Source organism: Roseateles aquatilis, assembly GCF_002205645.1.
Taxonomy (GTDB): domain Bacteria; phylum Pseudomonadota; class Gammaproteobacteria; order Burkholderiales; family Burkholderiaceae_C; genus Roseateles; species Roseateles aquatilis.
In genome coordinates this window covers 1-57,671 of record NZ_NIOF01000013.1, presented here as the reverse complement: position 1 = coordinate 57,671, position 57,671 = coordinate 1, and the positions used below count along the sequence as shown (strand labels likewise).

Annotated in this window: 42 protein-coding genes and 1 tRNA gene (1 of these 43 running past the window's edge); 24 read left to right on the top strand and 19 right to left on the bottom strand. The window is 70.0% G+C overall.

Annotated features, from left to right (window positions below; all coding sequences use genetic code 11):
* From CDN99_RS22245 to CDN99_RS22225, 5 genes are all read right to left on the bottom strand, one after another.
* Window positions 1-706, bottom strand: partial view of an ABC transporter substrate-binding protein gene (locus CDN99_RS22245; RefSeq protein ID WP_088387107.1) — the 5' portion only. It extends 527 nt beyond the left edge of the window; the window shows 706 of its 1,233 coding nt (coding positions 1-706); it begins with the start codon at window positions 704-706; its stop codon lies beyond the left edge, outside the window.
* A gap of 236 nt (window positions 707-942) precedes the next feature.
* Window positions 943-1,935, bottom strand: a complete 993-nt coding sequence (locus tag CDN99_RS22240; RefSeq protein ID WP_088387106.1) for a Fic family protein — start codon at window positions 1,933-1,935, stop codon at window positions 943-945.
* Between the two features lie 72 nt (window positions 1,936-2,007).
* Entirely contained in the window at window positions 2,008-3,366 is a 1,359-nt protein-coding gene (locus CDN99_RS22235) for an MFS transporter (RefSeq protein ID WP_088387105.1), read from the bottom strand.
* A 25-nt stretch (window positions 3,367-3,391) separates the two neighbouring features.
* Window positions 3,392-4,663 carry an FAD-dependent monooxygenase gene (locus CDN99_RS22230; RefSeq protein ID WP_088387104.1) on the bottom strand — a complete coding sequence of 424 codons (1,272 nt, stop codon included), beginning with the start codon at window positions 4,661-4,663 and terminating at the stop codon, window positions 3,392-3,394.
* Between the two features lie 139 nt (window positions 4,664-4,802).
* A complete protein-coding gene (locus CDN99_RS22225) occupies window positions 4,803-6,587 on the bottom strand; it encodes an alkaline phosphatase D family protein (RefSeq protein WP_088387103.1) in 1,785 nt (594 codons plus the stop codon).
* 236 nt (window positions 6,588-6,823) lie between these two features.
* Between CDN99_RS22225 and CDN99_RS22220 the strand changes: the two genes are divergently transcribed.
* The 4 genes from CDN99_RS22220 to CDN99_RS22205 all read left to right on the top strand — a co-directional run bounded on the left by CDN99_RS22220 (window position 6,824) and on the right by CDN99_RS22205 (window position 13,972).
* Window positions 6,824-7,804: a potassium channel beta subunit family protein gene (locus tag CDN99_RS22220; protein WP_088387102.1), complete on the top strand. Its 981-nt coding sequence runs from the start codon at window positions 6,824-6,826 to the stop codon at window positions 7,802-7,804.
* Between the two features lie 142 nt (window positions 7,805-7,946).
* Entirely contained in the window at window positions 7,947-11,354 is a 3,408-nt protein-coding gene (locus CDN99_RS22215; protein WP_088387101.1) for a ligand-binding sensor domain-containing diguanylate cyclase, read from the top strand.
* A 246-nt stretch (window positions 11,355-11,600) separates the two neighbouring features.
* Window positions 11,601-12,842 (top strand): cation:proton antiporter, encoded by a 1,242-nt coding sequence (locus tag CDN99_RS22210; protein ID WP_238139658.1) that lies wholly within the window; start codon window positions 11,601-11,603, stop codon window positions 12,840-12,842.
* On the top strand, window positions 12,839-13,972 hold the full coding sequence (locus CDN99_RS22205; protein WP_088387099.1) for a YbdK family carboxylate-amine ligase: 1,134 nt from the start codon (window positions 12,839-12,841) through the stop codon (window positions 13,970-13,972). Before CDN99_RS22210 ends, CDN99_RS22205 begins: the two co-directional genes overlap by 4 nt.
* 76 nt (window positions 13,973-14,048) lie before the next feature.
* On the opposite strand, the gene CDN99_RS22200 is transcribed toward CDN99_RS22205, so the two are convergent.
* From CDN99_RS22200 to murU, 3 genes are all read right to left on the bottom strand, one after another.
* A complete protein-coding gene (locus CDN99_RS22200) occupies window positions 14,049-15,230 on the bottom strand; it encodes an ATPase (protein WP_088387098.1) in 1,182 nt (393 codons plus the stop codon).
* 254 nt (window positions 15,231-15,484) lie between these two features.
* Entirely contained in the window at window positions 15,485-15,853 is a 369-nt protein-coding gene (locus CDN99_RS22195) for a VOC family protein (RefSeq protein ID WP_088387193.1), read from the bottom strand.
* 135 nt (window positions 15,854-15,988) lie between these two features.
* A complete protein-coding gene (gene murU, locus CDN99_RS22190; protein ID WP_088387097.1) occupies window positions 15,989-16,678 on the bottom strand; it encodes an N-acetylmuramate alpha-1-phosphate uridylyltransferase MurU in 690 nt (229 codons plus the stop codon).
* A gap of 93 nt (window positions 16,679-16,771) precedes the next feature.
* Here murU and tkt point away from each other — a divergent pair, with 93 nt between their 5' ends.
* The 5 genes from tkt to CDN99_RS22165 all read left to right on the top strand — a co-directional run bounded on the left by tkt (window position 16,772) and on the right by CDN99_RS22165 (window position 24,580).
* Window positions 16,772-18,841: a transketolase gene (gene tkt / locus CDN99_RS22185; RefSeq protein WP_088387096.1), complete on the top strand. Its 2,070-nt coding sequence runs from the start codon at window positions 16,772-16,774 to the stop codon at window positions 18,839-18,841.
* Between the two features lie 130 nt (window positions 18,842-18,971).
* Window positions 18,972-20,027 carry a hypothetical protein gene (locus CDN99_RS22180; protein WP_141100923.1) on the top strand — a complete coding sequence of 352 codons (1,056 nt, stop codon included), beginning with the start codon at window positions 18,972-18,974 and terminating at the stop codon, window positions 20,025-20,027.
* A 200-nt stretch (window positions 20,028-20,227) separates the two neighbouring features.
* Window positions 20,228-21,259, top strand: a complete 1,032-nt coding sequence (locus CDN99_RS22175) for a hypothetical protein (protein ID WP_088387094.1) — start codon at window positions 20,228-20,230, stop codon at window positions 21,257-21,259.
* Window positions 21,260-21,466: 207 nt separating this feature from the next.
* Window positions 21,467-22,465: a type I glyceraldehyde-3-phosphate dehydrogenase gene (gap, locus tag CDN99_RS22170; protein WP_088387093.1), complete on the top strand. Its 999-nt coding sequence runs from the start codon at window positions 21,467-21,469 to the stop codon at window positions 22,463-22,465.
* Window positions 22,466-22,768: 303 nt separating this feature from the next.
* Window positions 22,769-24,580, top strand: a complete 1,812-nt coding sequence (locus CDN99_RS22165; protein WP_169727056.1) for a S8 family peptidase — start codon at window positions 22,769-22,771, stop codon at window positions 24,578-24,580.
* Between the two features lie 312 nt (window positions 24,581-24,892).
* Here CDN99_RS22165 and CDN99_RS22160 read toward each other — a convergent pair whose 3' ends face one another.
* From CDN99_RS22160 to CDN99_RS22150, 3 genes are all read right to left on the bottom strand, one after another.
* On the bottom strand, window positions 24,893-25,639 hold the full coding sequence (locus CDN99_RS22160; protein WP_088387092.1) for a hypothetical protein: 747 nt from the start codon (window positions 25,637-25,639) through the stop codon (window positions 24,893-24,895).
* Window positions 25,640-25,645: 6 nt separating this feature from the next.
* Window positions 25,646-26,512 carry a biotin--[acetyl-CoA-carboxylase] ligase gene (locus CDN99_RS22155; protein ID WP_088387091.1) on the bottom strand — a complete coding sequence of 289 codons (867 nt, stop codon included), beginning with the start codon at window positions 26,510-26,512 and terminating at the stop codon, window positions 25,646-25,648.
* Window positions 26,513-26,690: 178 nt separating this feature from the next.
* Window positions 26,691-27,269, bottom strand: coding sequence for an SET domain-containing protein (locus CDN99_RS22150; protein ID WP_088387090.1), 579 nt, complete (start codon window positions 27,267-27,269; stop codon window positions 26,691-26,693).
* 122 nt (window positions 27,270-27,391) lie between these two features.
* Between CDN99_RS22150 and CDN99_RS22145 the strand changes: the two genes are divergently transcribed.
* Window positions 27,392-30,019, top strand: a complete 2,628-nt coding sequence (locus CDN99_RS22145; RefSeq protein ID WP_088387089.1) for a DNA topoisomerase III — start codon at window positions 27,392-27,394, stop codon at window positions 30,017-30,019.
* A gap of 622 nt (window positions 30,020-30,641) precedes the next feature.
* Here the strand turns inward: CDN99_RS22145 and CDN99_RS22140 are convergent.
* Complete coding sequence (locus CDN99_RS22140) at window positions 30,642-31,550, bottom strand: LysR family transcriptional regulator (protein ID WP_088387088.1); 909 nt, start codon at window positions 31,548-31,550, stop codon at window positions 30,642-30,644.
* Between the two features lie 134 nt (window positions 31,551-31,684).
* On the opposite strand from CDN99_RS22140, the gene CDN99_RS22135 reads away from it, so the two are divergent.
* From CDN99_RS22135 to CDN99_RS22110, 6 genes are all read left to right on the top strand, one after another.
* A complete protein-coding gene (locus CDN99_RS22135; RefSeq protein ID WP_088387087.1) occupies window positions 31,685-32,299 on the top strand; it encodes a glutathione S-transferase family protein in 615 nt (204 codons plus the stop codon).
* Window positions 32,300-32,347: 48 nt separating this feature from the next.
* A complete protein-coding gene (locus CDN99_RS22130; RefSeq protein ID WP_088387086.1) occupies window positions 32,348-33,325 on the top strand; it encodes a pyridoxamine 5'-phosphate oxidase family protein in 978 nt (325 codons plus the stop codon).
* A 125-nt stretch (window positions 33,326-33,450) separates the two neighbouring features.
* Window positions 33,451-35,280 carry an ATP-binding protein gene (locus CDN99_RS22125; protein WP_088387085.1) on the top strand — a complete coding sequence of 610 codons (1,830 nt, stop codon included), beginning with the start codon at window positions 33,451-33,453 and terminating at the stop codon, window positions 35,278-35,280.
* Between the two features lie 142 nt (window positions 35,281-35,422).
* A complete protein-coding gene (locus CDN99_RS22120) occupies window positions 35,423-36,403 on the top strand; it encodes an AEC family transporter (RefSeq protein WP_088387084.1) in 981 nt (326 codons plus the stop codon).
* 27 nt (window positions 36,404-36,430) lie between these two features.
* Window positions 36,431-37,336 (top strand): GNAT family N-acetyltransferase, encoded by a 906-nt coding sequence (locus CDN99_RS22115; RefSeq protein ID WP_088387083.1) that lies wholly within the window; start codon window positions 36,431-36,433, stop codon window positions 37,334-37,336.
* 82 nt (window positions 37,337-37,418) lie between these two features.
* Window positions 37,419-40,307, top strand: a complete 2,889-nt coding sequence (locus CDN99_RS22110) for a M16 family metallopeptidase (protein WP_088387082.1) — start codon at window positions 37,419-37,421, stop codon at window positions 40,305-40,307.
* Window positions 40,308-40,452: 145 nt separating this feature from the next.
* Here the strand turns inward: CDN99_RS22110 and CDN99_RS22105 are convergent, their stop codons facing one another.
* The 3 genes from CDN99_RS22105 to CDN99_RS22095 form a co-directional block, all read right to left on the bottom strand.
* Window positions 40,453-41,073, bottom strand: a complete 621-nt coding sequence (locus CDN99_RS22105) for a LysE family translocator (protein ID WP_088387081.1) — start codon at window positions 41,071-41,073, stop codon at window positions 40,453-40,455.
* 70 nt (window positions 41,074-41,143) lie between these two features.
* Window positions 41,144-43,558, bottom strand: coding sequence for a M56 family metallopeptidase (locus CDN99_RS22100; RefSeq protein WP_088387080.1), 2,415 nt, complete (start codon window positions 43,556-43,558; stop codon window positions 41,144-41,146).
* On the bottom strand, window positions 43,551-43,964 hold the full coding sequence (locus CDN99_RS22095) for a BlaI/MecI/CopY family transcriptional regulator (RefSeq protein ID WP_088387079.1): 414 nt from the start codon (window positions 43,962-43,964) through the stop codon (window positions 43,551-43,553). Before CDN99_RS22095 ends, CDN99_RS22100 begins: the two co-directional genes overlap by 8 nt.
* A 244-nt stretch (window positions 43,965-44,208) precedes the next feature.
* Here CDN99_RS22095 and CDN99_RS22090 point away from each other — a divergent pair, with 244 nt between their 5' ends.
* Window positions 44,209-45,477 (top strand): glutamate-5-semialdehyde dehydrogenase, encoded by a 1,269-nt coding sequence (locus CDN99_RS22090; RefSeq protein WP_088387078.1) that lies wholly within the window; start codon window positions 44,209-44,211, stop codon window positions 45,475-45,477.
* Between the two features lie 133 nt (window positions 45,478-45,610).
* On the opposite strand, the gene CDN99_RS22085 is transcribed toward CDN99_RS22090, so the two are convergent.
* The gene (locus CDN99_RS22085) at window positions 45,611-47,221 is read right to left on the bottom strand and encodes a DUF4139 domain-containing protein (RefSeq protein WP_088387077.1); all 1,611 of its coding nucleotides are present in this window, start codon (window positions 47,219-47,221) and stop codon (window positions 45,611-45,613) included.
* Window positions 47,222-47,301: 80 nt separating this feature from the next.
* Here CDN99_RS22085 and queC point away from each other — a divergent pair, with 80 nt between their 5' ends.
* Both queC and CDN99_RS22075 read left to right on the top strand, forming a co-directional pair.
* Entirely contained in the window at window positions 47,302-48,072 is a 771-nt protein-coding gene (gene queC / locus CDN99_RS22080; protein ID WP_088387076.1) for a 7-cyano-7-deazaguanine synthase QueC, read from the top strand.
* Window positions 48,072-48,614: a LemA family protein gene (locus CDN99_RS22075; protein WP_088387075.1), complete on the top strand. Its 543-nt coding sequence runs from the start codon at window positions 48,072-48,074 to the stop codon at window positions 48,612-48,614. Before queC ends, CDN99_RS22075 begins: the two co-directional genes overlap by 1 nt.
* 28 nt (window positions 48,615-48,642) lie before the next feature.
* On the opposite strand, the gene folE is transcribed toward CDN99_RS22075, so the two are convergent.
* Window positions 48,643-49,359, bottom strand: coding sequence for a GTP cyclohydrolase I (gene folE / locus CDN99_RS22070; RefSeq protein ID WP_088387074.1), 717 nt, complete (start codon window positions 49,357-49,359; stop codon window positions 48,643-48,645).
* Window positions 49,360-49,530: 171 nt separating this feature from the next.
* On the opposite strand from folE, the gene rsmB reads away from it, so the two are divergent.
* From rsmB to CDN99_RS22045, 5 genes are all read left to right on the top strand, one after another.
* Window positions 49,531-50,913 (top strand): 16S rRNA (cytosine(967)-C(5))-methyltransferase RsmB, encoded by a 1,383-nt coding sequence (gene rsmB / locus CDN99_RS22065; protein WP_088387073.1) that lies wholly within the window; start codon window positions 49,531-49,533, stop codon window positions 50,911-50,913.
* 21 nt (window positions 50,914-50,934) lie between these two features.
* Window positions 50,935-51,549, top strand: coding sequence for a DUF4390 domain-containing protein (locus tag CDN99_RS22060; RefSeq protein ID WP_238139657.1), 615 nt, complete (start codon window positions 50,935-50,937; stop codon window positions 51,547-51,549).
* A 44-nt stretch (window positions 51,550-51,593) separates the two neighbouring features.
* Window positions 51,594-53,846 (top strand): sensor histidine kinase, encoded by a 2,253-nt coding sequence (locus CDN99_RS22055; protein ID WP_088387072.1) that lies wholly within the window; start codon window positions 51,594-51,596, stop codon window positions 53,844-53,846.
* 6 nt (window positions 53,847-53,852) lie between these two features.
* On the top strand, window positions 53,853-54,578 hold the full coding sequence (locus CDN99_RS22050) for a response regulator (RefSeq protein ID WP_088387071.1): 726 nt from the start codon (window positions 53,853-53,855) through the stop codon (window positions 54,576-54,578).
* 74 nt (window positions 54,579-54,652) lie between these two features.
* Window positions 54,653-54,728 (top strand) — tRNA-Phe (locus CDN99_RS22045).
* A gap of 153 nt (window positions 54,729-54,881) precedes the next feature.
* Here the strand turns inward: CDN99_RS22045 and CDN99_RS22040 are convergent.
* Together CDN99_RS22040 and CDN99_RS22030 are read right to left on the bottom strand one after the other, a co-directional pair.
* A complete protein-coding gene (locus CDN99_RS22040; protein WP_141100922.1) occupies window positions 54,882-56,216 on the bottom strand; it encodes a hypothetical protein in 1,335 nt (444 codons plus the stop codon).
* A gap of 41 nt (window positions 56,217-56,257) precedes the next feature.
* Complete coding sequence (locus tag CDN99_RS22030) at window positions 56,258-57,472, bottom strand: SEL1-like repeat protein (protein WP_088387068.1); 1,215 nt, start codon at window positions 57,470-57,472, stop codon at window positions 56,258-56,260.
* Between the last annotated feature and the right edge of the window lie 199 nt (window positions 57,473-57,671).

The following is a 57,671-nucleotide window of genomic DNA, read 5'->3' as shown; positions in this document are numbered from 1 at the left end:
GCGCCAGCTCGGGGCCGATGCCGTAGGTCAGGATGGCCTCGGCGCCGGCTTCCTTGGCCTTGAGCAGTTGGGCCGTCATGTCGACGTCCTTGATGTTGAACTTCTCGACGGCCACCGGCTTGATGCCCTTGAGCTCCAGCGCCTTCTCCAGATCCTGGCGGCCGAGCTGGCCGTAGTTGGTGGAGTCGGCCAGGATCGCGACCTTCTTGAAGCCGCGGCGGGTGACGGCCTCCTCGACGATCATCGGCGCCTGGATGCTGTCATGCGCCGCGTTGCGGAACACGTAGTTGTCCGGCTGATCCTTGAACTGCTGGGTGATGACGGAGCCGGTGGCCACGTTGTTCATCACCGGGATCTTGGCGTCCTGATAGAAGCGCTGGGCGGCCAGGGCGACGCCGGTGTTGATGAAGCCGACGGTGGCGACCACCTTCTCGCGGTTGATCATTTCCTGGGCGATCTGGACGCCGCGCTCGTTCTTGGCCTCGTCGTCGCGTTCGATCAGCTGGATCTGCCGGCCCAAGACCCCACCGCTCTTGTTGATTTCCTCGGCCGCCAAGCGCACGCCGTCGCGCATGCTGACGCCCATCGACGACGAGCCGCCGGTGAAGGGACCGGCGACGCCGATCTTGATCGGGTCGGCCGCCAGGGCGGCGAAGCTGGCGACGGCCAGCACGGATGCGGCCATCCAACGTGCGCTGAACTTCATGTTTGTCTCCGAATAGGTCTGTAGGTCTGGTCCTTGAGGGGGCGGAACGCCAACCCGAGAGCGCCGGTACAACAAACAGCCGGACGCGCGGCGTCAGCCTTCTGCAAGCATGGTGCATCAAGTGCATGGAAATGCACGCATGCGACTACGTACTCGGAAACCCCGAGCGGGGCGTTCAGCGTGGTGTCAGGTAAAGGGACGTCCTGCGTCGATGCATCGCCCCACCCGGCACGGCCTCATCCGATGAACCGGCCGGCCCGCGGATCAGAGGGGCGCTCGCCGGTCATGACATACCCGATCACCTGCTCGCTGATCGCGTCTGCATCGAAGCCCGCCCGGCCTTCGACATCGGCCGCCCGGCTCGCCCTCACCACCGATTTCGCATACGCGCGGATGAAGGTTCGCTCCATGAGGCGGGTGCTTCCGAGCTCATAGAACGCCACCATCCCGCGCAGGTAGTCCGCCTTGTCGACGTCCACATACGACAGCGGCAACAGCCGCGACTGCAGCAAGGGCACGTTGGCGGCGATCCGCGCGGTGCGTTTGTTGCCGTTGGCGAAGGACTGGATGTAGGCCACGCGCGTCAGCAGGTAGAAGGCCGCCTGCACCGGATGCAAGGTCCGCGCGACGGCGATGACCTGCTCCAGCAGCGAGGTCGCATGCCCCGTCCCGGGGCGGAACGGCGGCAGGTAGGCCGACTGGTGGAGGTTGATTTCCTGGTACTCCCGCGGCCTGCCGCGTTGCTCGACCGGAAGAAAGTGATCCGAGTCGCACACGTCCGCCAGGCCGTGGTCGTCCGTCAGCAGGGCATGCATCCGGCAGAGGTTGTCGAGCGACAGCTCCCGGTGCGACCACAGGTGCTCCGCGGCGCGCTGATGGTTGAGCGCCAGGACGGCCTCGTCCATGGGCTTGGACCGGTTGCGCTCGCCGCATTCGAGCAGCGCCGCGGTGTCGAGCACCGAATAGCTGCTCCCCTCCAGCAGCGACGACGCCCAGGTGAAGTCCACCAGGAACTCGGCGAGGAAGTCGCGGTCGAGCGGACGGGCGATCGCCTGGATGAACGCGCATCGGCCGGCGCGCATCGGGTCCAGGCCGGGCTCCGGATCGAGGTACTCATCGCGGAAAGGCGCCGCCGGACGGGCGTGCGCGGGCCGCGAGAAGTGAAGGTCCTCCTCCGGAAAGGGAGAGCGTGCCGGGATGGACCAGCCGAGGGCAGCGTCGTTGTGCATGGGGCATCTCGCGAGTCGTGAGATGCCGAATTCTTCAAATCCGGGCGCACCCGGAAATGACCTGAACCTGCCTCAATCCGCAAGCACGGGTTGGCGCGTCCTGAGCGTCCAGGCCGTGGCCGCCGCGATGGCCAGCAAGGCCAGCGCATAGCCCACCAGCGCGCCCCAGCCGCTGTGGTCCCAGAACCACCCGCCCATCGCGCCGAGCGTGCTGGAGCCGATGTAGTACGCGAGCAGGTACAGCGATGCCGCGTGCCCCTTGCTGCGCCCGCCCAGCGCGCCCACCCAGGCGCTGCTGACCGAGTGCGCGACGAAGAAGCCGATGGTGAGCAGCACGATGCCCAGGATCACCGCGGGCAGCCACGTCAGCAGGCTCAGCAGCACGCCCGCGATCGCCAGCGCGATGCCCGACAGCAAGGCCGGCGCGCGGCCGAAGCGGTCCGACAACCCGCCGGCCATCGTGGACGCGACGATGCCGAACAGGTAGGCGCAGAAGATCAGTCCGATCGCGCTCTGGCTCAGCGAGAACGGCGGCTTCATCAGCCGGAAGCCGGCGTAGTTGTAGACCGCGACGAACATGCCCATCATCAGGAAGCCCATCGCGAACAGCAGCGGCAACGACGAATGGGTCAGGTGCCCGCGCCAGGCGGCCACGTGCTCCGACAGCTTGACCCCGCTGCGCCGCACGAAATGTCTGGACGGCGGCAGCAGGAACCAGAACCCGATCGCCGCCAGCACGCCGATGACGCTGACCACGAACAGCGCCGGCCGCCAGCCGAAGGCGTCGCTCAGCAGGCTCACGCCGACCCGGCCCATCATGCCGCCGAAGGCCGTGCCGCCGACGTACTGCCCCATCGCGCGGCCCAGGCCCCGGGGGTGGATCTCCTCGGCCAGGTAGGCCATCGCGACCGCCGGCACGCCGCCCAGCACCAGGCCTTCGAGGGCACGCGCGATCAGCATCGCGTGCCAGCTCGGCACCACCGAGGCAATCAGGTTCAGCACCGCCGCCATCGCCATCGACGCGAACATCAGGCGGCGCCTGTCCATGCTCTCGGACAGCGCGCCCGCGCACAGGATCGCGAACGCCAGGAACCCCGTCGCCAGCGACAGGGACAGCGCGCTCGTGGCCGCGCCGACGTGGAACTCCGCCGCGAACAGCGGCAGCAGCGGCTGCACGCTGTACAGCAGCGAGAAGGTCGTGAAGCCCGCCAGGAACAGCGCGAACGTGATGCGACGGTAGGCGGCGCTGCCGGGCTCGGCGTAGTCGGCGGACGCGAAGGGCGGGGAAGGCGCGGGCGGCACGGCAGGTGTCGCAGGTGCAACTGGTACGGCAGCGGCGGCGGGGCCGGAGGCCGCCGCGGAATCGGGCGGCGCGCCAGGCACCGACGGCGACGCGGCGCCCGGTGCCGGTGCCTCGGGGGGACGGCTCATCGAAAGGGATCCTCGGCTCGGGCGCTCAGCGGCGTCCGAACATCATCTGGCCAGCCAAGGCGCGCTTGAGCGGCGGCAGCGCCTGCAGCGCCGCCAGGCCCAGGCCGCGCGCGGCCGGCAGGCCCGGCCAGCGCCAGGCGAAGGTACGGGCCAGGAAATCGGTGGTCAGGATCGTCGCCCAGCGGTCCGGGGCGCGTTGCCATTCGACGCGCCGCAGCGCCAGGTCGACGCGCGGCTCGCGGCGCAGCGCCTCGACCAGCGCGAACGCGTCCCGCAGCCCCAGGTTCAGGCCCTGCCCCGCCACCGGATGCAGCGTCTGCGCGGCGTTGCCGATGCGGATCCGGCGGCCCTCGACCAGGGTGCGCTCGGCGTTCAGGCCCAGCGGGAAACACTTCAGCGGACTGATCCCCCGCAAGCGGCCGACACGGTCCGGCAACTGCTGCTGGATCACCGTCAGCCGCTGCGCGTCGGTCAGGCCGGCGACCTCGTCCTCGTCCTGTGGCTGGCACCAGACCAGCGCGGCGCGGCGCTGCCCCTCGCGGTCGGGTAGCGGCAGCAAGGCCAGCGGCCCGCGACGGGTGAAGCGCTCGTAGGCGACGCCGACCGGACTGTCCGCCGACAAGGTCACCGTGCCGACCCACGCGTTCTGCCTGTAATCGTGCGTCAGCGCCTTGCGCGCCTGGTCGGAGAACACGCCGCCCTCGGCCACCACCGCCAGGTCGAAACGCTCGGCGATGCCGGCGTCGATCTCGACCTCGTCGGGGCGGTCGTGCCGGATGCCGTCCACCGCCTGGCCGAAGCGGCTGATCAGGCGTTGGGGCTCGCGCGCGCTGGCCTCCTGCCAGGCGGCCTGCAACGGCGCGACCAGTTGGCCGTAGGCCAGCACCGCGCCGAGTTGCGGCACGCGCTGCTCGGCGGCGCAGATGTGCACCTCGGGCTCGCCCGACGGGCCGAACCAGGGGCTGGAGAGCGTCGGCGGCGCCTGGCTCACATGCACTTCGCGGATGGCTTGCGCCTGCGCCGCCGGCCACGCCTGCAGGCGCTGGAGCAACTGGACGCTGCCCAGCGACAGCGCGAGCGTGCGCGGATCGCCGGACACGTCGCGCTCGATCGGACGGGCGTCGAAGAGGCTGATCTGCGCGCGCGGCAGGTAGCGGGCCGCCAGCAGCGCGAGCGCCAGCCCGGCCGGCCCCGCGCCGACGACGGCCAGACGCAGCGATGGCGCCTCGCTGTCGAAGGCGGCATCGAAGGCATCGGTGGCGGCCGACGCGGCGGCGGAATCGTGAGGCTGGGACATGGCGACGAACCCGGAAACTACGTCCGGCCGCGTCAGGCGGCCGGCATCGGGTCACTATAGCGCCGGCCTCTCCCGCGAGGCCCTCATGCGTCCGGAACGCGCCCGTCGGAACGGCTGCTGCAACAGCCGCCGCGGCGGATCAGACGCCAACCAGCTTGCGTTGCCCCGCGCCCGGCAGCGTGCGCAGCGACTGCGCCACCGTGGCGGTGTAGTCGCGGCTCAGGATGGTGTTGACGAAGACCCAGTCGCAGCGGCACTCGGTCGCCGTCGCGGTGACGGCCATGTAGCCGCGGCGCCAGGTGTCGGCGTACACCAGCGGCCCGATCAGCTGCGTCAGCGCGCCGGCCAGTTGCTGCGGGTTCTCCTTGGGCAGGTACTCCTCGAAGCCCGGCGAGGAAACGGACGAGGTCGCGAACTCCACGCCGATCGCGTTGCCGTTCATGTCCAGCAGGTCGCTGGCCCAGGCGTTGTGCGTGTCGCCGGCCAGCACGACGAGGTTCTTGTTCAGCGCGCGCGCCGTGCCCAGCAGCGTCTCGCGCGCGACCGGGTAGCCGTCCCAGGCGTCCAGGTTGTACGGAATGCTCGGCGCGGCCAGCACCGCCCGCTCCTGCGCCGTGAGGCTGGCAGGATTGGCCTGCGCCTTGGCGACGATCGCGGCGTAGGCCGAGACGGAGACACCGGTGCCTGGCGCGTTGGCCTCGAACAGGATCGGGGACGGGATGTTCATCCGCCCCATCAGCACCTGCTGGCCCAGCATCTGCCAGGTCGCCGCCGACGCGGCCATCTGCTGCTGCAGCCACTGGCTCTGCGTGGCGCCCATCAGCTGGCGGTCGGCGCGGGCCATGTCGGTCTGGAACTTGGCGCTGTCGAAGCCGGCGGCGCCGATGTAGTCGGCGTAGTCGAGCTGCTTGTCGCGGGCGAGGACGCGCGTGTCCAGCATATGTAGCGACAACAACGAGCCGAAATCGAAGCTGCGGTAGATCAGCAGCGGATCGGCGCCGTCGCGCACCGGCAGCCATTCGTGCCAGGCCTGCACCGCTGCCGCGCGGCGCGCCGCGTAGTCGCCTTCGGCGGCGGGCTGGTGGTTCTCGGCGCCGTTCTTCCAGGCGTCGTTGGCGACCTCGTGGTCGTCCCACACGGCGATCATCGGCAACGCCGCGTGCAGCTTCTGCAGGTCCGCGTCGCCGCGGTACTGCGCATAACGACGGCGGTAGTCGGCCAGCGCGACGATCTCCTTGCCCGGATCGACGACGCGACCCAGCGCCTGCGCGTTGGCGCTGGCGTACTGGCCGGCGCCGTACTCGTAGATGTAGTCGCCCAGGTGCACGGCCACGTCGTAGGCGTCGGTATCGACGCGCCTGGCGGCTTCCGCGTAGACGTTGAAGTAGCCGGTCGGATAGTTGGAGCAGGAGAACACCGCCAGCCGGACCTGCGACACCGCGCCCGTCGGCAGCGTCTTCGTGCGGCCGACGACGGACGTCGCCGCATGGGCCTTGAAGCGGTACCAGTAGCGCGTGCCGGCCGCCAGGCCGGTGGCGTCGACCTTGACGCAGAAGTCGCGATCGGCGCGCGCGGTCGCGTTGCCGCGGCTCAGTACGGTGCGGAAGTCGGCGTCGGCGGCCACCTCCCACGACAAGGGCACATCGCGCGTGTCGGCGCTGTCCTGCGCCAGGACGCGCGTCCAGAGGATGACCCGATCGCTCAGCGGGTCGCCGCTGGCCACCCCATGGCTGAAGACGACGGCAACCGCGGGCGCGTCGTCGTCGTTGCCGCCGCAGCCCGCCAGCGGCAGGCCAGCCAGTGCGCCGGCCGCCAGCGCGCCGCGCACCAGATGGCGCCGGCCGTGGTCGATGCCTTCGGCGGGCGCCGTGGGCGCGTCCTTCTGAAGCAGGTTCAGCAACGGGGAGCGCTTGGATGGGGTCATGGCGATGGCGGTGCGGGAATGAAGGGGGAGCCGCGCGACGTCATGCCGGCGTGATCGGTGGGGCGATTGTTGGAGCCCGCCATGAAGGCGCCATGACACGACGGCGGCGGCCTGCCCGCTGTACAAGCCGCCACCGCGACACGGGGCTTTGGCGGGGTCGCGCTGACGCGGCCGCGCGGCTCCGTTACCCTCTCGCGCTGTTTGCCCCGCACGGGGCGTTGGAGAGGAAACTCGAAATGCAATACCGTCGTCTGGGCCGCAGCGGCCTGCAAGTGTCCGAGCTGTCCCTGGGGTCCTGGGTCACGTATCACAACCAGGTCGACACCGGCTCCGCCGTCGAACTGATGGCCGCCGCGCGCGACGCCGGCATCAACTTCTTCGACAACGCCGAGGCCTATGCGCTCGGCAAGAGCGAGGAGATCATGGGCCAGGTGCTCAAGCAGCTCGGCTGGGGCCGCCACACCTACGTCGTGTCGACCAAGTTCTACTGGGGCATCGACAAGGACGGCACCACGATCAACTACAAGGACACGCTGAACCGCAAGTACCTGACGCAGGCCATCGACGGCTCGCTCAAGCGCTTCGGCCTGGACTTCATCGACCTGGTCTACTGCCACCGCCCCGATCCGCACACGCCGATCGAGGAGACCGTCTGGGCCATGAGCGACATGATCACGCGCGGCAAGGCGCTGTACTGGGGCACCAGCGAGTGGAGCGCCGCCGACATCCGAGCCGCCTGGGAGATCGCCGAGCGCCACCACCTGCACAAGCCGGTGATGGAGCAGCCGCAGTACCACCTGTTCCACCGCCAGCGCGTCGAGCAGGAATACGCCCGCCTCTACGACGACATCGGCCTGGGCCTGACCACCTGGAGCCCGCTGGCGTCCGGCCTGCTGACCGGCAAGTACCGCAACGGCATCCCCGAGGGCAGCCGCGGTTCGCTGGAAAGCATGTCCTGGATCCGCGAGCAGTTGCAGGAGCCCAAGCGCAACGCGGCCGTCGGCGAGCTGGAGGTGATCGCCGGGGAGCTGGGCTGCTCGATGGCGCAACTGGCCCTGGCCTGGATCAACCGCAACCCGCGCGTGTCGACCATCATCCTCGGCGCCAGCAAGCTGTCGCAGTTGCAGGACAACCTGGGCGCGCTGGCGGTCACGCCCCGGCTGACGCCGGAGATCCTGGCCCGCATCGACGCCATCACCCTGCCGCTGGCCAAGTGAGTCCGACCCCGGCCCCCGGGCCCGATCGGGCCGTGGGGGTCAGGGTTTGTCCGCAGACCGCCCTGCAAGCCCCTCATTGACGGGGCGATCCTGTCGCTCCGGCGCCGCAATCCCGCGGTACGCCGCGCTAGCATGCCGCGCGATGCTGCGACGACGTGCCGCTTTCCTCCTGCCTTGTCTATGCGCCACCGTCGCGCTGGTTTTGGGACCAGTGACACGGGGCGCGTCGGCCGCGTCCGCGCGCGCGCAGCCGGCCAGCATCGCGACCTCGGCGCCGGCCGGCGCCACCGCGCCCACCCCCGCTTCACTCGTCCAGCCCGCCCGGTCCGCGTCCGCGCCGGCGGTGGTGACGGCGGCTGAACGTCCGCCACGGCTCGACGGCGCGCGCCGCGAGCAGGCCGTGTTGGCCGAACCCCGCTTCGAGACCGTCGGCATCGATGCGCCGGTCCCGCTCAACGTCATCTCGGCGCTGGCGCAGGACCAGACGGGCTTCCTGTGGATCGGCACCGGCGCGGGGCTGGTGCGCTTCGACGGCTACAACTTCCGCCAACCCGGCGCGCCGCTGGAGAACGGCGTCCGGTCCGCACGCAGCCTGGGTTTCATCCGCTGCCTGCTGGTCGCGCGCGACGGTCGGCTCTGGATCGGCACCGAGGCCGACGGGCTGGCCGCCTACGACCCGGCGAGCGAGAAGCTGTCGCTGTTCCGCTCCGACGCCAGCCCGACGCAGCCGCGCAGCGCCGTCTCCGCCGGCACGATCCGCGCGCTGGCCGAGGACCGCGACGGCCTGCTGTGGATCGGCACCATCGGCCATGGCCTGGACCGCTACGACCCGGCCGAGGGCCGCTTCCAGCACTTCCGCCGCGGCGCCCAGCCGGGCAGCCTGCCGGACGACCGGGTGCAGGCGCTGGTGGTGGACCGCGAAGGCTCCTTGTGGGTCGGCACCTGGCAGGGCCTGGCCCGCAAGCGCGCCGGATCCGACCGTTTCGAGCCGGTCTTCTCGACGCCCGGCCAGCCCGGCCTGGCCGGCAAGATCGTGCTGAGCCTGTTCGAGGCGCCCGACGGCCGCATCTGGGCCGGCACGCAGCAGGGCGATCTGGCGATGGTCGATCCGAGGACCGGCGACGGCGCCTTGCTCGAACGCGCCGAGGAGGCCGTCAACGGCTCGGTGAACAGCTTCGTCGCGCTCGACCGCGACCACCTCTGGCTGGGCCGCAACGGCGGACTGGAACTGCGCGCCGTCGCCGACGGCCGCCTGCTGCGGACGATGAAGCACGACCCGCTGAACCGGTCCAGCCTCGGCGGCAACGAGGTGCGCGCGCTGATGCGCGACCAGGCCGGCTGGATCTGGACCGGCGGCTACGGCGGCGGGCTGCAACGCCACAACCCGTCCAACACCAGCACCTGGGTCCGCGGCCGCGACCCCGGCGCGCAGGCGCAGCTGGTCGACCCCAGCACCCGCGCGATGGTCCAGCTGGACAGCGGCGAGATCTGGCTGGGCAGCAACGAGAGCGGCGTGACCGTGCTGGACGAGCAGTTGCGCTCCATCGCCACGCTGCGGCCGGAGCCCGGCAAGCGCGGCGGGCTGGCGGGCGGACGCATCTCCAGCCTGGTCCAGATGAAGGACGGCACCGTCTGGCTCGGCAGCGACGGCGGCCTGCACCAGTACAGCCGCGACCGCCAACTGCTGCGCGTCCTGCAGGCCGGCGCCGGCCGCGCGCGGCGCCTGCTGGCCGGCAGCGACGGCAGCCTGTGGATCGGCACGCAGGACGGGCTCTACCGCCTGCCGCCCAAGGCGACGCAGGCGGTGCGCCTCACGCAGCAAGGCGGGCAGCCGCTCACCGGCGACGTGAACGCGCTCTCCGAGACCGCCGACGGCGGGCTGTGGGTGGGCACCGAGAAGGGCCTGTACCGCCTCGACCCCGGCGCCACCCAGTTGATCGCGGCCCGCGCGCGCAACGGCCGCGACATGAGCCACCACTCGATCGTCGGCCTGCTGGTCGACTCCGGCCAGCGGCTGTGGATAGACACCGCGTCTGGCCTGCACCGGCTGACGCGCTGGGACGGCCAGGAGGCCGAGTTCGAGCGCATCAGCGAGCGGCACGGCGTGGTCGGGCGCGCCTTCGGCGCCAACCTGCTGGAGGACGCCGACGGCCGCATCTGGACGCAGAGCTACGTCTACGACCCCAGGAACGACAGCTACTACGAGCTGACCAACGCGGACGGCGTCGACATCGGCACGGGCTGGTTCCGCGCCTACCTGAAGACCCGCGACGGCCGGCTGCTGTTCGGCGGCAGCAAGGGCGTGCTGGTGGTGACGCCGGAGCGCTTCGAGGCCTGGGCGTACCAGCCGGCGCTGGCGGTGTCCGAACTGCGCGTGGACGGCCAGCGGCTCGCGGCCGGCAAGCTACCGCAGGACGGCCTGACGCTGAACGCGCACAACCGCAGCTTCAGCGTCGAATTCGCCGCGCTCGACTTCAGCGAGCCGGAGCGCAACCGCTACACCTACCAGCTCGAAGGCTTCGATCCGGAGTGGATCAGCACCGGCGCCGACCTGCGCGTGGCGGTCTACACCAACCTCGATCCGGGCCGCTACCTGCTGCGGGTGCGCGGCACCAACCGCAACGGCGTGTGGAGCCCGCGCGAACTGAGCATCCCCATCCAGGTGATGCCGGACTGGTGGCAGACCTGGTGGGCGCGCGCGCTCGGCGGCGCGGTGCTGATCGCGATCGTCTACGCGCTGGTGGCGCTGCGGACCTCGTACCTGCGGCGCTCGCAACTGGCGCTGGAGCTCAAGGTGCGCGCGCGCACGGCGGAGCTGGAGCGGCTCTCCCTGGACCTGCAGGCCAAGACGGTGGCGCTGGAGGAATCCAGCCTCTCCGATCCGCTGACCGGGCTGCGCAACCGGCGCTTCCTGACGCAGCACATCGACGGCGACGTGGCGCTGGCGCTGCGCCGCCACGAGCAGCCGCGCCCACCCGGCGCGCCGCTGCCGGACAACGGCGACCTGATCTTCTTCCTGCTCGATCTGGACCACTTCAAGGCGCTGAACGACAGGCTCGGCCACGCCGCCGGCGACGCGGTGCTGCAGCAGATGCGGGAGCGGCTGACGGCGGTCTTCCGCGAGACCGACTACCTGGTCCGCTGGGGCGGCGAGGAATTCCTCATCGTCGCCCGCGGCACGACGCGCCGCCATGCCGCCGAGCTGGCCGAGCGCGCGCGGGCGCAGGTCCGCGGCCAGCCCTTCGACCTGGGCGACGGGCGTCGCATCGACGTCACCTGCTCGGTCGGTTTCGCCGCCTTCCCGCTGTCGCTGACGCATCCGCGCGCGCTGGACTGGGCCGGCGTGGTCGCGCTGGCCGACGAGGCGCTGTACGCCGCCAAGCGCGGCGGCCGCGACGGCTGGCAGGGCGTGCTGGATGCGCCTGCGATGGACGACATGGATTTGCGGCGCCGTTCGCGCGAACCCATGGCAGACTGGCTGGCGAGCGGCGATCTGACGATCGTGCGCTCTTCGTCCCTGTCCGGCACGATGCCGGACGGCAAGTCCTGACCCCCGCGGCCGACGCGCCGCACGCCACCTCGCCGGAACCCGGATCGCCGATTGCCACGCGCGTGCTGAACACGGCGCCGGCGCGGCAATGCGGTCCGAGGGAAGCCATCCCGACAGGGCCGCCGCGCCGTCGCCATCGAGCGTTCGGTAAAGACTGCCAGGATGGACTGCCATCCGCACAAAGACCGTCGGACCCGCGGCCTAGAATGGCCCGCCGTCCACGAACCGAGGAGACCCTTCGTTTTGATGAACGACCTTGCGAACTTCTTGCAGTTCACCAGTTGGCCGCCCCGGCCGGACTGGCTGTTCTGGGCCTCGCTGACGATGGTGGCGGCCGGCCTGCTGGGCGAGCTGGTGAACCGCCGTCTCGGCCTGCCGCGCGTCGTCGGCTACAGCGTCGTCGGCATGGTGCTGGCGGCGATGGGTCACGGCATCTTCGCCAACGGCGCGCTGGACGCGCGGTTGCGGCTGGTCGTCGATCTGGCGCTGGCGCTGCTGCTCTTCGAGATGGGCTCACGCGTCAACCTGCGCTGGTTGCGCAACAACAAGGCGCTGCTCGGCGCCAGCGCGGCCGAGGCCACGCTGAGCTTCGTCGCCGTCGGCTACGGCCTGACGCTGCTGGGCGTGAGCCCGTTGCTGTCGATCAGTTGCGCCGTGTTGACGATGGCGGCCAGCGGTGCCGTGATCGGCCGCGTCGGCGCGGAACTGCGCGCGGCCGGCCAGGTCAACGAGCGCATGCTCGCGCTCGCCTCGCTGAACACGATCTACGGCGTGCTGGCGCACAAGCTGCTGCTGGGCTGGCTGCAGCTCGACCAGAAGGGCGACTGGCTGGAGGCGGTGGCGCAGCCGCTGTACGCGTTCATCGGCTCGATCCTGGTGGCGACGCTGCTGGCGCGGCTGATCGCGTGGCTGATGCGCCGGCTGGACCTGCGCAACGAGAACTCGGTGTTGATGCTGCTGGGGCTGGTGATGGTGGCGCTGAGCGTGGCGCGGGTGCTGAACCTGTCGACGCTGCTGGTGCCGCTGCTGGCGGGCATGGTCCTGCGCAACACGACGGAGCGTCCGTGGGTCTGGCCGCGCCACTTCGGCACGGCGGGCGGGGTGCTGGTGCTGATGCTGTTCGTCGCGGTCGGCTCGGCGTGGACGCTGCAGGCGCTGGCGGCCGGCGCGGTGCTGGCGCTGGCGCTGCTGTTGCTGCGCCTGCTGGCGAAGTCGCTGGCGCTGGTCGGCATGGCCCGGGTCAGCGGCATCGACGCGCGCCAGGGCATCGCGCTGGCGGTGTGCCTGAGCCCGGTGTCGGGATCGACGCTGGTGCTGTTCAGCGAGCTGCAGATGCACCACGCGGCCGTGGCGGCGCAACTGGCGCCGATCATCCTGTCCACGATCGCGATGATGGAATTGATCGGGCCGATCGCCGTGCAATGGGGTCTGAGACTCGCCGGTGAACATCAACCGCATGAAACGCCGGTCCGGGAGGCCAAGCGATGAGTTTGGAACCCTTTGCCATCTCCAAGCCGTTGACGATGGGCGTGGAGCTGGAGCTCCAGATCGTCAACCGGCACGACTACGACCTGATGCCCGGCTCCAAGGACCTGTTGCGCCTGATGGCCGGCGAGACCCTGCCGGGCGACGTCACGCCCGAGATCACCGACAGCATGATCGAGCTCTGCACCAACGTGTGCACGAACTACGAGCAGGTGCTGGAGCAGTTGACGGTCACCCGCGACGCGCTGGTGCGCTGCGCCGACAAGCTCAACCTGGGCCTGTCCGGCGGCGGCACGCACCCGTACCAGCACTGGAGCAAGCAGCGCATCTTCGACAAGCCGCGCTTCCACGAAATCTCGGGGCTCTACGGCTACTTGAGCAAGCAGTTCACCGTCTTCGGGCAGCACGTGCACATCGGTTGCGAAGGCCCCGATCACGCGCTGCGGCTGCTGCACGGGCTGTCGCGTTTCATTCCGCATCTGATCGCGCTGTCGGCCTCCTCGCCGTATGTGCAGGGCAATGACACGGGCTTTCACTCGGCGCGGCTGAACTCGGTGTTCGCGTTCCCGCTGTCGGGCCGCGCGCCGTTCGTGCTGACGTGGGACGACTTCCTGGTCTTCTTCGAGAAGATGACGCACACCGGTGTCGTGCGCAGCATGAAGGACTTCTACTGGGACATCCGGCCCAAGCCGGAGTTCGGCACGATCGAGGTGCGGGTGCTCGACACGCCGCTGACAATCGAGAAGGCATCGGCGCTGGCGGCGCTGATCCAGTGCCTGGCGCGGTGGATCTCGCACGACCAGCCCTTCGCGCTGGCCGAGGACGACTACCTGCCCTACACCTTCAACCGCTTTCAGGCCTGCCGCTTCGGGCTGGACGGCACCTTCGTGGACCCCAAGAGCGGCGAGCACCGCAGCCTGCGCGAAGACCTCAACGTCACGCTGCACGCGCTGGAGCCGCACGCGGTCGCGCTGAAGGCGGAACCGGCGTTGCGTTACGTCCGCGAGGAAATGCGCTGGCAGGGCAACGACGCGACGTGGGCGCGTGGCGTCGTGGAGAAGGAGCAGCTGCTGAACGAGCTGGTGCGGCAGCAGTGCGAGCGGTGGGCGGGGAGGCCGGTGGCGGGGCGGTGAGCGGCGATGTGACCTCCGCATGTGGTGCTCTCGCTCGAGATCGCCCCTGCGATCTCGAGCAGCGTCCGTCGCGCGATCACGCCGCCTGTCGCCCCACCCGCGTCACGCGCCTCGTTGACTCGGTCAGCATCCCGCCCTCCTCCAAGGCCTCGCGAATACCGAATTCCTCCAGGGCATAGACGCCATAGGCGGAGCGCCAGAGGAAGCCCTTCTCCTTCAGTGCTTCCAGGGCGTCCTGCACGGTCTGGAGGTTGATCGGCTCGGTCGTCTGATTGCCGTCGTCCAACTCGATCACGAGCCGATAGGTCTCCATCGTCCGGGTCCAGAAGGGCACGAAGTGCCTGCCTTGCGCCGCCAGGACGCGAAGCACGGCGGACTGGAGCGGGCTGAGGAGACCGACCAGATCCAGCAGGTTGTCGATGCGCGAGCGTGCCCGGGACTCGACGGCCTCGGTGAACACGGCAATCGCGTCCTCCGCAGTCCAATCGCAGCACGCGGCGAGCGCATTCAGCCCCGACTGCATCCATTCCGGGCGATAGCCCGAGCGCTGGAAAAGCGATGACAGGCCCTCGACGGTCAGCGCCGCCGAAGCCGGCGCGCGATCGCAAAGCCAATCCAGGTAGTCCGCGCCCAGCGGTGGAAACTCTTTCATCGGCGCGCAGAAGAAGGCCTGATCCTTCCACTCGACAAGCATCGCGAGCTTGTCCCGGTTCGAGCCGGTCGCCACGATGCGCAGCCCATGGTGCGGCCCCATGTTCAGTTTGTCCCGGGCGGCCTTCAGCGCATACAGGACGTTGCTGCCTTTCTCGGTCGTGATCGCATGTTGCGCTTCGTCGACGATCAGCACGATCAGGCGTCCGCATTCGTCCGAGAGCGTTGCCAACGCCTTGGCCAGCGAAACCTGCCTACCCAGGCCGACACGGTCCATGGTGAAGCTCACACCACCCATTTGCAGCCGCTCCATGCCGGCGGCGCGCGCGAAGCGCAGCACCACGCCATCATGTCGCGCGAGCTCTTCACGAATGGCTTCGATGATCACGTCGCCGGGATCCTGATCGCGCCCTTCCCACAGGTCGGTGTAGATGACGATGGCGCCTCGGCGCTTCAGCTCGGGGCAAAGGTCTTGCTGCAGAAACGTCGACTTGCCTGTGCGGCGGCGAGCGCCGAGAAAGAGGCCTGAACTGGCTGGCGCCATATCGACATCCAGAATGTGCGTCGCCAGCTCCTGCGCCAGTGCGGTGCGATGAAAGATTGCCATGGGTACTTCTCCAGATCGATTCAACAAGGGCGGACGTGATCGCCGATTGCCACGCGGACTCGCCGAGCGGCCATTGGAATCACGAGCACGCGTGCTGTGCGCAGCGGCGTGCACGCTCTCTGATCTGGATCAAAGACCTATCTCAGTTCCTTCTTCAGCGGGAGAGGTGCCAGGTCTTGTCAGCGCGCCGTCAGGGGCAGCCCATGGCGTCTGCTGACTGGGGTGGTCCTCATGGGAGATCGCGATCGTCGATCTCAATCCACGTTCTGCGCGATCCGCCACAGCACGCCGGACGGATCGATCAAGCAGAAGTCCCTCATGCGCCACGGCTGCGTTTCGATCTCCCCGACCGTGACGCCGTACTTCGCGGCGACGCCGCTGTCCTTCACCCGCGCCCACCACGCATCCACGTCCTCGACGAGCAGGTGCATCGCGAAGTTCTCCGGGAGCGTTTCGTCGCAGAAGTCCTGCAGCAGGAAGCTGGAGTTGCCGACATGGAAGTAGGCGATGCCGCCGCCATCGGAGGCCATCGTGAAGCCGAGATCCCGGTAGAACTGCTTCGACAGCTCGAAGTCCCTGGCGGGGACGAAGGCCTTGATCTCGGTGACGCGCAGGTTGGTCATGGGACTCTCCGAAGTTTCGTGGTCGAGGCGCCAGAGTCTCTCAAATCGCTTGGACTCCAGCATGACGATGTCCGGCACGGCATGCACGCCGGCCCATGAGGGCGGCCAGGTCACGGCCCGCTCTCGGACATGACCTCATCCGGCGTTGATCTCTTCCAACTGCTCCGCGGTCCCCACATTCGCCCACGCCCCGTCATACAGGTCGACGGTCACGGCGCGCGCCTGGATCGCGCGGTCCAGCGCGACGCGGATGCGCTCGTGCACGCCCGGCTTGACGCCGTCGAAGAACGCGCGCTTGTACAGGCCGATGTTGCTGTAGACCCGCAGGTCGCCGCCGATGGTGGCGAAGCCGTCGGCGTCGATGCCGAAGTCGCCCGTCGGGTGGCGCGGCTGCGTGGGCACCAGCCACAGATGCGCCAGCAGCGGGCTCGCCGCGAAGACCGCGGCCCGCGCCGGATCGAAGGCGAAATCGGGAATGAAGATATCCGCCGACACCGCCCAAAAGGCGTCGTCGCCATCCGCGCACAGCAGGTCGAGCGCCGTGGCGATGCCGCCGCCGGTCTCCAGCGCCTGGCCGTAGCGCTCGCCCTCATGGCTGTAATGCAGCCGCACGCCGAAGCGCGCGCCGTCGCCCAGCGTCGCCTCGAACTGCTCGGCCAGCCACGCGGTGTTGATGACGATGTCCCGGATGCCGGCGCGGGCGAAGGCTTCGATGTGCCATTCGATCAGCGGCTTGCCGCGCACGGTCAGCAGCGGCTTGGGCGTGTGGTCGGTCAACGGCCGCATGCGCTCGCCGCGCCCGGCCGCGAGGATCATGGCTCGCATCGATCAGTCCTGGAAATGGGACCGCGAGTGTAGAGGGCCATCCCGCACACACACCTAGAATGCGGGGTTTGCTCCTCAACTCCCGAGACCACCATGGCCGAGACCAGCGCTGCCGTCGCCACCCCCAACACCACCCAGATGGCCAACGCCATCCGTGCCCTGGCGATGGACGCCGTCCAGCAAGCCAACTCCGGCCACCCGGGTGCGCCGATGGGCATGGCCGACATCGCCGTCGCGCTGTGGAAGCGCCACCTGCGCCACAACCCGGCCAACCCGCACTGGCCCGACCGTGACCGCTTCGTGCTGTCCAACGGCCACGGCTCGATGCTGATCTACGCGCTGCTGCACCTGACCGGCTACGACCTGCCGATCGAGCAGCTCAAGGCCTTCCGCCAGCTGCACAGCAAGACCCCCGGCCACCCCGAGGTCGGCATTACCCCGGGTGTCGAGACCACCACCGGTCCGCTTGGCCAGGGCATCACCAACGCCGTGGGCCTGGCGCTGGCGGAGAAGCAGCTCGCCAAGGAATTCAACCGCGACGGCCACACCCTGGTCGACCATCACACCTACGTCTTCATGGGTGACGGCTGCCTGATGGAAGGCATCAGCCACGAGGCCTGCGCGCTGGCCGGCGCCTGGAAGCTGAACAAGCTGATCGCCATCTACGACGACAACGGCATCTCCATCGACGGCCAGGTCGCGCCCTGGTTCATCGACGACACCGCCAAGCGTTTCGAGGCCTACGGCTGGAACGTCGTCGGTCCGGTCGACGGCCATGACGTCGACGCCGTCGACGCCGCCATCGCGCTGGCCAAGACCAGCAAGGACAAGCCCAGCCTGGTCATCGCCAAGACCCACATCGGCAAGGGCAGCCCGAACCGCGCCAACACCTCCAAGGCCCACGGCGAGCCTCTGGGCACCGAGGAAATCAAGCTGACCCGCGAGGCGCTGGGCTGGACGCACGAACCCTTCGTGCTGCCCGCCGAGGTCTATGCCGACTGGGACGCCAAGGCCGCCGGCGCCGCGTTCGAGTCCGCGTGGGACGACAAGTTCGACGCCTACGCGACGCAGTTCCCCGAGCTGGGCGCCGAATTCGCGCGCCGCATGGCCGGCGTGCTGCCGCCCAACTTCGCCGACGTCGCCGCGCAGGCCGTCATCGGCGCGCATGACAAGGCCGAGACCGTGGCCTCGCGCAAGGCCAGCCAGATCGCGCTGGAAGCCTTCACCGCGGCGCTGCCCGAGCTGCTGGGCGGCTCGGCCGACCTGACCGGCTCCAACCTGACCAACACCAAGAGCACGCCCGCCTTCCGCCTGGAAGCCGACGGCAGCTCCAACGGCGGCCGCCACATCAACTACGGCGTGCGCGAGTTCGGCATGGCCGCGATCATGAACGGCGTCGCGCTGCATGGCGGCTTCATCCCCTACGGCGGCACCTTCCTGACCTTCAGCGACTACAGCCGCAACGCCATCCGCATGGCCGCGCTGATGAAGCTGCGCGTGATCCACGTCTTCACGCACGACTCCATCGGCCTGGGCGAGGACGGCCCGACCCACCAGTCGGTCGAGCACGTCTCCAGCCTGCGCCTGATCCCCGGCCTGGACGTCTGGCGCCCGGGCGACACGGCGGAGACCGCGGTCGCCTGGACCATGGCCATCGCCAACGGCAGCCGCCCCAGCGTGCTGGCCCTGAGCCGCCAGAACCTGAACTACGCCGTCAAGTCCGGCCAGGCCGTGGACGACATCACCAAGGGCGGCTACGTGCTGAGCGAGCCGGCCGACATCGGCCTGAAGAAGAAGCTCAAGAAGCCCGTGGCGGTGCTGATCGCCACCGGCTCGGAAGTGCAACTGGCCATCGCCGCGCAGCAGCAGCTGGCGGTGGCGGGCATCCCGGTGCGCGTGGTGTCGATGCCCAGCACCAGCGTGTTCGATCGGCAGGACGCCAAGTACAAGAAGAGCGTGCTGCCGGAAGGTCTGCCGCGGATCGCCATCGAGGCCGGCGTGTCGGCCTACTGGTGGAAGTACGGCGTGTCGGCCGTCGTCGGCCTGGACACCTACGGCGAATCGGCCCCGGCCAACGTGCTGTTCAAGCACTTCGGCTTCACGCCGGAGAACGTCGCCGACACCGTCAAGGTGGTGCTGGGCAAGGCGCGGTTGAAGGGCTGAGCCCGCATCGACTGGAGAAATCCAGCATGACCGGAAGAGGTGCCTCGCGCACCTCTTTTCACGTCCGCTCGCGCGGCCTGGATGCCACGCGCGGACAGCGCTCAGAAATCCATGAACGAGGGAGGAACGCATGATTGCGACAGGACTGACTCGAGCCCTGAAGGGCATGGCGGTGGCGATGCCCGTTGCGCTGGCGCTGATCGGCAGCGGCGCCGCGCGGGCGCAGGAGCGGGTGGATCTGCTGCCTCCGGTGCCCATCCTGGAACGGACGTTGACCGAGGGCACCTGCCTGACACGCCCCGCGGAGCCGCTGTATTACCCGTCCCGGTCGTGGCGCATGGAAGAAAGCGGTCTGTTCCGCTTCGCCCTCACCTTCTCGCGGCCGGACCGCGCGCCGGACGTGGAGGTGCTGACCGCCGCGGGCAACCAGCAACTGCTTCAGGCGGCCAAGGCCCGCGTGACTCAGCACCGGCTGCCTTGCATGGCCTCTGACGCGCCCGCGCAGCAAGTGATCGAGGAAATCTCCTTCAACGCGACGCCGCGCCCGGAATCCCACGCGGTCGCGCCTTCCGCCGCCCCTCATCCGGCGCGCGCGAAAGCGCTGTGGGCCTGCCTGCGCACGCCTGAGACGCCACCAGCGGCGCAGCCGCCCGACTTCGGCACCAAGACCGCCACCACGGTCCTCCTCTTCAAGTTCACCGCGCCGGACGCTCCTCCGACCATCGAGGTGATCTACAACTCCGGCTCCGACGCCTTGCTGGCGGTGTTCAAGGCCTATGTCTCGTCGTACCGGATGCCTTGCCTGACCGCGGAGGACGCATCGCCGGTGACCCAGCAAATGTTCCGCTACGCCGTGGACGATGTCCGCCAGACGCTGGCGGACCCGCTGCCGTTGAGAGCCCTCCTCGCGAACGTGAAAGACATCCGCAACATGGTGGCCAAGTTCGACTTCGATGCGATGGGCTGTCCGTTCGACGTGACCTGGACCCTGTGGCGGCCCGCCATGCCCAATGACGCGCGGCAGGTCGCCTCCGCGGACGCCTACGACGCGCGCCGCGAGCCCTTCCTGAAGTGGCTCACCACGCTGGAACTGAATCTCACGCCGGAGCGCTTCGAGCAGTTGCTCGGTTCGACGACCCGGATTCAGGTGCCCTGCGGGAGCTTGAACCTGGCGGCGAACGAATGACAGGACGGTCGAGCTCGGCACCGCGGCAAGCGGCAGCGGCGCGGCCGACGTCCTGAGAAGGCACCGCCTCACCAACTCCCCGGCAAACCCGGATTCGAGGGGCAAGAGGATCGTGGACACTCCCGCCTCCGGCATGGGCCGGAAGGATCACAAGCTCTGGAAATGCGTCCGGCGAGACGCAGGGGCTGAGGGAGCAAAACATGACACATCCGTTGACCCGCGCGGCGAAGCACCTCGCGCTGGCCCTGCCCTTTGCGGCGTTGATGACCGGCACCGCCGCGCTGGCCCAGGTCTCGGCGGCCGCCGATGATCGCGGCGCGGAAACGCTCAAATGCCTCGTTCAACCGGACACGCCGCTCGCGTATCCGCAGCAGGCGATCGAGCATGCCGGCCTGATCCGCGTCGAACTGACCTTCACCGCCGCGGACCGGGAGCCGGCCGTGAAGGCGCTGGCGCAACTGGCGCCGCGGTTGCTCGTCGATGCCGCGCTGGCACGCGGTCGGAGCTACCGGCTGCCCTGCATGACCCCGGGGCAGGCCCCGGTCAAGGCGGTGCAGACCTTCCGTTTCTCCCCTCGGGCGGAGGGGCAGGTCATGCAGAACACGCCCACCGCCATCCGCGGCGACCTGCCCATCGATCTGATGATGGAATGCCTGCGCACGCCGCCCAAGCGTTTCGACCCTCGGGCCGCCGGCCCGATCGCGGCCCCGATCGGCAACGCGCTGCTGCGGATGACCTTCACCGGCGGAGAAACGCCCCCCGAGGTCGAGGTGCTCCACAACTCGCTGCCCAAGGGCCTGTTCGCCGACTACCTCTCGTGGGCCCGACGGTGGCGGCTGCCCTGCGCCCCCACGACCGGCGAGCCGGTGAGCTTCCATCACCGGTACATCTTCACCAACGGCGAGAAGAAGCTCACCTTCGCGCGACCGCTCACGCTGCGGGAGTTCGTGGCCCTGCTCCGCGACGACGCCACCACCCGCGGTGCCGACTTCGATCTCGATTCGATGGCCTGCCCGTTCACGGTCCGCCTGCAGCCCTGGCAACCCGCGACAGGCAATTGGGTTCGGGAACTGGGCCGGCCCCACCCCGACCGCACCGAGTTCCTGCGCTGGCTCGAAGTCGTGCGATTCGAGTTCGACGACGCGACCTGGGAGCGCGCCGCGGGCGTGGAGATCGACGTCCAGGTGCCCTGCGGCACGCTGAATCTATCGGCCGACACCCCACGAAGCTGACAGCCCCGCCCCCGTCGCCGGGTAACCCGCTCGAAACAGATCCCCTCGCCGATCTGTTCAAATCGACGGTTTTCGGCGATCCGCGCCCTCCGCCACGGCGGCCCGCGCGGCGGTGCCGATCAGGACATCCCGGCGCGGCGCGGCCTCGGTCGCCGCCGCGCCCGAACGATCACCGCGATTTCATTTCACTTCCAGGAGACCTTCCTCATGACCATCAAGATCGGTATCAACGGTTTCGGCCGCATCGGCCGCATGGTGTTCCGCGCCGCCGTGAAGAACTTCAAGGACATCCAGATCGTCGGCATCAACGACCTGCTGGAGCCTGACTACCTGGCCTACATGCTGCAGTACGACAGCGTGCACGGCCGCTTCGACGGCGACGTGGTGGTCGACGGCAACACGCTGATCGTCAACGGCCAGCGCATCCGCCTGACGCAGGTCAAGGATCCGGCCGAGCTGAAGTGGAACGAGGTCGGCGCCGACATCGTGGTCGAGGCCACCGGCCTGTTCCTGACCAAGGAAACCGGCGAGAAGCACCTGGCCGCCGGCGCCAAGAAGGTCATCATGTCGGCCCCCTCCAAGGACGACACGCCGATGTTCGTCTACGGCGTCAACGACAAGACCTACGCCGGCCAGGCCATCATCTCCAATGCCAGCTGCACCACCAACTGCCTGGCCCCGCTGGCCAAGGTGCTGAACGACAAGTGGGGCATCAAGCGCGGCCTGATGACCACCGTGCACGCCACCACCGCCACGCAGAAGACCGTCGACGGCCCGTCCAACAAGGACTGGCGCGGCGGCCGCGGCATCCTGGAAAACATCATCCCCAGCTCCACCGGCGCCGCCAAGGCCGTCGGCGTGGTCATCCCCGAGCTGAACAAGAAGCTCACCGGCATGTCCTTCCGCGTGCCGACTTCGGACGTCTCGGTCGTCGACCTGACCGTCGAGCTCGACAACAACGCCACCTACGCCGAAATCTGCGCCGAAATGAAGGCCCAGAGCGAAGGCGCCCTGAAGGGCGTGCTGGGCTACACCGAGGACAAGGTCGTCGCCACCGACTTCCGCGGCGACCCGCGCACCTCCATCTTCGACGCCGACGCCGGCATCGCCCTGGACGGCACCTTCGTCAAGCTGGTGTCCTGGTACGACAACGAGTGGGGCTACTCGAACAAGGTGCTGGAGATGGTCAAGGTCATCGCCAAGTAATCGAGACCTTCCCCCCGGCCTGACGCGTCGTTCCGACGGCGCTCCGGCCCCTCGAAGCCCCGCCTCGCGCGGGGCTTTTTGATGGACGCTCCATTGGCGGAACCATCGGCGGATCCATCGGCGGCCGCGACGGGCCGCTCGTTCCGTCCCTGAACAAGCCACCCGCCGCCACGACATCCCCGCCATTTGCGTGATTCTTCCCACCTTTGGAGGTGGTGAAGGGGCGTAAATGTGTCATGTCATTAGCAATTTCTTAGCAGAGGCCCACCTAAACTGGCTAGTCCCGTTCCGTCGGAGCTGTCCATGCCTGCCCTGTTCCTGCCGCAGTCCTCGCGGCCCTCTCGGCCCTTGAAATTCATCGCTGGCGCGGCCGGCCTGCTGGCGGCGCTTGCCGTGTCCACCGCCGCGATGGCGGCCGGCGTCGCCGGATCAGCCACGGCGCTGAACCCGGATCAACAGCCGAACTACGCCCGCGTGATCGTGCGCTTCAAGCAGGAGGCGTCGACCGTGAAGGCACGGCCGCTGGCCGCGCGCGCCACCGCCACGGAGGCGGCCGACGTCGCCCAGGTGCGCGGCACCACGCTGGGCTTGCGCCACGACATGTCGCTGCGCGCCCGCCGCAGCCTGGACACGCGGACCCACGTCTACACCGCCACCGGCATGAGCTCCGTCGAGCTGGCGCGCCGCCTGGCCGCCGACGGGGAAGTCGAGTCGGTGGAGGTCGACCGCTGGTGGCGCCATTACTCGGTGCCCAACGACCCGCTGTACGCGACCGCGGCGGCGGGCGGCGTGACCGCGGGCCAGTGGTACCTGAAGGCGCCGGACTCTACCGTCGTGTCGTCCATCAACGCGCCGTCGGCGTGGGACACGGCCACCGGCACGGGCGTGGTCGTCGCCGTGCTGGACACCGGCGCGCGGCTGGATCATCCCGACCTGGCCGGGCAGTTCCTGCCGGGCTATGACGTGATCGGCTTCTCCAACAGCAGCAGCGAGGCCATCGCCACCGCCAACGACGGCAACGGCGCGGACAGCGATCCGAGCGACCCCGGCGACTGGGTCAGCCAGGCCGACATCGACAGCGGCCGGCTCGGCACCAGTTGCACCAAGGACGACATCGCCAACAGCTCCTGGCACGGCACGCGGGTCTCCGGCCTGATCGCGGCGGCGACCAACAACGGCCTGGGCATGGCGGGTGTCGCGTACAACGCCAAGATCCTGCCGGTGCGGGTGCTGGGCAAGTGCGGCGGCTGGCAGTCGGACATCGACGCCGGCATGCGCTGGGCCGCCGGCCTCTCCGTGCCGGGCCTGCCGGCCAACCCCAACCCGGCCAAGGTCATCAACATGAGCCTGGGCAGCGACGGCAGTTGCTCCAGCACCTATCAGAGCGCCGTCAACGCCGTCACCACCGCGGGCGTGACCGTCGTCGCGGCGGCGGGCAACGGCGTCGACAACACGGATCCGACCAAGGCCGGTGGCATCGGAGTCGGCACGCCGGCCAACTGCGCCAACGTGATCGGCGTCGCGGGGCTGCGCCATGCGGGAACCAAGGTCGGCTTCTCCAACCTCGGCCCGCAGGTGTCGATCAGCGCGCCGGGCGGCAACTGCGTCAACGCGACCGGCGCCTGCCTCTACGCGATCCTCTCGACCAGCAACAGCGGCACGACGACGCCGGTCGCCGCCGACAACGCGTACAACTACACCGGTGTCGGCACCAGCTTCTCGACCCCGCTGGTCAGCGGCACGGTGGCGCTGATGCTGTCGATCAACGCCAGCCTGACGCCGGCGCAGATCAGGAGCACGCTGATGTCGACGGCTCGCGCGTTCCCGGCGGCGGCCGCCGGTGTCGCGCAATGCGTGGCCGGCAACAGCACCACGCCGCAGCAGGAGTGCAACTGCACGACCAGCACCTGCGGCGCCGGCATGCTGGACGCCAACGCCGCCGTGAAGGCCGTGGTGCCGACATCGACCACGCCGCCCACCACCCCCACCGCCTCGCCGGCCCCGCCTGCCACCAGCTCCGGCGGCGGTGGCGCGATGAGCGGCCTGTGGCTCGCCGCGCTGGCCCTGGCGGCGATCGCGCTGCGGTGGCCGAAGCGCAGCATCTCGCGGCGCTAGCGCGCCAGGCCCGAGGCTCGCTGCCTCGCTGCCTCGCTGCCTCGACAGGCATCCAGTTGCAGTCCTCGGTACCGAAACTGCGGAGCACCTCGGTGATCGGGGACGGGAGGGCATGGTTTTTTGCGCAGGCAACGGCCCCATGCCCTCGCGGCCAACGCGCCTTGCCCGGCAGGGGGCGGTCTCGCAACGTGCGACAGACGGCGTACTGAGCCCGTCAGCGAAAGGCGGGGGGCGGCTTCCTCATAAGTCCCAAAATCGTCAGCCGCCCCCCGCCTTTCGCTGCCTCCAGAGCAGCGTCCTGGCACGAGGCACTTAGCGGCTGGATGAGATTCCCGCGCGGCTCGCGGCGCTTCCCGCGCCAACGGCCGTCGAGGCCGCCGAAGGCGAGGCAGCGCTGGCCGACGACGACGAGGCGCCATTCGATGCCGCGTCCACTTCGCAGCTCTTGCGGGCCGCACCCCAGGGTGGATTGGCGATCGCGTCGAGCTTGCCGAGCTGCAAGCCATCCACCCGCGTCAGCTTGAAGACCGCCTGCGACTGCGGTGCCTGCAGGCGCAGCACGCGCAGGCCCTTGTAGTTGCGCCGCGTCATCGCGTCGAGCGCGGCCTGCGCCGCCGCCTCGCTGTCATGCTTGCTCAGCACCAGCGTCGGCTGCTCATCCGGGAAGCCCTGCAGCGGCTCGAAGCTGATCTTCGCGCTGCGGTAGGTGTCTTCCTTGCGCTCGCGGAAATCCTTGCTGGGCATCTTGATCGTGGCCAGCGCCCACACGCCGGCACCTTCGGTCGACTCCATCTGCCAGGACGACGACGCAATGCCCGCCGCCGTCAGCGCCGCCGCGGCCCGCCGCGCCGGCTCCTCGCCCGTCAACGGTCCGAGCTCGACGCAGGACAGCGTGGCCAACTGCGTGACCGCCTTCTGATTCAGCAGCGCGAGCCGCTCGGGGTGGAGCTGCTGCTCCAGCCGCGGCGCCTGCGGAGCCGCCGCGGCGATCCAGCCGCGATTCCACGCGAATACCAGCACGTTGGCGACGAACAGCAGGATGACCGCGGCACGCAGCATCGGCGCTTACCCCTGGCCCGTCGAGGCGCTGCCCAGGCGCACGCTGACCTCGCCGCCGCTGACGGTCTGGCGACCGTGGGGGGTGTCGATCAGCAGTTCACCGCGGTCGTTGACGCCGGCGGCGATGCCTTCGAGCGTGCCGGCCGTGATCGGCTGGCCGCGCAGCAGGTCGCGCGCCTCGAAGCGCTCGCGCCAGGCGCCGAAACCGTCGCCGGGGAAGCTCGCCAGCGCCTTCACCAATGCCGGCGCCAACCGGGCCAGCGCCTGCGGCGGCGTGATGTCGGCGACCAGTTCCTGCAGGCAGGCGAAGCCGGTGTTGAGCTGCGAGTCCGCGACCTTCGCGCGGTCGGAGATATTCAGGCCCACACCCACCACCGCCATGCGCGAGGAGCCCGCCGGCACGGTCTCGATCAGGATGCCGCCGAGCTTGCGGTCGTCGAGCCACAGGTCGTTCGGCCACTTCAGTTGAAGGCGACGACCGTCGGGGTCCAGCGCTTCGGCGATGGCCACGCCGACGACCAGCGACAGGCCCGACCAGTCCGTGACCTCCAGCGGCAGCGACAGCGAGAACGTCAGCGACGCGCCCGCCGTGCTGTGCCAGCTGCGCCCCTGGCGGCCGCGACCGTGGGTCTGGTGTTCGGCGATCAGCAGGCAGGGGTGCAGGTCGTGCAGACGACGACCATACGGGCGGTCATCGCCCGCGCGACCGCCGCCGCGGCCGGCCGCGGTGGCGTGCTCGTCACGCCGCACGCGCTCGACGAGCGTCGCGTTGGTGGACTCCGCCCGCGCCAGTACCTCGATGCTGAGGCCCGGCAGCAGCGGTTCCAGCTCTAGCCACAGGGCTTCAGCGCCCCAGTTCTGATGTTCTTGCATCGCCGCGAGTCTGTGATCTTGCGATCCGTCTTGGTCTTCCCGGGCTTGCCCGGTGGTGAGTCCCGAGTCTAGAGGGAGAAGCGCCCCGGCAACCCCCTGCCACCCCGAATCGGTGCCTGTAGGATCTTCCAGGGTGGGTCGATACCGACCGCGCCGGCCAGCCGCCCGGTCGACGCGCTCAGCGCTTGGGCGACAGCATCGTGCCGCGGCAACCCGGGCTGCCGCAGCGGCACTCGAAGCGCTTCTTCACCTTGGCCGTGTATCGCTCGTCGACCACCAGGCCGTAGTCGTAGAACAGTTCCTCGCCCGGGGAGATGTCCGTCAGGGCATGGATGAAGACGCGGCCCTTGGACTCGCGGGCCTCGCAGTTCGGGGCGCAGGCATGGTTGATCCAGCGCGCCTTGTTGCCCCCGACGGCGGCGTCGATGACGTTGTCGCCGTTCTCGAGGTGGAAGAAGAAGGTATGGTCCGGCTGGGCCGGGTCGTGCGGGTGGCGCCGCAGCGCCTCGTCCCACTCGATCCGTTCGCCCTTGTATTCGATGACCTTTTCACCGGCCTTCAGCGACACCAACGCGTAGACACCGCGACCATGCACGCCGGAGGCCCGCACCTCGATCCGCGCCGCGCGGGAGCCGGACTTGCCGGCCGCCGCCGCGTCGTCCCGCGGCGCGGCGCGGCCGCCGGTCCTGGCCTTGCGGGCCTTGACGGGCTTGTCCTGCGGGGCGGTGGCACTCGAAGCGGGGCTTTGTTGCGGCATGGAGCGAGTCCGGTACATTGAATTCATGGGTGCGCGCGCGTGTATGTGCGCGCGAGGCCGGATTGTAGGCAGGCGTTCGGGGGGTTCTGAACGTCCTGAGCCATAACGAAAGAAGCAAGCGCATGAGCAAGGCATTGGTGATCGCGGAGAAGCCGTCGGTGGCGCAAGACATCGTCAAGGCGCTGACTCCGCTGTCGGGCAAGTTCGAGAAGCACGACGAATATTTCGAGAACGACGAGTACGTCGTCAGCTCCGCCGTCGGCCATCTGGTCGAGATCAAGGCGCCCGAGGAGTTCGACGTCAAGCGCGGCAAGTGGAGCTTCGCCCACCTGCCCGTCATCCCGCCCCACTTCGACCTCAATCCGATCGACAAGAGCAAGGGCCGCCTGAACGCGCTGGTCAAGCTGATCAAGCGCAAGGACGTCACGTCGCTGATCAACGCCTGCGACGCGGGCCGCGAGGGTGAACTGATCTTCCGCCTGATCGTCCAGTACGCCGGCAGCGCCAAGACCGCCGTCAACAAGCCGGTCAGCCGGCTGTGGCTGCAGTCGATGACGCCGCAAGCGATCCGCGACGGCTTCGAGCGGCTGCGCACCGACCAGCAGATGCTGCCGCTGGCCGACGCCGCGCGGTGCCGCTCGGAGGCCGACTGGCTGGTGGGCATCAACGGCACGCGCGCGATGACCGCGTTCAACTCCCGCGACGGCGGTTTCTTCCTGACCACCGTCGGCCGCGTGCAGACGCCGACGCTGTCCATCGTCGTCGAGCGCGAGGAAAAGATCCGCAAGCACGTCTACCGCGATTACTGGGAAATCCGCGGCACCTTCGACGCCGTCGCCGGCCAGTACGAGGGCAAGTGGTTCGACCCCGCGTGGAAGAAGAGCGACGACCCCGAGAAGCGCGCCGACCGCGTCTGGACGCAGGCCGAGGCCGACGCGATCGCCGCCGCGGTGCTGACCCAGCCCGCCACGGTCACGGAAGAATCCAAGCCCAGCACCCAGGCCAGCCCCGGCCTGTACGACCTGACGACGCTGCAGCGCGAGGCCAACTCGCGCTTCGGCTTCTCGGCCAAGACGACGCTGGGCCTGGCGCAGGCGCTGTATGAAAAGCACAAGGTGCTGACCTACCCCCGGACCGACTCGCGCTACCTGCCCGAGGACTACCTGGGCGTGGCGAAGCAGACCGCCGAGATGATCGCCAGCGAGGACCTGCCCGGCCCGCTGCAGGCGCTGGCCCCGCATGCCCGCACGGCGCTGGACAGCGGCTACATCAAGCCGACCAAGAAGGTCTTCGACAACAGCAAGGTGTCGGATCACTTCGCCATCATCCCGACGCTGCAGGCGCCGCGCAGCCTGACCGAGGCCGAGGCCAAGCTCTACGACATGGTCGTCAAGCGCTTCCTGGCCGTGTTCTTCCCGGCCGCCGAGTTCCAGGTCACCACCCGCATCTCGACCGTCAAGACGGCCGACAAGTCCTACAGCTTCCAGACCAACGGCAAGGTGCTGGTCAAGCCGGGCTGGCAGGCCGTCTACGGCAAGGAGGCGACCGACGAGAACGCCGAGCCGGGCACCAGCGGCGCGATGCTGGTGCCGGTCGGACCGGGCGAGGTCGTGCGCACCGAGGGCGCCGACGTCAAGGCGCTGCAGACCAAGCCGCCGGCCCGCTACACCGAAGCGACGCTGCTGTCCGCGATGGAAGGCGCCGGCAAGCTGGTCGACGACGACGAGCTGCGCGAGGCCATGGGCGAGAAGGGCCTGGGCACGCCGGCCACGCGCGCCGCCATCATCGAAGGCCTGCTGGCCGAGAAGTACATGCTGCGCGAGGGCCGCGAGCTGATCCCCACCGCCAAGGCCTTCCAGCTGATGACGCTGCTGCGCGGCCTGGGCGTCGAGGAACTGACCAAGCCCGAGCTGACCGGCAACTGGGAGTACCAGCTGTCCGAGATGGAGAAGGGCCGCCTCAAGCGCGAGGCCTTCATGGCCGAGATCGCCGCGATGACCGAACGCGTCGTGCAGAAGGCCAAGGAGTACGACCGCGACACCATCCCCGGCGACTACGCCACGCTCAAGACGCCCTGCCCGAAGTGCGGCGGCGTGGTGAAGGAGAACTACCGCCGCTTCACCTGCACCGGCAAGACCGGCCAGGGCGACGAGTGCGGCTTCTCCATCCCCAAGATCCCGGGCGGCCGCAGCTTCGAGCTGCATGAAGTCGAGGCCTTCCTGCGCGACAAGAAGATCGGCCCGCTGGAGGGCTTCCGCTCCAAGGCCGGCTGGCCGTTCACCGCCGAGCTGGCGCTGGTCTTCGACGCCGAGATCGACAACTGGAAGCTGGAGTTCGACTTCGGCGAGGACGCGAAGAAGGCCGAGGAGAACGGCGAGCCGGTGGACTTCTCCGGCCAGGACTCGCTGGGCCATTGCCCCAAGTGCAACGGCCGCGTGTTCGACTTCGGCAGCAACTACGTCTGCGAGCACGCCGTCGGCGCCAACGTCACCTGCGACTTCAAGAGCGGCAAGATCATCCTGCAGCAGCCGATCGAGCCCGCGCAGATGGCCAAGCTGCTGGCGAGCGGCAAGACGGACCTGCTGGAGAACTTCGTCTCCAACAAGACCCGCCGCAAGTTCAAGGCCTTCCTGACCTACGACAAGAAGGAAGGCAAGGTGGTGTTCGAGTTCGAGCCCCGCGCCGCCAAGACCGGCGGCAAGCCGCCCGCGAAGAAGGCCGCGGCGAAGAAGGCGACGGCCAAGTCCTGATCGGCGGCGCGGCGCGACTGAGCGGCCTTCCTCCGCTCGGTCCGCGCCCGCCATGTCCTTTCGTTTCCCGACCTCCCCGTTCCCGCTGGCCGGCTTCGGCATCGACGACAGCGAACCCCCAGCGCCCGCGCCCCGCGCCGCGGACCCGCGCGCCGATGTGTCGGACGGTGTGCTCGACCTCGCCATCCTGCGCAGCATGGCCGCGCAGATCGTCAGCCCGGTGCTGCGTGCCGCCTTGGCCAAGCCGTTGAAACGGATGGAGACGATGCGGACGTGCTGCGAGGCATGGCTCCTGCGTCCCGGCGCCTGCGGCCATCCGACGGTGTTGCACGCCGCCGTGCTGCTCAAGCGCCAAGGCGCCTGCCTGCTGGCGCTCATCCATGCGAACCGACCCATCGAGGTGGCCAGCGCATTGAGCGAACGGGAACGGCTTGGCCTGATCGGCCGGGCGCTCATGCACCACCCTCCCGCGGACGATTGGGCTTCGCGATGTTTTCTGGATGCGCTGACCGCCTTCGACATCGTCCCGGAGGTGTCGGCGCTGCCTCAGGCGTTGGAGACCATCCGCCTCGCGATCGAGGAGCTGGAAGCCGCCCGTGCCATGCCGTCGTCCGCCGCGCGCTCAGGCGCCGAACGCGTCCCCGGCGAGCACCGGCTGCGCGCGCAGGCCGTCGGTCATGTGATCCAGCAACAGGCGCAGTGGCGCGGGGACACGCCGGCCCGCGGCGTGGACCAGGTGCACCGGCACGGCGGGCAATTCATGCTCGGCCAGCACGATGCGCAGTTGCCCCCGCGCAAGCGCTTCCGCCGCCTGGTAGACGAGACAGCGGGCCAGCCCTACCCCGGCCACGGCCGCCGCCACGGCGGCGCCGGTGTCGTTCACCAGCAGGGTCGGCTCGAGCGGCACCGGGCCGTCGCGGAAGCGCCAGGGCCTCATGCCCTGCCGGTCGAAGTGGGTGGCGATCGTGCGATGCCGTGGCAGGTCCCTCGGCTCGACGAGTTGCTCGACCCGGTCGAGGTAGTCCGGCGCCCCGACGACGACGCGCCGCATGTGGCCGACCGGGATCGCCACCAGTCCTGAATCCGGCAGGTGGGCGATCCGCACCGCCACGTCCTGCGCCTCGTCCAGCAGCGAAACCACCCGATCCACCAGCAGCATGCGCAGGCGCACCCGCGCGTGCCGGATCAGGAATTCATTGGCCAGCGGCGCCACATGCAGCCGCCCGAACATCGACGGCGCGGTCATGGACAAGGTGCCGCGCGGCTCGCCCTCGACGCCGCGCAGGGCCGCCTCCGACGCATCCAGGTCGGTCAGGACACGCCGGCAGTCGACCAGGAAACGCTCGCCCGCCTCGGTGGCGCGCACCGACCGCGTGCTGCGCTGAAAGAGCTGCACGCCCAGCCGCTGCTCCAGCGTCGCGATCGCGCGCGTGGCGGCCGGCGCCGAGCACCCCAGCCGTCGCGCCGCCCCGGCGAAGCTTTGCGTGTCGGCGACCGCCACGAAACAGCGCAGGCGTTCGAGGTGATCCATGGGGTGCTCGCTGAATTGTTTCGACGACTGCAATTCTGAATGACAACCGATCGCCATTCCCGTCGTCGGGTGCAACAGATACGGTACAGGCTCGCATCGCTTCCCGAGGGAAGCCCGCCACAAGGAGCCCCCGAATGTCCCGTCCGTCCACCCCGCTGCGCCTGCATCGCGTCCCCGCCTCCGGCCATTGCCACCGGGTCGAGCTGCTGCTGTCCATGCTCGACCTGCCCTACACCACGGTCGACCTCGACCTGAAGCGCGGCGACAACCGCCAGCCCGCGTACCTCGCGCTGAACCCGCTCGGCCAGGTGCCGGTGCTGGAGGACGGCGACCTGGTGCTGCAGGAGAGCTGCGCGATCCTGGTCTATCTCGCGACGCGGTATGCGCCGGACTCCGCCTGGCTGCCGCGCGATCCAGTCGAGGCGGCCCGGCAGCAGCGCTGGTTCGGCCTGTCGGTGAGCCTGCTCGGTGCCGCGGCGTCGGCGCGCTACAAGGCGCTGACCGGCCAGCCGGTGGACCCCGCCTGGCAGGCGTCGGGGCACCGGCTGTTCGCGCTGATCGAGGCGGCACTGGCCCGCACCGCCTTCCTCGTCGCCGACCGGCCGACGCTGGCCGACCTGGCGTACTACGGCTACACCGCGCAGGCGCCGCTGGGCGGCATCCCGCTGGACGACTATCCGCGGCTGCGCGACTGGCTCGCGCACATCGAGGCGTTGCCCGGTTTCAAGCCGCTGCCCAGCTCGTTCTGACCCGTGCCAACGCTCGCCCTCGCCCACCCCGGCGAGTTGGAGAAACCCATGGACACCCACCCCCACGCCGTCGGTGACACCGCCGATCCACGCGCGACCTGGCACGACGGCGAGCAAGCCTTGCAGGCCAGGCTCGGCCTGCGCGAGCGCATGGCGGAAATCGGGCCGCAGGTCGTTCGCGACCACATGCCCGACCAGCATCGCGAGCTGTTCGAGAAGCTGCCGACGCTGCTGCTCGGCGCGCTCGACGCCGACGGCCAGCCCTGGGCGACGATGCTGGCCGGCGCCCCCGGCTTCGTGCGCACCCCCGACGCGCGCACGCTGTCGGCCGCCGCGACGCTCGACGGCCAGGACCCGGCGCTGGCCGCGTTGCGCCGCCACGGCGCGGGCGCGCCGGTGGGACTGCTCGGCCTGGAGCCGCACACGCGGCGACGCAACCGGATGAACGGGCGGCTGCGGTCGATCTCGGACGAGGGCCTGGCGGTCGATGTCGTCCAGAGCTTCGGCAACTGCCCGAAGTACATCCAGGCCCGCGATCCGGTCGACTGGATCGCGGCGCCGCCCGCCGTCGCCCGGCCGCTGGGCGCGACGCTCGACGACGCGGCGCTGGCGCTGATCGAGGCGGCCGACACGCTGTTCATCGCCAGCGCCTCCGCGCCGGCGCCGGGCATGGGCCGATCCGACGGCGTGGACGTGTCGCATCGGGGCGGCCCGCCCGGTTTCGTCCGGGCGCATCGACGGCTCGACGGCGGCATCGAGCTGCGCGTGCCCGACTTCCCCGGCAACCGCTTCTTCATGACGCTGGGCAACCTGCTCCGACATCCCCGCGCCGGGCTGCTGGTCGCGGACTACGCGAGCGGCGAGCTGCTGCACCTGGCTGCCGAGGCGCAGCTCCTCTGGCACGGCGACGAGCGCGAACTGCGCCTGCGCGTCACCGCGGGCCTGCGTCGCCCGGGCGCCCTGCCCTGGCGCTGGAACGAGGCGCGACCGGCGCCGCAGTTCCTGCCCGCGGACGCGCGCGCCTGAGCACGCGCCTGATCGCGTCGCTTCGCAACCCGTGAAATCCTGGGGGCGCCCCTGCCCGCTTCGGGTCGGGGAGCGCCGCATTTTTGCGACACTCGACCGCAAACATCAGGAGAGGGCATGCGGTCATGGGCCGATCGACGCTGAGCATCCAGACGCGGCTGGTGGCCGCGCTCAGTCTCAGCGCGACGTTGCTGGTGGGTTTGATCGGCCTGTACTGGGTCGACCGCCACGAGCAGGAACTCAACGAGGCGCTGACCGAGCGCCAGCAGCGCATGGCGCAGCTGGTCGCGCGCGGCTTCGCCGAGCCGGTCTGGAACCTGGACAGCGCCGCGCTGTCGGAGCTGCTGGACGCGGTGATGGCGGACCCGGAGGTCCAGTCGATCACGCTCGCCGCGCCCGGGCTGGACACGCTGCGGCGCAGCCGCGAGACACCGCCGGTGCGGCCGCTGACGCTGGAGTTCGAGCTCAGCCATCGCGCCGGCGCCCAGGGCCCGGCCGGCGCGCTCGGCCGCGCGACGCTGGTCTACACCCGCGCCTACATCGACCAGACGCTCGGCGAGACGCGACGCCTCGTCGCCAGCCTGCTGGCGACGGTGCTGCTGGCGATCGCGCTGACCAGCTACGTGCTGGTGCGGCGCCTGGTGGAGCGCCCGGTGTCGCGCCTGCGCGGCCTGGCGCAACGCGTGGCCAGCGGTGACCTGGGCGCCCACATCGAGCCCGAGCATGCCGACGAGATCGGCGACCTGACCGAGCAGCTCAACGCGATGAGCACCAGGCTGCACGACTTCGCCGAAGGCCTGCGCAGCAGCGAGCAGCGTTACCGCAGCCTGTTCGAGAACGCCGCCGAGGGCATCTTCCAGGCCGACGGCCACGGCCGGCTGCTGCGCGTCAACAAGGCGCTGGCGCAGATGCTGGGCCTGCCGCGGCCCGAGGACGCGCAGGGCGTGAGCCTGCGCCGCATGGTGCGCATCGAGCAGGCCGAGTACCGCCGCCTGGCCCGCGCGCTGGAGCGCCACCGGCTGCTGCAGCAGGTGCCGCTGCTGGTCACCACGCGCGACGGCCGCGACCTGTGGGTGGAACTGAGCCTGCACCTGGCGCTGGACGGCGCGCCCCGCATCGAGGGCCTGGTCAGCGACATCACGCTGCGCCGGCTGGCCGAGCAGGAGCTGACCCAGCATCGCGACCACCTGGAGGACCTGGTCACCGAACGCACCGTGGAGCTGTCGCAGGCCAAACAGCGCGCCGAGGCCGCGAACCAGGCCAAAAGCCGCTTCCTGGCGACGATGAGCCACGAGTTCCGCACGCCGCTGAACGCGATCCTCGGCTTCGCCCAGTTGCTGCAGATGGACCCGACGCTCACCGACGCGCAGCAGACGCGCATCCGGCTGATGCGCGAATCGGGCGAGCATCTGCTGGTGCTGATCACCGACCTGCTGGACGTGGCCAGCATCGAGGCCGGCAAGCTGACGCTGCAGCTGAGCCCGCTGGACCTGCGCGCGCTGCTGGAGATCTGCAGCGAGTCGATGCGTCCGCGCGCGGCCGAGAAGGGCCTGGCCTTCGACGTGCATTTCGATCCGCAACTGCCGACGCGCGTACGCGCCGACGGGCAGCGGCTGCGGCAGGTGTTGCTGAACCTGCTCTCCAACGCGGTCAAGTTCACCGACCACGGGCGCGCCGGCCTGAGCGTCGACGTCGTCGCGCAAGGCCCCAGCAGCCTGGTGCTGCGCTTCACGGTCTCGGACACCGGCATCGGCATGGCGCAGGAGCAGGTCCAGCGCCTGTTCCAGCCCTTCGAGCAGGTGGCGGACCTGTCGCGCCGCGTCGGCGGCACCGGACTGGGCCTGGCCATCAGCCAGCAGCTGGTGCGGCTGATGGGCGGCGAGATCGGCGTCGAGACCTCGCCCGACGAAGGCAGCCGCTTCAGCTTCTCGCTCGAACTGCCGCTGGCCTCCTGATCCCGCGCGCCCCGCGACGCGGGGCGGCATGGCCGCCGGGCGTCCCCGGGCCGATCGGCGCGCGGCACAAGCGGCGCCGGCGATGCTGGCGGGCACGCTCGCCGCGCGGACCCGCCGAGGTCGCAGGCATACTGCCTCGCCTATGACAGCCGTCCTGTTCTACAAGCTGCTGGCGATCTTCATCGCCGCCGCCATGGGTTGGTTCGTCGGGCACATGCGCTGGCTGGGCAAGGCCGGCGGCGAGAACGACCCGGCGCGCGTGCTCTCCAACCTCGCCTTCTATCTCTTCGTCCCGGCGCTGATGTTCCGCACCACCGCGCGGGTGGAGCTGTCGACGCTGCCGTGGCTGACGGTGGCGGCGTTCTTCGTGCCGGTGATGCTGATGCTGGTCGGTGTCTACCTGTGGGAGCGCCGCCGTCACCCGGACAGCCCGGCCGCGCCCGCCGTGCGCAGCATCACCGCCAGCTTCGGCAACACGCTGCAGATCGGCGTGCCGCTGGTGGCCGGCGTCTTCGGCGAGAGCGGCCTGGCGGTGCACATCACCGTGCTAAGCCTGCACGCGCTGACGCTGCTCAGCCTGGCCACCGTGCTGGTCGAGATGGACCTGGCCCGCCACACGAAGCGCGGCGCCAGCCTCGGCCGCACCGTGCTCACGACGATGCGCAACACCGTCATCCACCCGGTGGTGCTGCCGGTGCTGTGCGGCTTCGCCTGGCACGGAACCGGGATCCCGCTGCCGGCGGTGCTCGACGAGGTACTGCAGATGCTGGGCAGCGCCGTCGTGCCGCTGTGCCTGGTGCTGATCGGCATGTCGCTGTCGTACTACGGCCTGCCGACCGGCGCCTGGCGCGCCCTGCTCGGCCTGATCGCGCTGAAGCTGCTGATGTTGCCCGCGCTGGTCCTGGTGGTCGCACACTGGGGCTTCGGACTGTCGGGCATGCCGTTGGCGGTGATCGTCATGATGGCGGCGTTGCCGCCGGGCTCCAACGCGATGATGTTCGCGCAGCGCTACCGCACCCTGGAGGCCGAGGCCTCCGGCGCGGTGGTGCTCGCGACCCTCCTGTTCGCCGTCACCGCGCCCTTGTGGCTGGCGGTGCCGGCGTGGCTCGGGCAGTTCCAGTAAAAACCAACGACACCCAGTGAGGCACGCATGCAAGCATCGATCAATGGCTCTTCGACACCCCCTCCCGGCCTGGACATCGTCCGCGGCGACGAGGTCGCGCCCGAGGTCCTGCACGACACGTTCGTGCGCGCGTTCGCGGACTACCTGATCGGGCCGTTCCAGGTACCGCTCGAGCAGTGGCCGATGTTCCTGGCCCGCCAGGGCGTGGCGCTGGACCTGTCGCGCGTCGCGCGCGACGCCGCCGGCGCGCCGCTGGCCTTCGCGCTGGTGGCGCGGCGCCCGCTGTCGAATCGCTGGCGCCTCGCGACCATGGCCGCCACGCCCCAGGCACGCGGCAGCGGCGCGGCGCCGGCGCTGCTGGACGACGTCATCGCCCGCGCGGCGGCGGCCGGCCAGGAGGCGGTGGAGCTGGAGGTCTTCGTGCAGAACGACCGCGCCCGGCGCCTGTACGAGGGCCGCGGCTTCGCGAAGGTGCACGAGCTCTTCGGCTACCTCGCCGAGCCGGGCACCCTGGCCCCGGCCGACGCGCCGCCCGCCGCCCCGCGCGCGGTGGACATGCCGCGCGCGCTGGCCTGGCTGGACGCGGCCGAGCAACGCTACCCCGACCTGCCGCTGCAGGTCACCGCGGCCACGCTGCGGCACGGCCAGGACTACCGCGCCTGGCAGATCGCCGGCAACCGCGAGAGCATCGCCGGCGAGGCCCGGGCGCAGGTCGTCTTCGCCCTGCCCGACGAGACCGTCATGATCCACAGCCTGGTGGCGCCCGAGGACGCCGATGCGCGCGCGCTGCTGCGGGCGCTGGCGGCCGTCCACCCGGGCCGGCGGCTGCGCGTGCCGCAGTTGCAACGCGACGACATGGGCGGCGCCGCGCTGCGCGCGCTGGGCGCCGTGGCGCAGCCGCTGCACCAGCAATGGATGATCCGCCGGCTCTGACCAGCGGCACTTGTGGCACTTGTGGGGGGCGCCCGCTTTCTGTAGGGTGCCCCGCACCAACATTCAAGGGAAGCGTCCCACCATGCGATTCAAGCCCGCGGCACCCGCCGCCATCACCCTCGCCGTCCTGATCGCCCTGGGCGGCGCCAGCCTCGCCCCCGACACGCTGGCCGCGCCGGCCGCGGCGGGCACGAGCGCCGTCTCCACCGTCGGCGGCACGCTCAGCGTCAAGCTGGAGAAGGTGAAGCTGGCCAACGGCTTCGAGGTCATCCTGGTCGAGGACCACCGCCTGCCGCTGGTGGCCTTCAACATGTGGGTGCACGCCGGCCCGCGCAACGAGGCCAAGGGCCAGACCGGCTTCGCGCATCTGTTCGAGCACTTGATGTTCGCCGGCACGCGCCACATCCCGCGCGGCCAGGCCGACAAGATCATCGACGCCGCCGGCGGCACCGACTCCAACGGCTCGACCGACTTCGACCGCACCAACTACTTCTTCACGCTGCCGTCCAACCAGCTCGAATTGGGCCTGTGGCTCAAGTCCGACATGCTGGGCTACATGATCGACGAGATCGATTCGGTCTCGCTGGCCAACCAGCAGGACGTGGTGCGCAACGAGCGCCGCCAGTCGGTCGAGAACCGGCCCTACGGCATCGTCGAGGAAGCGATGTTCCAGGCCCTGTATCCGGAAGGCCACCCCTACCGCGCCACCGTGATCGGCTCGCACGAGGACATCCAGTCGATCAAGCTGGCCGACGTGAAGGCCTTCGCGCGCAGCTACTACCGCCCCAACAACGCCACGCTGGTGCTGGCCGGTGATTTCGATCCGGCGCAGGCCAGGAAGCTGGTGGAGAAGTACTTCGGCACGCTCAAGGCCGGCGACCCGGTGCCGCCGGTCAACGTCGCGCAGCCTCGGCTGACGGAGGAAAAACGCGTCGAGGTCACCGACCGCATCGAGCTGTCGCGCCTGGACATCGCCTGGCACACGCCGGCGGTGTTCCAGCCGGGCGACGCGGAGCTGGACATCGCCTCGCACGTGCTGGGCGGCGGCAAGTCCAGCCGCCTCTACAAGACGCTGGTCTACGACAAGCAGCTGGCGCAGTCGGTGGCGGTGCAGCAGTACTCGCTGTCGCTGGGCTCGGTGTTCTCGATCGAGGTCGTGGCCCGTCCCGGCAAGTCGCTGGCCGAGATCGAGAAGCTGGTCGACGACGAAGTCGCCAACCTGTCGCAGAACCCGCCCACCCCCGACGAGATGGCCCGCGCCCGCGCCACCATCGAGACCGGCACGCTGTCGCGCCTGGAGAAGGTGCAGGGTCTGGCCGACCAGATCAATTACTACAACCAGCAGGCCGGCGATCCCAACTTCATCGGCAAGGACCTGGCCCGCTACCAGGCCGTCACCGCCGACCAGGTCCGCGACGCCGTCGCGCGGCAGTTGAAGAAGAACGCGCGTGTCGTCGTGCTGGCCACGCCCGGCGAGCAGAAGCTGGCGGCCGAGGTGCCGACGCCGCCGATCCCCGCCAAGGCCGCGACGAACGAGCGCGAATCGCTGAACGCCGACGTCGCGTGGCGCAAGACGCAGCCCAAGGGCGGCAAGGCCCAGCCGCTGGCGCTGCCCGACGGCAAGCGCCTGACGCTGGCCAACGGCCTGACCGTCATCCACGTGCCCAATCCGGGCCTGCCGCTGGTCAGCGCCAGCCTGGTGGTGCGCGCCGGCCAGACCGCCAATCCGGCGGGCAAGCCCGGCCTGTCGAGCTTCACCGCCGGCATGCTGCAACAAGGCACGCAGAGCCGCACCGCGCAGCAGATCGCCGACGAGGCCGCCGCGCTGGGCGCGACGCTCACCACCGGCTCGGCGCGTGACGAGGCCCGCATCGAGGCCAGCAGCTTGAAGCGCAACTTCGCGCAGACGCTGGCGTTGCTGGCCGACGTGGCGCAGCACCCGGCGTTCGCCGACGCCGAGATCGCGCGCGTGCGCAATCAGCGCCTGGGCGCGCTGTCGCAGCAGCGCGAGCAGCCGCCCGCCGTGGCGGCGATCGTCGCCAACCGCGTGATCTATGGCGAGGGCCATCCGCTGGCCCAGGCCGGCCTGGGCGACGAGGCGGCCATCAAGGCCACGGACGCCGCCGCGCTGCGCCAGTTCTGGTCCACCCACTACCGGCCGGACCAGGCCGCGCTGGTGGTCGCCGGGGACATCTCCGCGGACGAGCTGAAGTCGCTGGCCGACAAGCTGTTCGGCGGCTGGGAGCGGCCGAAGACCGCTGCCCCGGCGCTCAACGCCGAGCCGCCCAAGCCGGGCGCCGCGCGCGTCGTGCTGGTGGACAAGCCGGGCGCGCCGCAGACGGCGCTGGCCGTGGTCGGCGCCGGCCCGAAGGCCGGCGTCGCCGACGCCGCCGACATCAAGGTCCAGAACGCGGCGCTGGGCGGCCTCTTCACGTCGCGCATCAACACGCAGTTGCGCGAGGTCAAGGGCTATACCTACGGCATCTACTCCGGCTACACGATGAACCGCGACAGCGGCATGTTCGGCATCCGCGGCAGCGTGCGCACGGACGTGACGGGCGCCTCGCTGGTCGACATGTTCAAGGAGATCGACGGCATGCGCGCCAAGCCGATGGGCGCGGCCGAGCTGAACCGCGTCCGCAACGCGCAGCTGCTGGCGCTGCCGGGGCTGTTCGACACCAACCGCGTCATCGCCTCCACCTACGCCAGCGAATGGGCGATCGGCCAGCCGGCCGACAGCATCACCTCGCTGCCGCGCAAGTACGGCGCGGTGACCGCCGGCAGCGCGTACAAGGCCACGCGCACCTACGTCGACCCGGCCTCGCTGGTCGTGGTGGCGGTGGGCGACAAGGCCAAGGTGCAGCCGCAGCTGGAGGCGCTCGGCCGCCAGCCGCTGGAGATCCGCGATCCGCAAGGCGCGCTGGTCAATGCGACCGCGCCGGCCTCGCCGGCATCGGCCGCCAAGCCGTAAGGGGCTTCGACGGTCGAGACGGGCCCGGCGTCATGCCGGGCCCGCGCGGATCGTCGGGTCCAGGCCCGGTCGACCGCGCGACCGCGTGAGCAATGCAAGACGGGCACCGCGAGGTGCCCGTCTTGCATTGCGCGGAGCAAGCGGGTCAGCGGGTCAGCGGCAGCGCCGCGCCCATCATCGCGAAGAGCGTGCCGCACACGCGGTTGAAGCCGCGACCGGAGCGCTCCAGCCACGGGCGCACGCGGTGCGCGAGGCTGGCGATCAGGAACTCCACGACCGCCTCGATCAGCACGAAGGTCGCCGCGAGCTGGACGAATTGCAGCAGCAAGTCCCGCCGCGGATCGATGAACTGCGGCAGGAAGGCGCCGTAGAACAGCAGCACCTTCGGATTGGAGACGGCCGAGAGCAGGCCCTGGCGGAACAGCGACACCCCGTTGACACGCCCTCCGGCCGTCCCCGCGGCGGCCGGCCGCAACTGGATGGCGGGCGAGCGCCACAGCTGCACGCCCAGCCAGATCAGGTAGGCGCCGCCGACGACCTTCAGCACCAGCAACGCGCTGGCGGTCGTCTGCAGCAAGGCGCCGATGCCCAGCATCGACAGCCCGATCAGCGCCGCGAAGCCGAGCGCGCCGCCCCCGATGGTCCACAAGGTGCGGCGGCTGCCGTGCGCGGCCCCGTGCGCCAGCACCAGCAGGCTGTTGGGGCCGGGCGTCAGCGACAGGCCGATGACGGTGAGCAGGTAGAGGGTCCAGGTGTGCAGTGCCATGAGGCGGCATTCTGGCCCCGGCGCCGCCGGCCGTCACGCTGGCTGTCGCGCCGGTCGTCGCCTGCCGGGATCAGGACGGCGTCAGGTGATCGATCGCCGCCTCGACGCGGCCGCGATCGTGCGCGCTCAGGCCGCGCGCGGCCTGGCGGTATTGCGCGATCAACGCGGCGTCCGCGGGCATGTGCCCGGCGAGCGACATCAGCAGCTCGGCGCGGTCGAAACCGGCGCTCATGCCGTCCATGCCGCGCAGCACCTGCAGCGCGACCTCCCGATCGACCTGGGCCTCGTCCATCAGCGCGGTCAACGCGGTGCGGCGCTCGAAGTCGCTGGACATGGTCCTGGCCGCGTCGGCGTAACGCGCCGCGTGCGCGGCGACGCCGCCGTGCAACTGGCGGCTGACCGACTCCAGCACGGTGCGGCGCTCGAAGTCGCCCTGCACGAGCAGGCTCGCCGCCAGCGCCGTGTCGACCCGGCCCGCCGCGTTCCTGGACGCGCCGTCCTCCAGCAGCGAGACGATCGCCATGCGCTTCTCGAAGTCGCCGCCGATGCCTTGCACGGCCTGCCGCCACGCGGCCATCACCGCGGCGTCTTCCGAGAGCTTGGGCGACATCGCCACCAGCACCTCGCGCCGATCGAAATCGACGCTCAGCTTGCCGACCGCCTCCAGCACCGCGCGCTGCTGCGCCGGCGTCAGTGCCTGGTGCTCGATCAGCGAGGTGAGCGCGTTGCGGCGCTGGAACTCGTCGCCCATGTCGTCGGTCAGGGCGATCAGCCGCATCATGGTGTCGTCCGGCTGCCGGCCGGTGGCGAGCAGCCCCTCGATGCGGCTGCGGCGGATCATCGGCTCCGGCGCCTTGGCGACATCAGCCAGCACCGCATCGACGCCGCCCCGCTCCAGCAGCCGGCGCGCCCGCTTCTCGCTGCCCTGGGCGGTCTCGGCCACCCTCGACACCTGCTCGGCGATCCATTGCCGGGCGGTGTCGTCGATCGGCCTGGCGTCGTCGTCGATCCAGTACTGGCGGGTCACGGCGCCCTGGCCCGCGGCGCGGAACTCGACCTTGCGGGTCACGCCGTCGATGCGCTCCCAGATCACCAGCTTGTCGTCGAGCGACACGATGTCGGTGTCGTCCTCGTTGAAGACGAGATCGCCGCCATAGGTGACGCGCAGCTCGTGACCGCCGCTGATGCTGACCTGGCGCGTCACCTTGCCGGTACTGGCCAGGCGCGACACGGCATCGCCGATGTCCAGGCTGATGCGCGGCGCCTTGCCGATCACGATCATGGGCACGGCGAGCGCCAGCGCGCACAGACCGCCGGCGAGCAGCCAGCGTCCGGCACGGCGCCGGGCGGAAGTGGGGGCATCGGTCATCGGGGACTCCTCCAGCAGCGCCTGCATGCGCTGCATCAACGGGGAACGGGCGGCGGCCATCGCGCTGGCCAGTGCCGGCATGGCACCGGGCGCGCGCCGCCACCGGCCGACGCGGCGCGCAGGGACATCGGCACGGTCACGCGCGCAGACGTAGAGACTTTCAGCCAGCGGCACCGGACCGGCCTCGCTCGCGGCCCAGGCGTCGCAGGCCAGTTCGGCGAGCAGGTCCAGGCGGCGCAGCGCCAGCCGGTTCAGCGGCTGCAACCAGCCCAACTGCGCCACCAGCCGCGCGCCCAGGCGCCAGGCCAGGTCACGCCGCCGCAGGTGGGCGATCTCGTGCGCCAGCACGGCGACGCGCTGACCCGGATCGAGCGTGCGCATCAGCCGCGCCGGCAGGCAAATCTGCGCGCCGGGCGCCACCAGCGGGCTCGGCCAGTGGGGCGTGGCGCGCAGCGTCGGCACCGGCACGCCGGCGCGCTGCGCCAGCTCGAAGGCGGCCTGGCGCAGCTCATGGTCGTCGGCCAACGGCAGCGCCCGCACCTGACGGCGCAGCGCCAGCCAGCGCACCAGCGTCGATGCCAGGCCCAGCAGCGCCACGATCGGCCACGCCAGCACGAACGCCGCCACGGCGTCGCGCAGTTCCCCGCTGTGGCCCAAGGCCGCGACGAATCCAGCACCGAGCGGCCGATCGGCGGCGACACGGAGACCGTCGGTGGACCCGTCGCGCTGGGCATCGGCAGCCCCCACGACCGGAGCGCGCGTCGGGACCGAGTTCACCACCGGCGCCGGCGTGGGTGAGGGCTCCGGCCTGGGCATCGGCACGGGCGCCGCGGCCCCGCTCGGATCGGCCATGTCGGCGTCGACGCTTTCCGCCGTGGTCGGCGCCGCCGCGACGGCGACATCGTTCCAACTGCCCGGCAGCTCGATGCGCTGGCCCTGCAGCAGCGGCTGGGCGCTGGCCGTCACCACCGCGCCGAAGAAGGCGCAGCGCCAGAAGGCCTCGCGCCAGACGGGCTGCCGCAGCACGCCCAGGCGCTCCAGCGCCCACACGCCGCCCAGCAGCACGGTGCTGTGGACGAGGTAGTTCAACAACCAACCGGTGAGCGCTTCAAGCATGGCGGCCCCCCTTCTTCTGCAGCATCGCGCGCATCCTGGCGAGGTCGTCGTCGCCGAGCTCGCCCTCCTCCACCAGATGGCTCAGCAGCGCCTCGGGCCGGCCGCCGAAGAGCGTGCTCAGCAGCCCGGACACCATCGAGCGCTGCACCTGCGGCTCGCTCACCGCGGGGCGGTAGACCAGCGCGCGACCATCGCGCTCGCTGACGATCAGGCCGCGCTTTTCCAGCCGCGTCAGCAGCGTCGCCACCGTCGTGTGGGCCAACGGACGCTGCTGGTCGCGCAGCGCCTCGGCCACCTCCGCGGTGCTGGCGTGGCCGCGCTCCCACAGCACGCGCATCAGCGCCAGCTGGAGCTCGCTCAGGGACACATCGCCCTTGGCATCCGCGGTATCGATCGATTCATCCATGTCCTGCTCCCCATCCGGCGCGGCGCGCTCGCCGGATCATTCCGGCCGTGTCCGTCGCCACGTGTGCTCTACACATGTCGTACTACGACTGTAGAAGATGAACGCCGGGCGAGGCAAGCAGCGGATACCAGGGACAAACCCGGAGGCCGCGGCGAAGGCAGGCCTTGCGCCTTGCGATGGCTGCGCCGCCACGGCCGTCGGCCCCGCGGCGGGCTGGCGACGGGGCATCGGTCAGAATCCCGGCATGACCGATCTAGCCGCCTACATGACCGGCGTCGGCGAGGCTGCCCGCCGTGCCGCCACGCTGATGGCCGCCGCGCCGACCGCCGCCAAGGACCACGCCCTGCAGGCGCTGGCCCGCCGCCTGCGCGAGGCCGGCCCGGCGCTGGCCGAGGCCAACGCGCGCGACCTGGCCGGCGCCCGCGAGCTGGATGCGCCGCTGCTGGACCGGCTCAAGCTGAACGACAAGATCCTGGCCACGGTGGCCGAGGGCTGCAAGCAGATCGCCGCGATGCCCGACCCGATCGGCGAGATCACCGGCGTGAAGCGCCGCCCGACCGGCATCGGCGTCGGCCACATGCGCGTGCCGCTGGGCGTGTTCGGCATGATCTACGAGAGCCGCCCGAACGTGACCATCGAGGCCGCGTCGCTGGCCATCAAGAGCGGCAACGCCTGCATCCTGCGCGGCGGCTCCGAGGCGCTGCACAGCAACCTGGCGCTGGCCGCGCTGGTGGGCGACAGCCTGGAGGAAGCCGGCCTGCCGCGCGACGCCGTGCAGTTGATCAACACCACCGACCGCGCCGCGGTCGGCCTGCTGATCGCGATGCCGGCCTTCGTCGACGTCATCATCCCGCGCGGCGGCAAGGGGCTGATCGAGCGCATCAGCCGCGAGGCCCGCGTGCCGGTCATCAAGCACCTGGACGGCAACTGCCACAGCTACGTCGACGCCGAGGTCGACCTGGACCTGGCGGTGGCGGTCGTGGACAACGCCAAGACGCAGAAGTACAGCCCCTGCAACGCGACCGAGTCGCTGCTGGTCCACGCGGCGCGGGCGGCGGACTTCCTGCCCCGCATCGGCATGGTGTTCGCGGCCAAGGGCGTCGAGATGCGCGGCTGCGAGCGCGCGCTCGCGCTGCTGGATGCGGTGCCGCGCGATCTGCTCAAGCCCGCCACGCCCGAGGACTGGGACACCGAGTACCTGGCCCCGATCATCAGCATCAAGGTGGTGGACGACCTGGACGAGGCCATCGCCCACATCAACCGCCACGGCTCGCATCACACCGACGCGATCCTGACGACGAACCACGTCCACGCGATGCGCTTCCTGCGCGAGGTCGATTCGGCCAGCGTGATGGTCAACGCCAGCACGCGCTTCGCCGACGGCTTCGAGTACGGCCTGGGCGCTGAGATCGGCATCTCTACCGACAAGTTCCACGCCCGCGGCCCGGTCGGGCTGGAGGGGCTGACGTCGATGAAGTGGGTGGTGCTGGGGCAGGGCGAGATCAGGCGCTGATCCGTCCGCCCCGCGCCGGGCGCCCCGAGCCCTTGTCCGGAAGCACGACGCACGGCATCGGGCCGCCGAGCACGAGCCTTCAGCGCCGGGCATGACGCCCGGCGCTGAAGGCTCGTTGCTCGTTGCTCGTTGCTCAGGGCAGGTTGGACACGTAGGCGTCCTTCGGCACGCTGATCCGGTAGACCGCCTGGAAGCGCTGCGTCTGGTTCGGCGCCAGCGGCAGCTCCCACGACTGGATGCCGCGCTGATCGTGCCAATCGGCCTTCGTGACCGGCGGCGTGAACTGCGTCTGCACGCGGATGTCCTCGTGCTCCGGCACGGGCGCGGGCTCCAGCACCTGCAACGTGACCGGCCGGCCGCGCAGGTTCTCCACCTGCCACTGGCGCGTCACGACCAGCTCGCGCCGCGAGCCGATCAGGCCGGTGTTGGCGCCCTCGCGCTTGTCCGGCTCGACGCGCACCCGCAGGCGGTCGTCGACGCCGAAGGGCAACGTCCACGTCGCCTCGCCGCCGAACTGCAACGGCACTTGTCCGATCAGCGCGTTATCGCGGAACAGTTGCACCGCCCCCATCGGCCAGGAGCCCTGCGGGCGCGGCAGCTCCGCCACCAGGTAGGCGGCCGGCTCGATGCGCGGCTGCACGCGCGCCAGCACGCGCGCGGTCGCCGACATGACCCCGAGGCTGACCGTGGACATCGCGCCGTCCGCGCGCAGCGTGACGCGCTGGGGCAGGTCGTACTCGGCGCCGAACTCGCCTTCGAAGACGCTCGGGTCGAAGCTCGTCACCGCGGTGACGACGGAGCCGGTGACCCGCACCTCGCTCAGGTCCTTCGCGGGCGCGGCCAGCATCGCGGGCGCCGGCATCACGGCCATGCGCACGCGCTGCGCCACCGGCTCGGGCCGCTCCAGCGACAAGGTCCACGGCTGCAGCGGATCGAGCCCCGCCGCCTGGCGGGGGCGCACCGTCGACAGCTTGAGCTTGACGTCGGTCCAGTCCTCGCCGCTGGTCTGCGCGATCTGCGCCAGACGCTCGATCGACAGCGCGCCGCTGGCCGTGTCCAGGCGCGCGCGGTACTGCGGCTGCCAGCCGGCGCCGCTCAGGCGGTAGGACAGGCCGAGCTCGCCGCCCTCGCTCGTGGACAGGCGCAGCGTCACCACCGACACGTGGCTCGACGCCGTCGGCGCGGCAGCCTTGGCGGCCGCCAGCTCGTTGCCCAGGTCGTTGAAGCGCTCCCGCAGCGCCTGGCGCCGCAGGGTCAGTTCTTGCGCGTTGCGGCGCAGGGTGTCCAGGCTCGCGGCCAAGGCCGGACCGGGGCGCGCCTCGCGATCCGACAGGCCCTTCAGGTAGGCCAGCGCCGCGTCGACGCCGGCGATGTCGGCCTCGACGCCGGCGCGCTGCTGCTCGACCTCGCGCAGGCGCGCATCGCGCTGGCGACATTCGGGCAGGGTATCGCGGGCGACGCGTTCGATCTTGAGCTCGCCCAGGTTCATGCCGGCGGGCGCGCGCACTTGCAGCGCGTCGCGCTCCAGCTCCGCCGGCAGGCAGGTGAAGCGGGCCTGCGTCGCGCCGGCCGGCACCCGCTGCGCGCGGTCCACCTGCGCGCCGCCGGGATAGAGCAGCACCTGGGAGATGGTGGACGAGCCCGCCGTCGGCGCGCCGGCGGCGGCCCCCGTGGCGGCCGCGGCCGGGCCGGTGACGGCCGTCGTGGCGGCCGCGATGGCGAGTGTCGTGAACAGTCGTTGCATTGCTTTTCCTCCTTCAGGTCGGCGACGCTATCACGGTGCTGGCACACTTCCGACCTGCCGTTTCCGCTGATGTCGACCTCATGTCCAACGCCGCCGCTTCGCCCATTCCCGCCGTCCACGCCTCGCGCCGCAAGGCGCTGGTGCTGTTCTCCGGCGGCCAGGATTCGACCGCCTGCCTGGCCTGGGCGTTGGACCGCTTCGCCGAGGTGGAGACGCTGGGCTTCGACTACGGCCAGCGCCACCGCGTGGAGCTGGACTGCCGCCAGGTCGTGCGCGACCAGATCGTCACGCGCTTCCCGCACTGGGCGCCCAAGCTGGGCGCCGATCACCTGCTGGACCTGAGCCTGCTGGGCCAGATCTCCGACACCGCGCTGACGCAGGAGCGCGCGATCGAGCTGCAGGCCAACGGCCTGCCCAACACCTTCGTGCCGGGCCGCAACCTGCTGTTCCTGACCTTCGCGGCGACGCTGGCCTACCGGCGCGGCGCCTCGGTGCTGGTGGGCGGCATGTGCGAGACCGATTTCTCCGGCTACCCCGATTGCCGCGACAACACGCTCAAGGCGCTGCAGGTGGCGTTGAGCCTGGGGCTGGACGCGCCGATGACGCTGGAGACGCCGCTGATGTTCCTGACCAAGGCGCAGACCTGGGCCTTGACCGAGACCCTGGGCGGCGAAGCGATGAACGCGCTGATCGTCGAGCACACGCACACCTGCTACCTCGGCGAGCGCCAGACGCGTCACGACTGGGGCTGGGGCTGCGGCCACTGCCCCGCCTGCGAGCTGCGGGCCAAGGGCTGGCGCGAGTTCCAGCAAGCCAGGGCCAGCGGAGCCGCGGCGCCGGTGGGCGCGTGATGCACTGGAACTGGTGGTTGTGGGGACTGGGCGCGGTGCTGCTGTTCTGGAGCATCGGCGCCTACAACCGCGTGATGCAGCTGCGCAACGAGATCGCCAAGGCCTTCGCGCAACTGGACGACGCGTTGACGCGCCGCTTCGCGCATGGCGATCTGCTGCTGGAGCGGCTGCGCGAGCGCCTGCCCAGCGAGCAGGCCAGCCTGGACGCGCTGGCCGCCACGCAGGCGGACGCGAAGGCGGCGACCCAGGCGGTGCGCGCGCGGCCCTACGCGGCCGATCCGGTGGCGCAACTGGCGGTCGCCGCGGCGGTGCACGGCGCGGCGCTGACGCGGCTGGTGTCGCTGGTGGAGCACCAGGCCGAGCTCAATGCCGATCCGGAATTGAGCGCCGCCGTCGACGAGCTCAAGCTGATCGAACGCCAGCGAGCGTTCTCGCGCCAGGTCTTCAACCAGGCGGTCACCGCTTACAACGCAGCAGTGCGTCAGTTCCCGACCCGGGTGCTGATGAGCTTCGTGGGGTTCAGCGAGGCCAGGAGCCTGTAAGGCCGGCGGACGGCCGAAGGCCCGGCCCTCAGCCCTTCTTGCGCATCAGCGCCAGGAACTCCGCGCGCAGCGTCGCGTCCTTGAGGAAGGAGCCGCGCATGACGCTGTTGGTCATCGTGGAGTCCATGTCCTTGACGCCGCGCCAGTGCATGCAGAAGTGGTCCGCGTCCATGACGATGGCCAGGCCGTCGGGCTTGACGCGGTCCTGCAGCTCGTTGGCCAGCATGATCACCGCCTCTTCCTGGATCTGCGGGCGGCTCATGATCCACTCGGTCAGGCGGACGTACTTGGACAGGCCGATCAGGTTGGAATGCTCGTTGGGCAGCAGGCCGATCCAGACCTTGCCGATGATCGGGCACAGGTGGTGCGAGCAGGCGCTGCGCACCGTGATCGGGCCGACGATCATGAGCTCGTTGAGCCGCTCCGCGTTGGGGAATTCGGTCACTGCCGGCGCCGCCGCGTAACGCCCCGCGAAGACCTCGCGCACGAACATCTTGGCGACGCGCTTGGCCGTGTCCTGCGTGTTGTGATCGCTCTGGGTGTCGATCACCAGTGCCTGCAGCACCTCCTGCATGCGGGCCTGGACCTCGGCCTGCAATTGCTCCAGCTCACCGTCCTGGACGAAACCGGAGATGTTGTCGTTGGCGTGATAACGCTGGCCGGCCTGGACCAGCCGGTAGCGGATGCGCTCCGAGGCCGGCAGCGCGGCCAGTTCCTCGGCGTTCAGGATGAGGGTGCCTGTCATGGATGAAGGGGTCCGGACCCTCGCGGGCCCCGAATGCGGGTTGGCGTCAGGAACGCAATGGCGGCGATTGTCGTTGCATCGGCAAATCATTGCGAAAGCAAGGCTGTCCTACCGTCATCGCCGCATCGCCTGCCGAACGGACGCCGCGGACGGCGCCCTTAAACTCCGCCGGTGTCTTCCGTCCCGAACTCCTCCCCGCCGCTGCACCGGCTGCTGGCGCACGCCGCCGACGCCGTGCAGGCCGTGCGCGACGGCCAATCGCTGACCGACTGGTTGTCCCGCTGCCCGGCCGATCTGCGCCCCGGCGCGCAGGCGCTCAGCTTCACCGTGCTGCGCCGCCTGGGCGCGGCGCAGGCCCTGCGCGCGAAGCTCGCCCCGAAGAATCCGCCGCCACGCGTCGACGCGCTGCTCATCACGGCGCTGGCGCTGCTATGGCCCGGCGAGACCGCCTACGCCGAGCACACCCTCGTCGACCAGGCCGTGCACGCGGTGCGCCAACGCGCGCCGAACAGCGCCGGCTTCGTGAACGCGGTGCTGCGCCGCTTTCTGCGCGAGCGCGACGCGCTGGTGGCCGCGCTCCGCGACGACCCGGTCGCCGAGTTCAATCACCCGCGCTGGTGGCAGGACCGCCTGCGCGCGGACTGGCCGGATCGATGGCAAGACCTGCTCCGCGCCAACCAGCAGCGGCCACCGATGACCTTGCGCGTCAGTCCGGCTCACGGCGACACCGTGGACTACCTACGCAGGCTCCGCGAGGTCGACATCGACGCCCGCGCGGCCGGCGATCTGTTCCCCCAGGCGCTGGTGCTGGACGAGCCGCGGCCGGTCCAGGCCCTGCCGGGCTTCGGCGAAGGGCATGCCTCGGTACAGGACGCGTCGGCCCAACTGGCGGCGCCGTTGCTGCTCGGTCAGCATCGCCCGCAAGACCTGACCCCTGACGAGGACTGGCCGGTGCTCGGCGCCGGCGCCCGGGTGCTGGACGCCTGTGCCGCGCCCGGGGGCAAGACCGCGCACCTGCAGGAACTCGCCGGCAACGCTCTCGATCTGCTGGCATTGGACGCCGATGCGCAGCGCCTCGATCGTGTCCGCCAGAACCTGCAACGCCTCGGCCTGGACGGCGACGTGCGCGCCGCGGATGCCCGCGACACCGCCGCGTGGTGGGATGGCCGGCCGTTCGACGCGATCCTGCTGGACGCGCCCTGCAGCGCCTCGGGCATCGTGCGGCGCCATCCGGATGTACGCTGGCTGCGCCGCGCCACCGACATCGCATCGCTGGCCCAGACCCAGGCGCAATTGCTGGACGCGTTGTGGCCCCTGCTCAAACCGGGAGGCCGGCTGCTCTACGCGACCTGCTCCGTCTTCAAGGCCGAAGGACAGGATCAGACCGACGCATTTTTGCAACGCCATGGCAATGCCCGGTCACGAGAGTTCGCCCGGGGTGCCGGGCATCTGCTGCCGCTGGCCGACAATGCCTCGAACGACGACCTGCATCAGGGCGTGACGGCCGTCACCGACGGCTTCTATTACGCACTGCTGCACAAGTCCCGAGCCTGAGCCCAGAATACCCGCCCGCGCGTGAGCCGCCCCCATCGTCCCGTTTCGCTGCGTTCCTGGTGGCAGCGCCTGACCCTGGTCGGCGCGCTGCTGGTGCTGCACGGCTGGGCGCTGGCCCAGGGCGTCGCACTGCAACTGCTGAACGCCGAGCGCGCCGAGGACGGCCTGGCGGTCAGCTTCAGCACCCGCTTCGAGCTGCCGAAGCCGGCCGAAGAGGCGCTGCTCAAGGGCGTCGCGGTCTACTTCGTCGCCGATGTCCAGGTCTTGCGCAGCCGCTGGTACTGGCGCGACGCGCGCATCGCCACCGCCAGCCGCACCTGGCGCCTCACCTGGCAACCCCTGACCCGCCAGTACCGTGTCAGCACGGGCGGGCTGCATCAAAGCTTCGACACGCTGGGCGAGGCGATCGCCTCGTTGCGCGGTGTGTCCGGATGGCGCGTGGCGGACTCCAAGGAGATCGAGGACGATGGCCGCTATTACCTGGAGTTCAGCTACAAGTTGGACACCACCCAACTGCCCCGCCCGATGCAGATCGGCCTGGGCGGCAACCATGGCTGGACGCTCTCGGTCGAGCGCAACTTGACGCTGAATCTCGAAGCCGCCCCGTCCCCTCCGCCGAACAAGCCGCAGCCCTGACCGTGGCACGCCGCTCTCCGCCTACCGTGCAAGGATCCTGACCCGTGACCAAGTCGGCACGCCTGGCGTGGTTGATCTCCGTGGCCGCGATCGCGGGGGCCGGCGGCATGCTGGTCTTCCTGCTGTCGATCAGCACCACGGCGCAGCGCGGCTTCCTGGAGCGCCACTACCTCTGGCTGTTCTGGGTCAACGTCGCGGTCGCGACCGCCCTCATCGTCGTGATCGGCGTCGCCGGCACGCGGCTGGCGCTGCGCGTCAAGCGCGGCCGCTTCGGTAGCCGCCTGCTGCTGAAGCTGGCCGGCATCTTCGCCATCGTCGGCGTCGTGCCCGGGCTGCTGATCTACACGGTCTCGTACCAATTCGTGAATCGCAGCATCGAGAGCCTGTTCGATCAACGCCTGGCCAGTGCGCTGGAGGCGGGCCTCGCGTTGGGCCAGGACACGCTGGAGAACCTGCGATCCGAACTGACCGCCCGCACCCGCGCGGCCGCCGAGCGCTGGGAGGATGGCGCCCTCGCGCCCCTGGCGCTGGAGCGGCTGCGCGATCAGATGGCGGCGCGCAGCGTCGCGCTGATCGGTCCCAACGGCCAGGTGCTGCTGTCGGCCGGCGGCGAAACCGGCGATCTGCCCGAACGCCCGGGCACCGCGCTGCTGTCGCAGGCCCGCGCCAACGGCGTCGCCTCCCGGCTGGAGGGGCTGGAGGACGAGCAGCAGGCGGTCCTGGGCGAGGCACGCATTCGCGCGCTGGCGCTGCTGCCCAGCAACGCGCTGCAGCTGACCAACAGCGATCGTTACCTGATGGTGGTCAAGCAGATCTCCGGCAAGGTGGTGAGCAACGCGCTGAATGTCTCGACAGCCAGCCAGGAGTACCTGCAGCGCTCGCTGCTGCGCGACGGGCTGCGGCGGATGTACCTCGGCACCCTGACGCTGGTGCTGATCCTGGCGGTGTTCGCGGCGCTGCTGCTGGCGGTGGCGCTGTCCAACCAGCTGGTGCAGCCGCTGCTGCTGCTGGCGGAAGGCATGCGCGAGGTGGCGCAGGGTGACCTCAAGACCAAGCCGGTATTCCGCTCTCGCGACGAGCTCGGCGGCCTGACGCGCTCGTTCGCGGACATGACGCAGCAACTGGCCGACGCGCGTGGACAAGTGGAGCTCAGCGTCATGCAGCTGGAAAGCGCGCGAACGCATGTCCAGACGATCCTCGACAACCTGACCGCCGGCGTGATCGTGTTCGACGCCGATCGCCGCATCGAGACCGTCAACCCGGGCGCGACGCGCATCCTGAAGCTTCCGCTGTCCGCCTATGTTGGCCGCCCGCTGGACGACCTGCCCGTGCTGGCCGCGTTCACGCGGGACATCTGGCAACGCTTCGAGATGCAGAGCAGCCCGGAAACCAGCGAGCGCGAGCATTGGCAGGATTCGTTCGAACTGCAGCTCGCCGAGCAAAGCACGCTGACGCTGCTGGTGCGCGGCGCGCTGCTACCGCAGGAGGCGCGGCTGCTGGTGTTCGACGACATCAGCGAGGTTGTGTCGGCGCAGCGGTCGGCGGCCTGGAGCGAGGTCGCGCGGCGCCTGGCGCACGAGATCAAGAACCCGCTGACGCCCATCCAGCTGTCGGCCGAGCGGCTGCAGTTCAAGCTGGAGTCCAAGCTCGAGGGCACCGATCAGGCGATGCTGGTGCGATCGGTCGGCACGATCGTGAACCAGGTGCAGGCGATGAAGCAACTGGTCAATGAGTTCCGCGACTATGCGCGGCTGCCGGCGGCGAAGCTGGCGTCGCTCGACCTCAACGGGCTGGTGGCGGAGGTGCTGACGCTGTATGCGGAGGCGCAGGAAGCCGGCCAGTTGAGCGCGGATCTGGCCACCGATCCGCCCTTCATCATGGGTGACGCGCCGCAGTTGCGGCAGGTCATCCACAACCTGGTCCAGAACGCGCTGGACGCGGTCAGCGAACAGCCCGACGGCCGGGTGACGGTGCGCACGCAGAAGGCCTTGAACGAGGCCGGAGACGTGCGCGGGTTGCGGCTGGTCATCACCGACAACGGCCACGGCTTCGCGGAGAACGTGCTCAAGCGCGCCTTCGAGCCTTACGTCACGACCAAGATCAAGGGGACAGGGTTGGGGCTGGCGGTGGTGAAGAAAATCGCCGATGAGCACGGCGCGCGCATCCGTCTGACCAATCTGCATCCGTCGGGCGGCCCCGAACAGCCGCCGACCGGAGCGCAAGTTTCGTTATCATTTTCAAAACTCGCGACTGCACCGAGCCCTGCGCAGGACGCGCCTCGGCCGCGTGAACAGTAGGCATACATGGCAACCATTCTTGTTGTTGACGACGAACTGGGCATCCGTGCCCTCTTGTCCGAAATCCTCTCGGACGAGGGGCACACCATCGAACTGGCGCAGAACGCGCAGCAGGCGAGGGCCGCCCGAGAGCGGATGCGCCCGGACCTCGTGCTGCTCGACATCTGGATGCCTGATGTCGACGGCGTGACGCTGCTCAAGGAGTGGGGCAGCAGCGGCCTGTTGACGATGCCGGTCATCATGATGAGCGGCCACGGCACGATCGACACCGCGGTCGAGGCGACCAAGTTCGGCGCGATGGCGTTCCTGGAGAAGCCGATCACGCTGCAGAAGCTGCTGCGCGCGGTCGAGCAGGCGCTCGTGAAAACCACACCGCGCCCGGCCGCGCCGACGAGCGCGCCGGCCGTCGGCATGCCCAACCCCTACCCGCGTCCGGAGTCCCTGCCGCCGATGACCGTGGGCGCGATGCCGATGGCGACGGCGGGATTGGCGCCGATCGCGCCGATGCCGCATCAAGGTCTGGCATCGGAGCAGGTGTTCGAGCTCGACCGCCCGCTGCGCGAGGCGCGCGATGCGTTCGAGAAGAGCTATTTCGAGTTCCACCTGGCCAAGGAGAACGGCTCCATGACCCGCGTCGCGGAGAAGACCGGTCTCGAACGCACGCACCTGTACCGCAAGTTGAAGCAACTGGGCGTCGATCTTTCAAGGAACAAGCGCGGCACTGGAATTTAGTGCTATAGTCGCGGTCTTCGTTGTTCAGCACGGCTCTAGCCAACGGACAGCGAAGCGCGAGACCCAAGTCTCACGGCCAAGTAGCTCAGTTGGTAGAGCAGCGGATTGAAAATCCGCGTGTCGGTGGTTCGATTCCGCCCTTGGCCACCAAGAATTTCGCCAGGTGCAGAATGCATCTGGCGTTGATCCAAGCCCGGCATGTCCGGGCTTTTTCTTTGGCCGCGGCGCTCACGCAAGCGCCATCCAAAGCTGCAGCGCCAGCCCTGGCTCGCCAGCAAAACCCATGGCCGCCTCCCCTCGCCCTCAATGCTTGACGGGCGACGGCTCCAGCTTTCGGGTGCTCTTGAACCAATCCTCGGACACCGTGTCCGTCACGATGTACTGGAAGCCTCCGGCGCGCTTCCTTTCGAAGTTCTCCCCGATCACGCTCATCTGCATCTTGGTGTTGGGCGGAACTTCCAGTACGGCGATGTGCGTGGGCGCCTGTTTCAGGCCCAGGTGAGCCTGGATCTTCTCGGGGTCGTTGCCGAGATGCGCGATTTCCTTCTCTCGCACCATGAAGCCGCCCACCTTTTTGTTCTCCGTCTCGTGCCAGACGCGGACGAAGCGCTCGGTCCGCTGCGACACGTAGCTGCGGAAGTTGGAACCCGTGGAGTGCGGCGGGCGCCAGCCCTCTTCCCTCGCCTTCGGCGTGTCGTACTTGAGGTTCTCTTCGCGCGAGTTACCCCGCACCACCCCGGCCATCTGCGCGCCCTGGCCCATCCGCGCGACACGTGCGGCTTCCACGCGCGCGCGGGCCGCGGCGTTGAAAGTGCTGGACAGTCCACCATTCGATCCGCCCGCGGACCCGCCCTTCCCCGAGCCCCCGCCCCCGGGCGGCGAACCCGCCAGCTTCTGCACATCCGCCCGCACGGTGGCCCGCTGCTTCGTCGTCCAACTGGTGGATGAAGCCGAGGGGGCGCCACCGTCGTTGGCGGGCTGGCGGGGTTTGACGCCGATGCGGGAGGCGGGCACGGCGAGAACGCGGCCCTGGAACTTCACCAGCGCGCGGCCGTCTGGCGTCTGCTTGCCGGTGTAGCCCTTGGCCAGCTGAGCGGTGGTGGGCGGCTGGTTGGACTTGGAGACCCCGTTGGAGAAGGTGCGGCGATCCGCGCCGGCGTTGGCACCAAAGCTGCCTCGCTGGGCGGCAGCATTCTGCTGCGCCTGGCGTTGTTGTTGAGACTGCTGCGCTTGCCGCTGCGTGTCCTGCGCCTGCTGCCGACCTTGCGCGGCTTGCTGTTGCCGCTGCTGGCGCTGCATTTCTTGTTGCTGCTGGCGGGCCTGCTCGCGCTGTTGCTGCTGCATCTGTTCTCGTTGCTGCTGCTGCATCTGCTGGCGTTGCTGTTGCTGCATTTGCTGTCGCATCTGCTCCTGCTGCTGTCGCCGCATCTCATCCTGCTGGCGGCGCGCCTGTTCCTGCTGCTGTTGCCGGGCAGCATCCTGTTGCTGCCTCTGCTGCTGGGCGCGCGCGTCGTACTGGGCTTGCGCCGGCAGGGCCGCGCCGGCCATCAGCAGCACGAGCACCGAGGCGGCGAGGCCCGACGTCAAACGCGATCGTGGGCCGGCGGTCAAGCCGAAGGAGGAGGCATGGCGGCGCATGGACGTTCCTGTGTTGCTCGTGGCTCGTGGCAAGGCGGCGCTCATCCGGCCACGCAGCCGCTATAGCGCCCTGGCTTGGCCTGCATCAGGTGCTGCGTCACCGGCCAGTAGTCCGCATACAGGTCCTTGCGCACCTTCTGGGACTTGGGGTTCATGGCATTGGCGTTCACCAGGCATTCGCACCGCTGTCGCCCCACGTCCTGCTGGCCCGCCTTCTTGGCCGAGTCCACGCACATCTGGTCCAAGGTCGACAGGAACTGAGCATCAGGCGCCCATTCATTGGTGAGGAAGGTCCAGGCGTTTTTCTTGAACGTGTCCAGCCCAGGACTGCCGCAACCGTGCTTGAGAATCAGGAAGAAGCCGTCGTTCATGCCGCTCAGCGGAATCTCGTCCGCCAGCAGGCTCAGCTTGGCCTCTTCCTCGCTGTAGGAACTGGGGTTGCCGCGAGCACGCAGCAGGTTGTCGCGGATCTGCATGGTCTCCTTCAGCTGGTTGGCGGCCTGGCCCAGATTGAAGCCTCCGCCGAAGGACATGCCGCGCGGCATCAGACGGCCGGGCACCCGCTGGATGCGGGCGAAGTCTTGCTTCAGACCTGCCACTTCGGCGGGGGTGAAGTGGGCGTTGCACTCCTCCTGGATGGTGGCCGCCACCGCGGTGAGGTAGCTCTTGGCATAGGCCTCGTCCAGCGTGATGGCCTCGTACTTGCGGGCCATGATGTTGTCGATCAGCTGGGGTGATTTCAGCGCCGGCTTGGGCAGCTTGGCCACCTCCGCCGCCCGCAGCGCGTCGGCTTTGTCCAGCTCCTTCTCCTCGCGTTCGGCCATGGCCACCTGCTCGGTGTAGTCCGAGAACTCGGCCAGCACCTTGGCGGCCGGCTCGAAGCCGGATTCCAGCGCGCGCTGGTACAGCGCCAACGCCGTGCGCGGGTCGGGTTCGATGCCTGGACCGCCATCCAGGTGGATGTCCGCCAGGTAGGCCAGCGCGGCGCCATGGCCTTGCTTGGCAGCGACGATCAGGCGTTCGATGCCCGCTTCCAGCCGATCGCTGGCCAGGTAGCCGCGCGCCAGTTGAAAGGCGAGGCGGGGGCTGGCCTTGTCCAGTTTCACTGCCGCCTCGCAGGCGGCCACCACGGCTGCGGCATCCAGTTGGGCATCGGCGACGCCGTCGGCATGCGCTTCGGGGTCTTCCGGATGCGCCGCGAGCTGGTCGCAAAGTTGGATGGGCGTCAGGGGACTGGGGGGAAGCGGATCCGCCAAGGGCGCCGAGCCCGCGCCCGCGGGTTGGGCCTGGGCGGACAGGAGAAGCGAGGCCGCGATGGCAATCAGGACCGTGATCGCGGCAGCAGGACGGCGGGACCTGTCCTGAATTTTGTGTGCGAGGCATAACATGACCCGACCCCGGAGCATTTATGCCAATCGACAAACCGCTGAGCAAGACCAAGCTGAGGAACGCCGC

What these genes read in the sequence shown, in the direction of transcription:
- CDN99_RS22095 (WP_088387079.1), bottom strand. Translation starts at nt 43,964, where the DNA reads ATGGATGAATCGATCGATACCGCGGATGCCAAGGGCGATGTGTCCCTG.
- CDN99_RS22135 (WP_088387087.1), top strand. Translation starts at nt 31,685, where the DNA reads ATGTCCCGTCCGTCCACCCCGCTGCGCCTGCATCGCGTCCCCGCCTCC.
- CDN99_RS22215 (WP_088387101.1), top strand. Translation starts at nt 7,947, where the DNA reads ATGCTGCGACGACGTGCCGCTTTCCTCCTGCCTTGTCTATGCGCCACC.
- CDN99_RS22225 (WP_088387103.1), bottom strand. Translation starts at nt 6,587, where the DNA reads ATGACCCCATCCAAGCGCTCCCCGTTGCTGAACCTGCTTCAGAAGGAC.
- tkt (WP_088387096.1), top strand. Translation starts at nt 16,772, where the DNA reads ATGGCCGAGACCAGCGCTGCCGTCGCCACCCCCAACACCACCCAGATG.
- CDN99_RS22210 (WP_238139658.1), top strand. Translation starts at nt 11,601, where the DNA reads ATGAACGACCTTGCGAACTTCTTGCAGTTCACCAGTTGGCCGCCCCGG.
- gap (WP_088387093.1), top strand. Translation starts at nt 21,467, where the DNA reads ATGACCATCAAGATCGGTATCAACGGTTTCGGCCGCATCGGCCGCATG.
- CDN99_RS22150 (WP_088387090.1), bottom strand. Translation starts at nt 27,269, where the DNA reads ATGCCGCAACAAAGCCCCGCTTCGAGTGCCACCGCCCCGCAGGACAAG.
- folE (WP_088387074.1), bottom strand. Translation starts at nt 49,359, where the DNA reads ATGACAGGCACCCTCATCCTGAACGCCGAGGAACTGGCCGCGCTGCCG.
- CDN99_RS22145 (WP_088387089.1), top strand. Translation starts at nt 27,392, where the DNA reads ATGAGCAAGGCATTGGTGATCGCGGAGAAGCCGTCGGTGGCGCAAGAC.
- CDN99_RS22105 (WP_088387081.1), bottom strand. Translation starts at nt 41,073, where the DNA reads ATGGCACTGCACACCTGGACCCTCTACCTGCTCACCGTCATCGGCCTG.
- CDN99_RS22200 (WP_088387098.1), bottom strand. Translation starts at nt 15,230, where the DNA reads ATGGCAATCTTTCATCGCACCGCACTGGCGCAGGAGCTGGCGACGCAC.
- CDN99_RS22100 (WP_088387080.1), bottom strand. Translation starts at nt 43,558, where the DNA reads ATGCTTGAAGCGCTCACCGGTTGGTTGTTGAACTACCTCGTCCACAGC.
- CDN99_RS22040 (WP_141100922.1), bottom strand. Translation starts at nt 56,216, where the DNA reads ATGCGCCGCCATGCCTCCTCCTTCGGCTTGACCGCCGGCCCACGATCG.
- CDN99_RS22085 (WP_088387077.1), bottom strand. Translation starts at nt 47,221, where the DNA reads ATGCAACGACTGTTCACGACACTCGCCATCGCGGCCGCCACGACGGCC.
- CDN99_RS22195 (WP_088387193.1), bottom strand. Translation starts at nt 15,853, where the DNA reads ATGACCAACCTGCGCGTCACCGAGATCAAGGCCTTCGTCCCCGCCAGG.
- CDN99_RS22165 (WP_169727056.1), top strand. Translation starts at nt 22,769, where the DNA reads ATGCCTGCCCTGTTCCTGCCGCAGTCCTCGCGGCCCTCTCGGCCCTTG.
- CDN99_RS22110 (WP_088387082.1), top strand. Translation starts at nt 37,419, where the DNA reads ATGCGATTCAAGCCCGCGGCACCCGCCGCCATCACCCTCGCCGTCCTG.
- murU (WP_088387097.1), bottom strand. Translation starts at nt 16,678, where the DNA reads ATGCGAGCCATGATCCTCGCGGCCGGGCGCGGCGAGCGCATGCGGCCG.
- queC (WP_088387076.1), top strand. Translation starts at nt 47,302, where the DNA reads ATGTCCAACGCCGCCGCTTCGCCCATTCCCGCCGTCCACGCCTCGCGC.
- CDN99_RS22175 (WP_088387094.1), top strand. Translation starts at nt 20,228, where the DNA reads ATGACACATCCGTTGACCCGCGCGGCGAAGCACCTCGCGCTGGCCCTG.
- CDN99_RS22125 (WP_088387085.1), top strand. Translation starts at nt 33,451, where the DNA reads ATGGGCCGATCGACGCTGAGCATCCAGACGCGGCTGGTGGCCGCGCTC.
- CDN99_RS22090 (WP_088387078.1), top strand. Translation starts at nt 44,209, where the DNA reads ATGACCGATCTAGCCGCCTACATGACCGGCGTCGGCGAGGCTGCCCGC.
- CDN99_RS22155 (WP_088387091.1), bottom strand. Translation starts at nt 26,512, where the DNA reads ATGCAAGAACATCAGAACTGGGGCGCTGAAGCCCTGTGGCTAGAGCTG.
- CDN99_RS22230 (WP_088387104.1), bottom strand. Translation starts at nt 4,663, where the DNA reads ATGTCCCAGCCTCACGATTCCGCCGCCGCGTCGGCCGCCACCGATGCC.
- CDN99_RS22220 (WP_088387102.1), top strand. Translation starts at nt 6,824, where the DNA reads ATGCAATACCGTCGTCTGGGCCGCAGCGGCCTGCAAGTGTCCGAGCTG.
- CDN99_RS22180 (WP_141100923.1), top strand. Translation starts at nt 18,972, where the DNA reads ATGATTGCGACAGGACTGACTCGAGCCCTGAAGGGCATGGCGGTGGCG.
- CDN99_RS22235 (WP_088387105.1), bottom strand. Translation starts at nt 3,366, where the DNA reads ATGAGCCGTCCCCCCGAGGCACCGGCACCGGGCGCCGCGTCGCCGTCG.
- CDN99_RS22115 (WP_088387083.1), top strand. Translation starts at nt 36,431, where the DNA reads ATGCAAGCATCGATCAATGGCTCTTCGACACCCCCTCCCGGCCTGGAC.
- CDN99_RS22205 (WP_088387099.1), top strand. Translation starts at nt 12,839, where the DNA reads ATGAGTTTGGAACCCTTTGCCATCTCCAAGCCGTTGACGATGGGCGTG.
- CDN99_RS22240 (WP_088387106.1), bottom strand. Translation starts at nt 1,935, where the DNA reads ATGCACAACGACGCTGCCCTCGGCTGGTCCATCCCGGCACGCTCTCCC.
- CDN99_RS22130 (WP_088387086.1), top strand. Translation starts at nt 32,348, where the DNA reads ATGGACACCCACCCCCACGCCGTCGGTGACACCGCCGATCCACGCGCG.
- CDN99_RS22075 (WP_088387075.1), top strand. Translation starts at nt 48,072, where the DNA reads ATGCACTGGAACTGGTGGTTGTGGGGACTGGGCGCGGTGCTGCTGTTC.
- CDN99_RS22160 (WP_088387092.1), bottom strand. Translation starts at nt 25,639, where the DNA reads ATGCTGCGTGCCGCGGTCATCCTGCTGTTCGTCGCCAACGTGCTGGTA.
- CDN99_RS22050 (WP_088387071.1), top strand. Translation starts at nt 53,853, where the DNA reads ATGGCAACCATTCTTGTTGTTGACGACGAACTGGGCATCCGTGCCCTC.
- CDN99_RS22120 (WP_088387084.1), top strand. Translation starts at nt 35,423, where the DNA reads ATGACAGCCGTCCTGTTCTACAAGCTGCTGGCGATCTTCATCGCCGCC.
- CDN99_RS22140 (WP_088387088.1), bottom strand. Translation starts at nt 31,550, where the DNA reads ATGGATCACCTCGAACGCCTGCGCTGTTTCGTGGCGGTCGCCGACACG.